Annotated in this window: 57 protein-coding genes and 1 riboswitch (2 of these 58 only partly in view); of the genes, 29 read left to right on the top strand and 28 right to left on the bottom strand. The window is 66.3% G+C overall.

All coding sequences use genetic code 11. The annotated features are described in order from the left end of the window. Together J2W23_RS14080 and J2W23_RS14075 are read left to right on the top strand one after the other, a co-directional pair. Positions 1-50, top strand: the 3' end of a protein-coding gene (locus J2W23_RS14080) for an ABC transporter permease (protein ID WP_307649171.1). 793 nt of this gene lie to the left of the window's left edge; 50 of the gene's 843 nt are visible here — the last part of the coding sequence; its start codon lies beyond the left edge, outside the window; its stop codon occupies positions 48-50. 5 nt (positions 51-55) lie between these two features. Continuing rightward, entirely contained in the window at positions 56-859 is an 804-nt protein-coding gene (locus J2W23_RS14075) for an ABC transporter permease (protein WP_307649170.1), read from the top strand. Between the two features lie 7 nt (positions 860-866). On the opposite strand, the gene J2W23_RS14070 is transcribed toward J2W23_RS14075, so the two are convergent. The 8 genes from J2W23_RS14070 to J2W23_RS14035 form a co-directional block, all read right to left on the bottom strand. After that, positions 867-1526 (bottom strand): SIMPL domain-containing protein, encoded by a 660-nt coding sequence (locus J2W23_RS14070; protein WP_176661638.1) that lies wholly within the window; start codon positions 1524-1526, stop codon positions 867-869. A 9-nt stretch (positions 1527-1535) separates the two neighbouring features. Next, positions 1536-3164 carry a peptide chain release factor 3 gene (locus J2W23_RS14065; protein ID WP_176661639.1) on the bottom strand — a complete coding sequence of 543 codons (1629 nt, stop codon included), beginning with the start codon at positions 3162-3164 and terminating at the stop codon, positions 1536-1538. 67 nt (positions 3165-3231) lie between these two features. Continuing rightward, on the bottom strand, positions 3232-3840 hold the full coding sequence (locus J2W23_RS14060; protein ID WP_307649169.1) for a GNAT family N-acetyltransferase: 609 nt from the start codon (positions 3838-3840) through the stop codon (positions 3232-3234). After that, positions 3837-4910 carry an alpha/beta fold hydrolase gene (locus J2W23_RS14055; RefSeq protein WP_307649168.1) on the bottom strand — a complete coding sequence of 358 codons (1074 nt, stop codon included), beginning with the start codon at positions 4908-4910 and terminating at the stop codon, positions 3837-3839. The genes J2W23_RS14060 and J2W23_RS14055 overlap by 4 nt, the downstream gene beginning before the upstream one ends. Continuing rightward, positions 4907-5332: a hypothetical protein gene (locus J2W23_RS14050; RefSeq protein WP_307649167.1), complete on the bottom strand. Its 426-nt coding sequence runs from the start codon at positions 5330-5332 to the stop codon at positions 4907-4909. Before J2W23_RS14050 ends, J2W23_RS14055 begins: the two co-directional genes overlap by 4 nt. Before the next feature lie 33 nt (positions 5333-5365). Further along, the gene (locus J2W23_RS14045; RefSeq protein ID WP_176661643.1) at positions 5366-6283 is read right to left on the bottom strand and encodes an alpha/beta fold hydrolase; all 918 of its coding nucleotides are present in this window, start codon (positions 6281-6283) and stop codon (positions 5366-5368) included. An 18-nt stretch (positions 6284-6301) separates the two neighbouring features. Continuing rightward, the gene (gene phaP, locus J2W23_RS14040; RefSeq protein WP_176661644.1) at positions 6302-6802 is read right to left on the bottom strand and encodes a TIGR01841 family phasin; all 501 of its coding nucleotides are present in this window, start codon (positions 6800-6802) and stop codon (positions 6302-6304) included. Between the two features lie 158 nt (positions 6803-6960). Then, positions 6961-7596, bottom strand: a complete 636-nt coding sequence (locus tag J2W23_RS14035; RefSeq protein ID WP_176661645.1) for a hypothetical protein — start codon at positions 7594-7596, stop codon at positions 6961-6963. A 117-nt stretch (positions 7597-7713) separates the two neighbouring features. After that, positions 7714-7783: riboswitch (S-adenosyl-L-homocysteine riboswitch) on the top strand. Positions 7784-7856: 73 nt separating this feature from the next. Between J2W23_RS14035 and ahcY the strand changes: the two genes are divergently transcribed. From ahcY to J2W23_RS14015, 4 genes are all read left to right on the top strand, one after another. Next, on the top strand, positions 7857-9296 hold the full coding sequence (gene ahcY / locus J2W23_RS14030) for an adenosylhomocysteinase (protein ID WP_093246604.1): 1440 nt from the start codon (positions 7857-7859) through the stop codon (positions 9294-9296). Between the two features lie 71 nt (positions 9297-9367). Continuing rightward, positions 9368-10204, top strand: a complete 837-nt coding sequence (locus J2W23_RS14025) for a TlyA family RNA methyltransferase (protein ID WP_307649166.1) — start codon at positions 9368-9370, stop codon at positions 10202-10204. Between the two features lie 10 nt (positions 10205-10214). Then, entirely contained in the window at positions 10215-11039 is an 825-nt protein-coding gene (metF, locus tag J2W23_RS14020) for a methylenetetrahydrofolate reductase [NAD(P)H] (RefSeq protein WP_307649165.1), read from the top strand. A gap of 83 nt (positions 11040-11122) precedes the next feature. Continuing rightward, positions 11123-11749 (top strand): septal ring lytic transglycosylase RlpA family protein, encoded by a 627-nt coding sequence (locus tag J2W23_RS14015; RefSeq protein WP_307649164.1) that lies wholly within the window; start codon positions 11123-11125, stop codon positions 11747-11749. A 13-nt stretch (positions 11750-11762) separates the two neighbouring features. On the opposite strand, the gene J2W23_RS14010 is transcribed toward J2W23_RS14015, so the two are convergent. After that, on the bottom strand, positions 11763-12713 hold the full coding sequence (locus J2W23_RS14010; protein WP_307649163.1) for a 23S rRNA (adenine(2030)-N(6))-methyltransferase RlmJ: 951 nt from the start codon (positions 12711-12713) through the stop codon (positions 11763-11765). A 190-nt stretch (positions 12714-12903) separates the two neighbouring features. On the opposite strand from J2W23_RS14010, the gene J2W23_RS14005 reads away from it, so the two are divergent. The 5 genes from J2W23_RS14005 (at position 12904) to mdtD (ending at position 16456) form a co-directional block, all read left to right on the top strand. Next, complete coding sequence (locus tag J2W23_RS14005) at positions 12904-13341, top strand: hypothetical protein (protein WP_176661649.1); 438 nt, start codon at positions 12904-12906, stop codon at positions 13339-13341. Positions 13342-13541: 200 nt separating this feature from the next. After that, positions 13542-13973, top strand: coding sequence for a 50S ribosomal protein L13 (rplM, locus tag J2W23_RS14000; protein ID WP_007827946.1), 432 nt, complete (start codon positions 13542-13544; stop codon positions 13971-13973). 12 nt (positions 13974-13985) lie between these two features. Further along, positions 13986-14378: a 30S ribosomal protein S9 gene (gene rpsI, locus J2W23_RS13995; RefSeq protein ID WP_007827948.1), complete on the top strand. Its 393-nt coding sequence runs from the start codon at positions 13986-13988 to the stop codon at positions 14376-14378. 185 nt (positions 14379-14563) lie between these two features. Then, positions 14564-14929: an iron-sulfur cluster insertion protein ErpA gene (gene erpA / locus J2W23_RS13990; protein WP_013543663.1), complete on the top strand. Its 366-nt coding sequence runs from the start codon at positions 14564-14566 to the stop codon at positions 14927-14929. Positions 14930-15022: 93 nt separating this feature from the next. Next, positions 15023-16456 (top strand): multidrug transporter subunit MdtD, encoded by a 1434-nt coding sequence (mdtD, locus tag J2W23_RS13985; RefSeq protein WP_307649162.1) that lies wholly within the window; start codon positions 15023-15025, stop codon positions 16454-16456. Positions 16457-16459: 3 nt separating this feature from the next. Here mdtD and J2W23_RS13980 read toward each other — a convergent pair whose 3' ends face one another. Together J2W23_RS13980 and J2W23_RS13975 are read right to left on the bottom strand one after the other, a co-directional pair. Next, on the bottom strand, positions 16460-17584 hold the full coding sequence (locus tag J2W23_RS13980; RefSeq protein WP_307649161.1) for an anhydro-N-acetylmuramic acid kinase: 1125 nt from the start codon (positions 17582-17584) through the stop codon (positions 16460-16462). 39 nt (positions 17585-17623) lie between these two features. Then, positions 17624-18973 (bottom strand): M23 family metallopeptidase, encoded by a 1350-nt coding sequence (locus J2W23_RS13975; protein WP_176661652.1) that lies wholly within the window; start codon positions 18971-18973, stop codon positions 17624-17626. 159 nt (positions 18974-19132) lie between these two features. On the opposite strand from J2W23_RS13975, the gene tyrS reads away from it, so the two are divergent. Further along, the gene (gene tyrS, locus J2W23_RS13970) at positions 19133-20365 is read left to right on the top strand and encodes a tyrosine--tRNA ligase (protein ID WP_307649160.1); all 1233 of its coding nucleotides are present in this window, start codon (positions 19133-19135) and stop codon (positions 20363-20365) included. A gap of 65 nt (positions 20366-20430) precedes the next feature. Here tyrS and J2W23_RS13965 read toward each other — a convergent pair whose 3' ends face one another. Further along, complete coding sequence (locus J2W23_RS13965) at positions 20431-21051, bottom strand: OmpA family protein (protein WP_307649159.1); 621 nt, start codon at positions 21049-21051, stop codon at positions 20431-20433. Continuing rightward, positions 21051-21548 (bottom strand): FecR family protein, encoded by a 498-nt coding sequence (locus J2W23_RS13960; protein ID WP_307649158.1) that lies wholly within the window; start codon positions 21546-21548, stop codon positions 21051-21053. The genes J2W23_RS13965 and J2W23_RS13960 overlap by 1 nt, the downstream gene beginning before the upstream one ends. A 152-nt stretch (positions 21549-21700) precedes the next feature. Between J2W23_RS13960 and J2W23_RS13955 the strand changes: the two genes are divergently transcribed. Both J2W23_RS13955 and dtd read left to right on the top strand, forming a co-directional pair. Continuing rightward, entirely contained in the window at positions 21701-22627 is a 927-nt protein-coding gene (locus J2W23_RS13955) for a cation diffusion facilitator family transporter (protein WP_307649157.1), read from the top strand. After that, positions 22624-23067 carry a D-aminoacyl-tRNA deacylase gene (dtd, locus tag J2W23_RS13950; RefSeq protein WP_307649156.1) on the top strand — a complete coding sequence of 148 codons (444 nt, stop codon included), beginning with the start codon at positions 22624-22626 and terminating at the stop codon, positions 23065-23067. The genes J2W23_RS13955 and dtd overlap by 4 nt, the downstream gene beginning before the upstream one ends. Here dtd and ybeY read toward each other — a convergent pair whose 3' ends face one another. Further along, positions 23068-23526 (bottom strand): rRNA maturation RNase YbeY, encoded by a 459-nt coding sequence (gene ybeY / locus J2W23_RS13945; RefSeq protein ID WP_206175710.1) that lies wholly within the window; start codon positions 23524-23526, stop codon positions 23068-23070. A gap of 1 nt (position 23527) precedes the next feature. Next, complete coding sequence (locus J2W23_RS13940) at positions 23528-24478, bottom strand: PhoH family protein (protein WP_176661657.1); 951 nt, start codon at positions 24476-24478, stop codon at positions 23528-23530. Positions 24479-24498: 20 nt separating this feature from the next. Between J2W23_RS13940 and ruvA the strand changes: the two genes are divergently transcribed. Both ruvA and J2W23_RS13930 read left to right on the top strand, forming a co-directional pair. After that, positions 24499-25071 carry a Holliday junction branch migration protein RuvA gene (gene ruvA / locus J2W23_RS13935; RefSeq protein WP_013543652.1) on the top strand — a complete coding sequence of 191 codons (573 nt, stop codon included), beginning with the start codon at positions 24499-24501 and terminating at the stop codon, positions 25069-25071. Further along, positions 25068-25961: a hypothetical protein gene (locus J2W23_RS13930; RefSeq protein ID WP_307649155.1), complete on the top strand. Its 894-nt coding sequence runs from the start codon at positions 25068-25070 to the stop codon at positions 25959-25961. Before ruvA ends, J2W23_RS13930 begins: the two co-directional genes overlap by 4 nt. 7 nt (positions 25962-25968) lie before the next feature. On the opposite strand, the gene J2W23_RS13925 is transcribed toward J2W23_RS13930, so the two are convergent. From J2W23_RS13925 to J2W23_RS13895, 7 genes are all read right to left on the bottom strand, one after another. After that, positions 25969-26595: a YdeI/OmpD-associated family protein gene (locus J2W23_RS13925; protein WP_307649154.1), complete on the bottom strand. Its 627-nt coding sequence runs from the start codon at positions 26593-26595 to the stop codon at positions 25969-25971. Next, a complete protein-coding gene (locus J2W23_RS13920) occupies positions 26592-27548 on the bottom strand; it encodes a phosphatidate cytidylyltransferase (RefSeq protein ID WP_307649153.1) in 957 nt (318 codons plus the stop codon). The genes J2W23_RS13925 and J2W23_RS13920 overlap by 4 nt, the downstream gene beginning before the upstream one ends. Then, positions 27545-28210: a lysophospholipid acyltransferase family protein gene (locus tag J2W23_RS13915; protein ID WP_176661719.1), complete on the bottom strand. Its 666-nt coding sequence runs from the start codon at positions 28208-28210 to the stop codon at positions 27545-27547. The genes J2W23_RS13920 and J2W23_RS13915 overlap by 4 nt, the downstream gene beginning before the upstream one ends. A gap of 53 nt (positions 28211-28263) precedes the next feature. Further along, positions 28264-28704 carry a hypothetical protein gene (locus tag J2W23_RS13910; protein ID WP_307649152.1) on the bottom strand — a complete coding sequence of 147 codons (441 nt, stop codon included), beginning with the start codon at positions 28702-28704 and terminating at the stop codon, positions 28264-28266. Beyond that, the gene (locus tag J2W23_RS13905) at positions 28697-30046 is read right to left on the bottom strand and encodes a phosphatase PAP2/dual specificity phosphatase family protein (protein ID WP_307649151.1); all 1350 of its coding nucleotides are present in this window, start codon (positions 30044-30046) and stop codon (positions 28697-28699) included. Before J2W23_RS13905 ends, J2W23_RS13910 begins: the two co-directional genes overlap by 8 nt. A 61-nt stretch (positions 30047-30107) precedes the next feature. Beyond that, positions 30108-31874: a bifunctional alpha/beta hydrolase/class I SAM-dependent methyltransferase gene (locus J2W23_RS13900; protein ID WP_307649150.1), complete on the bottom strand. Its 1767-nt coding sequence runs from the start codon at positions 31872-31874 to the stop codon at positions 30108-30110. Positions 31875-31908: 34 nt separating this feature from the next. After that, complete coding sequence (locus J2W23_RS13895) at positions 31909-32523, bottom strand: CDP-alcohol phosphatidyltransferase family protein (RefSeq protein WP_307649149.1); 615 nt, start codon at positions 32521-32523, stop codon at positions 31909-31911. Between the two features lie 85 nt (positions 32524-32608). Between J2W23_RS13895 and ruvB the strand changes: the two genes are divergently transcribed. Together ruvB and dmeF are read left to right on the top strand one after the other, a co-directional pair. Next, complete coding sequence (ruvB, locus tag J2W23_RS13890; protein WP_307649148.1) at positions 32609-33673, top strand: Holliday junction branch migration DNA helicase RuvB; 1065 nt, start codon at positions 32609-32611, stop codon at positions 33671-33673. Positions 33674-33679: 6 nt separating this feature from the next. Continuing rightward, positions 33680-34642 carry a CDF family Co(II)/Ni(II) efflux transporter DmeF gene (gene dmeF / locus J2W23_RS13885; RefSeq protein WP_307649147.1) on the top strand — a complete coding sequence of 321 codons (963 nt, stop codon included), beginning with the start codon at positions 33680-33682 and terminating at the stop codon, positions 34640-34642. 52 nt (positions 34643-34694) lie between these two features. On the opposite strand, the gene J2W23_RS13880 is transcribed toward dmeF, so the two are convergent. From J2W23_RS13880 to J2W23_RS13870, 3 genes are all read right to left on the bottom strand, one after another. Continuing rightward, positions 34695-35138, bottom strand: coding sequence for a hypothetical protein (locus J2W23_RS13880; protein WP_307649146.1), 444 nt, complete (start codon positions 35136-35138; stop codon positions 34695-34697). Beyond that, positions 35128-36189, bottom strand: a complete 1062-nt coding sequence (locus J2W23_RS13875) for a M35 family metallo-endopeptidase (protein WP_307649145.1) — start codon at positions 36187-36189, stop codon at positions 35128-35130. The genes J2W23_RS13880 and J2W23_RS13875 overlap by 11 nt, the downstream gene beginning before the upstream one ends. Positions 36190-36273: 84 nt before the next feature. Further along, complete coding sequence (locus J2W23_RS13870) at positions 36274-38019, bottom strand: lysoplasmalogenase family protein (protein WP_307649144.1); 1746 nt, start codon at positions 38017-38019, stop codon at positions 36274-36276. 94 nt (positions 38020-38113) lie between these two features. Between J2W23_RS13870 and J2W23_RS13865 the strand changes: the two genes are divergently transcribed. The 6 genes from J2W23_RS13865 to icmH all read left to right on the top strand — a co-directional run bounded on the left by J2W23_RS13865 (position 38114) and on the right by icmH (position 47391). After that, a complete protein-coding gene (locus J2W23_RS13865) occupies positions 38114-38992 on the top strand; it encodes a UDP-2,3-diacylglucosamine diphosphatase (RefSeq protein ID WP_307649143.1) in 879 nt (292 codons plus the stop codon). Between the two features lie 223 nt (positions 38993-39215). Continuing rightward, positions 39216-41759, top strand: coding sequence for a type VI secretion system Vgr family protein (locus J2W23_RS13860; protein WP_307649142.1), 2544 nt, complete (start codon positions 39216-39218; stop codon positions 41757-41759). Next, the gene (locus J2W23_RS13855; RefSeq protein WP_307649141.1) at positions 41756-42850 is read left to right on the top strand and encodes a DUF4123 domain-containing protein; all 1095 of its coding nucleotides are present in this window, start codon (positions 41756-41758) and stop codon (positions 42848-42850) included. Before J2W23_RS13860 ends, J2W23_RS13855 begins: the two co-directional genes overlap by 4 nt. Beyond that, positions 42828-45497, top strand: a complete 2670-nt coding sequence (locus J2W23_RS13850) for a T6SS effector BTH_I2691 family protein (protein ID WP_307649140.1) — start codon at positions 42828-42830, stop codon at positions 45495-45497. Before J2W23_RS13855 ends, J2W23_RS13850 begins: the two co-directional genes overlap by 23 nt. Before the next feature lie 8 nt (positions 45498-45505). After that, complete coding sequence (locus J2W23_RS13845) at positions 45506-46624, top strand: hypothetical protein (RefSeq protein ID WP_307649139.1); 1119 nt, start codon at positions 45506-45508, stop codon at positions 46622-46624. Continuing rightward, positions 46624-47391, top strand: coding sequence for a type IVB secretion system protein IcmH/DotU (gene icmH, locus J2W23_RS13840; RefSeq protein ID WP_307649138.1), 768 nt, complete (start codon positions 46624-46626; stop codon positions 47389-47391). Before J2W23_RS13845 ends, icmH begins: the two co-directional genes overlap by 1 nt. Before the next feature lie 99 nt (positions 47392-47490). Here icmH and J2W23_RS13835 read toward each other — a convergent pair whose 3' ends face one another. Further along, positions 47491-47751, bottom strand: a complete 261-nt coding sequence (locus J2W23_RS13835) for a hypothetical protein (protein ID WP_307649137.1) — start codon at positions 47749-47751, stop codon at positions 47491-47493. Between the two features lie 211 nt (positions 47752-47962). Between J2W23_RS13835 and J2W23_RS13830 the strand changes: the two genes are divergently transcribed. From J2W23_RS13830 to J2W23_RS13815, 4 genes are all read left to right on the top strand, one after another. Beyond that, positions 47963-49144, top strand: coding sequence for an acyl-CoA dehydrogenase family protein (locus J2W23_RS13830; RefSeq protein ID WP_307649136.1), 1182 nt, complete (start codon positions 47963-47965; stop codon positions 49142-49144). A 10-nt stretch (positions 49145-49154) separates the two neighbouring features. Next, positions 49155-50294 (top strand): acyl-CoA dehydrogenase family protein, encoded by a 1140-nt coding sequence (locus J2W23_RS13825; RefSeq protein WP_307649135.1) that lies wholly within the window; start codon positions 49155-49157, stop codon positions 50292-50294. 93 nt (positions 50295-50387) lie between these two features. Next, a complete protein-coding gene (locus J2W23_RS13820; protein WP_307649134.1) occupies positions 50388-51491 on the top strand; it encodes a CaiB/BaiF CoA transferase family protein in 1104 nt (367 codons plus the stop codon). Between the two features lie 36 nt (positions 51492-51527). After that, complete coding sequence (locus J2W23_RS13815; RefSeq protein WP_307649133.1) at positions 51528-52676, top strand: acyl-CoA dehydrogenase family protein; 1149 nt, start codon at positions 51528-51530, stop codon at positions 52674-52676. Positions 52677-52697: 21 nt separating this feature from the next. Here J2W23_RS13815 and J2W23_RS13810 read toward each other — a convergent pair whose 3' ends face one another. After that, the gene (locus tag J2W23_RS13810) at positions 52698-53078 is read right to left on the bottom strand and encodes a hypothetical protein (RefSeq protein ID WP_307649132.1); all 381 of its coding nucleotides are present in this window, start codon (positions 53076-53078) and stop codon (positions 52698-52700) included. Then, positions 53075-53878: an AP2 domain-containing protein gene (locus J2W23_RS13805; protein WP_307649131.1), complete on the bottom strand. Its 804-nt coding sequence runs from the start codon at positions 53876-53878 to the stop codon at positions 53075-53077. Before J2W23_RS13805 ends, J2W23_RS13810 begins: the two co-directional genes overlap by 4 nt. Before the next feature lie 206 nt (positions 53879-54084). Here J2W23_RS13805 and J2W23_RS13800 point away from each other — a divergent pair, with 206 nt between their 5' ends. Then, a protein-coding gene (locus J2W23_RS13800; RefSeq protein WP_373423935.1) for an alpha/beta fold hydrolase crosses the window boundary here: on the top strand, positions 54085-54635 show its 5' portion. It continues 382 nt past the right edge of the window; only the first 551 of its 933 coding nucleotides appear in the window; the start codon lies at positions 54085-54087; its stop codon lies off the right edge, out of view.

Genomic DNA, 54635 nt, shown 5'->3' with positions numbered 1-54635 from the left:
GCTTCGCGATGGGCCGCACGATGCGCAGCCTTCAGATCCAGGGTGGATAGCTGAGATGGGCTCGCTGCCTCTTTTCTTTCGCCTCGTGCGCGCCTCCATCGGCGGCCAGGCGCGCTATCCCGCCTCGGCGCTGATGCTGACCGTCGGCCAGTTCCTCGGGACCGGCATCGAGGTGGTGGCCGTCTGGGCGCTGTTTCACCGTTTTGGCGAAGTGCAGGGCTGGCGCATCGGCGAGGTGGCGCTGTTCTACGGACTGGTCAACTGCATGTTCGCGCTGGCCGATGCATTGGGCCGCGGCTTCGACGTGCTGGGCACCGAGTTCCTGCGCACCGGCGCTTTCGACCGCTTGCTGCTGCGCCCGCGCCCGCTGACGCTGCAGTTGATGGGCAACGACTTCCGCATCAGCCGCGCGGGCCGCCTGCTGCAGGGCCTGGCTGTCGTGGTGTTCGCCACGCAGCAGGCGGGCATCGAATGGACGGCGACCACGGTGGCGATTGCGCTGTTCGCACTGGCCGGCGGCGTCGCGTTGTTCCTCGGCATTTTGGTGCTGCAGGGCACGCTGTCGTTCTGGACCGTCGAGAGCCTGGAGATCGCCAACGTGCTGACCTATGGCGGCGTGCAGGCGGCGCAGTACCCGCTGGCGCTGTATGCGCGGTGGTTCCGCCGTGTGCTGACTTTCGTGGTGCCGCTGGCCTGCGTGGCCTATTACCCGGCGCTGGCGATCCTGGGCAAGGCCGATCCGCTCGGCGCGCCGGGGTGGGTGGGCATCGTGTCGCCGGTCACGGGCTTCGTGTTCCTGGCGGCTGCCTTCGGCGTGTGGCGGCTGGGGTTGCGCCGCTACGCGTCGACGGGCAGCTGAGAAGGTCTCAGCCGATCAGGAAGCGGACCCTGTAGCGCAGCGTGCGTGTGCGCTTGGCTCCGGCCAATTCCTCGAAGTCGTCTCCTGGGCCGGCGGAGGCCATTGCCACGGCGCCACCTGCATACGCCCAGTTGCGATCGCCATAGGCACCCGAGTTATCTGCTTGCGAACCAAGTTCTTCGACCTGCGCGACTGCGCCCAGCGTGACACCCGCTTCCTTCGCAAGAATCAGTGCCTTGCTGCGTGCATGCCGGATGGCTGCCGTACGAGCCTCGGTTTCGGCGCCTTCCTGCGCCTCGAAACGGGGCTGCTGCATGTCGACGCCCATGGCGTAGCGGGAGTTCGTGAACAGCGGTTCGAGCGCATCGAGTGCCTGATAGAGGCGGCGCGTTTCCTTGCAGGCGATCAGCACGCGGTGCGCCACTTCCTGGCCCACGCTGCGTTTCGCATACCAGGGTTGCCAAGCATCACGCCCGCCTTCGGTGATCTCGTCGGGCTTGAGTCCGGCTTCTTTCAGCGTCCGGATCGCGTCGTTGCGCAGGCTGGTCGCCTCGGCCAGTGCGACCTCGGCCTTCGAGGCTTTGACGGTGATCGTCAATGTGGCGCGCTGCTCGACGATCGTCTCGGTCAAGTCACCTAGCCCCGCGACCTGGATGTAGGTTTCCATGACGAGTGCCTATCCCGCGCTCTGCAGCGCCAGCCCCGCATGCTCCCGCAGCGGATGGAAATGAATCTTCGGAAACCGCTCCTGCGCCAGCCGCACGTCGTAGGGCGAGGTGCACAGGAAGGCCAGCGTGTCGGCCGCGTCCTTGGCCATGCGCACCGGGTAGGCGTTGACGAACTCGCGCAGCTCGGCCGGCGTGTCGGCCGTGATCCAGCGCGCGCCCGTGTACTGGCAGCCCTCGAGCCGCACGTCGGCGTCGTACTCGGCCTTCAGGCGGTGCTGCACCACTTCGAACTGCAGCTGGCCGACCGCGCCCAGCAGCATCGGCCCACCGACTTCAGGGCGGAACACCTGAATTGCGCCTTCTTCGCCGAGCTGGGCCAGGCCCTGCTGCAGCTGCTTGGTGCGCAGCGGGTTCTTCAGAATGACCGTCATGAACAGTTCGGGCGCGAAGAAAGGCAGCCCGGTGAACTGCAGGCTCGCGCCATCGGTGATGGTGTCGCCCAGCTGCACGCCGCCATGGGTGGTGAAGCCCACGATGTCGCCTGCATAGGCTTCTTCGACCGCTTCGCGGCGCTGGCTCATGAAAGTCACGACGCTGGTGGGGCGCAGTTCCTTGGACGTGCGCTGCACCTTGAGCTTCATGCCCGGCGTGTACTTGCCCGAGGCCATGCGCACGAAGGCAATGCGGTCGCGGTGGTTGGCGTCCATGTTGGCCTGCACCTTGAAGACCACCCCTGCGAAGTCCTTGTCCTCGGGCTGAATCTCCTTGACCACGGGCTGGCGGTTGACCATCGTGGTGCTGGTGCGCGACTGCGGCGAGGGCGCGAGGTCGACCAGCGCGTCGAGCACTTCCATCACGCCGAAGTTGTTCACGCCCGAGCCGAAGAACACCGGCGTCTGCTTGCCGGCGAGGAACGCTTCGCGGTCCCAGGTGGGCGAGGCGCCGGTGGCCAGCTCCATGCTGTCCATGGCGGTCTCGAAGTCGGCACCGAAGCGCTTGATGAGCGTGTCGCGGTCCGACAGCGGAATGGTCTCGAAGTCGTGCGGCAGCCGTTCGCTGCCCGACTCGAACACCGTCATCGTCTGCGTGCGCAGGTTCATGATCCCGCGGAAGGTCTTGCCCTGGCCGACAGGCCAGGTCATGGGCACGCAGGGCATGCCGAGCTCGCGCTCCACTTCATCCAGGATGTCGAGCGGCTCGCGAACTTCGCGGTCCATCTTGTTGACGAAGGTGATGATGGGCGTGTCGCGCTGGCGGCAGACCTCGATGAGCCGGCGCGTCTGCGCTTCCACGCCGTTCGCGGCGTCGATCACCATCAGCGCCGAGTCGACGGCGGTGAGCACGCGGTAGGTGTCTTCCGAGAAGTCCTTGTGGCCCGGCGTGTCGAGCAGGTTGATCACGTGGTCGCGGTACAGCATCTGCATGACCGAGGAGGCCACCGAGATGCCGCGCTGCTTTTCGATTTCCATCCAGTCGGAGGTGGCGTGGCGCGAGGCCTTGCGTGCCTTCACCGAGCCGGCGATCTGGATCGCGCCGGAGAAAAGCAGCAGCTTTTCGGTCAGCGTGGTCTTGCCGGCGTCAGGGTGGGAAATGATCGCGAAGGTGCGGCGGCGGCGGGTTTCTGAGACAAAAGACAAGATGGGCAATCTGCGGGGGAATGCCGCGATTTTAGAAGGCGGCCCGGAACCGGCTCGCCCTGGGGGCCTAAAAAGCCTCCGTCATCCCATACGCCCGCATCTGTGCCTCGAACTGCGCCACGTCGTGGCTCAGTACCACCAGGTCGTGCGTCACGCCCTGCCGGTCTTTCACGTGCTTGCTGAGCAGCGCCTCGGGCCGGAAGCCCAGCGCCTGGAAGACGGCGATGGCGCTGCGCTGGTCGACGGTCATGCGCGCGACGAGCTTTTCGGCGCCGCGTTCGATGGCCAGGGCGCAGGCCTCCCGCGCGAGCCGGTGGCCGAGGCCGCTGCCGCGCAGTTCTGGCGCGGCCAGAAGCCGCAGTTCGGCCACGTGGCTGGACCACGAATGCGGATCGCGGATCACCGCCGCGCAGCCCAGCACCGCGGTGCCGCGCACCGCGAGCACGCTGTCGATATCGCCGCGCTCGATGGCGCGGACCCAGGCATTCATCACCTTGGGCTCGGTGATGTCGCGCGGCAGGAAGAGCAGGTCGTGCGCGGGCAGGCCCTGCGCGAAAGCCAGCACGGCGGCCGCGTCGTCTGCATTCATCAGGCGCAGGACGATGTTGCCCTCGCTGCTCGTCACGGTGCGCGGATAGGTCCGCGAAAAAGAGTCGGAGACAGCAGTGATGGTCATGTCGATCGCACTCCAAGCCAGTCGTCGAGTTTGGGCCACAGCCGGCGCACCGCGTTGGCGCCCGCGGCCAGGCTGACGTGGCCGCCTTTGAGCACCACTTCCTCCTTGTCGGCCGAGCCGATGTTGGCGACGAGCGGCTGGCCAGCCTCGTAAGGAACGATGTGGTCGTGCTGCGCGAGCGCGTGCAGCACCGGCACCTTGATGTTCTTCAGCAGCACCTTGTGGCCGCCGAGCACCAACTCGTTCTTCAAGAGCTTGTTGTCCCACATCAGCTCTTTGACGGTCTGGCGGAAGTACTCTCCGGCCAGCGGCAGCATCTCGGCGCCCCAGCGGTCGAACATGCGGTACGACTTGACGAATTCGTCATTCGCCATGTTGTCCCAGAGCTGCACCACGCCGGCACTGCGTCCCGCGGGGCGCAGCATGTCGAACGACGCGAACAGCATCTCGGGCGGCACGTTGCCCACCGTGTCGATGAGCCGGTCGACGTCGAAATAACGCCGGTCCGACCACGCATGGAAAAGCTTCATGCGGCTGAAGTCGACGGGCGTGGTGAAGAGCGCGAGGTTCTTGATCGGACCGTCGGGATGCAGCGCCGCATAGAGCGTGGAAAGCACACCGCCCATGCAGTAGCCGACGAGCGTGACGTCTTCCTCGCCGGAGCGCGCCTGCACGCGCCGCAGCGAATCGGGGATGAAGTCGAGCACGTAGTCCTCGATGCGCAACTGCTTTTCCTGCGGGCGCGGCGCGTTCCAATCCATCATGTAGACGTCGTAGCCCTTCAGCAGCAGGTGCTCGACCATGCTCTGGCCCGGCGCGAGGTCCAGGATGTAGCCGCGGTTCGTGGTCGCCATCACGATCAGCAACGGCACGCGGTAGATCTCGTCGACCAGCGGGCGGTAGTGGTACAGGCTCAACGTGCCGCGGCGGTGGATCTCGTCCCGGCCCGTTTGCCCCATGGCCGGCGCGGCCGATGTCAGGAAGTCCAGGCCCTTGAGGTTGCGCTGGATCGCGCGTTCGATCTCCGCGCCGATGTCGGGCAGGGCGAACGCGTCCGCGGTGGCGCTCATCGTGCGCGCTTTCCGGCGGTGCGCTTCGGGGCGGCCGGAGCCGGGGCGGCTGCCTCGGCCTGTGGGGGCTTCCTGGTGCGGCGCGGCTGGGGTGGCGCAGGGGCGGTTGCAGATGCCGCCGGGCCGCGTCCGTTTTCCATGGCGCGGCTGATATTCGCCAGGTGGTCGTCGATGCTCTGCAATTGCTCGCCCAGTGCCTGGATGTCCGCGCGCGTGGGCAGGTTCAGCATCGTGAGGTAGCGCGCCATCAGGTCGCCCAGTGCCTTCTGCGCGGTGAGCGAGGCGTTCATGCCGCCGTGCATGCCCTGGCGGAACGGGTCCGAGGCCATGGTCTCGTTGGCGAATTCATTGGTGCTCTTTTCCCATTGGGCCGTGAGTTCGCGCCACATGGCCATCGGGTCGAGAGAGGAGAACTTGTTCATGGACAGAGGCCCCGTCGTCTATCGGTCGTTCAATCAATGGTCGCGAAGCTGCCCGGTGTGCGCGGCGATGGCGTCGATGATCTGCGGCCACATCGGGATCGGCAGCGCATGGCCCATGCGCGGAATGCGCAGCAGCTTCGCGCCCGCAATGGCGTCGGCCACATCGACGCCGCACTCGACCGGCACCAGCGGATCGGCGTCGCCATGGATCACCAGCGTTGGCACCTGCACGTCGCGCAGCGCGGGCTTGCGGTTGCCGGACGCGAAGATCGCCGCCAGCTGGCGCGCCACGCCGCCCGGGTTGAGCCCGCGCAGGAAGATGAGCTGCGCACGTTCGGCATCGCGCGCTTCGTCGAGCGGAAAGCCGGGGCCGCGCAGCACGCGCCAGACCTTCTTGTAATGCGGCAGGTAGGCGTCGAAGGAGAGCGGCGTCGGCGAGAACAGCACCGCCATCGCCTCGGGCGTGGGCGGCGGCAATGCCGGGTTGCCGGTCGTCGACATGATGCTGGTGAACGAGCGCATGCGCTCCGGATGATGGATGGCCATCTCCTGCCCGATGGCGCCGCCCATCGAGGCGCCGACGATGTGTGCGCGCTCGATGCCGAGCGCATCGAGCAGGCCGATGCAGTCGTTGGCCATGTCGCGCAGCGTGTAGGGCACCGCGAGCGGCTTGCCCGCCATGGCCTGCAGCATCAGCGCCTGGATGTCGGGAACGCCCAGGTGCGTCAGGTGCGTCGAATGGCCGATGTCGCGGTTGTCGAAGCGGATCACGCGATGGCGGCCCGCCTCGGCGAGACGGGCGCAGAACGCGTCGTCCCAGGCGACCATCTGGGCGCCGAGGCCCATGATGAGCACGAGCGGCGACGCGTCGGGGTCGCCGAAGCTGTCCCACGCGATTTCAACGCCGTTGACGAGCCTGCGCCGCTCGATGGGAGGTGGGACGGCGGTCATCGCGCGAGCGCCTTGCGCCTACTTGCGCTGCAGCATCTTGGTCACTTCGTCCACGTTGGACTGGATGCGCTGGCGCACGACGTCGAAGGCATCGGCCTGCGACTTGGCCGCGAGGTTGGCGAGTTCCTTGATGTCGTCGATGGCGCGCTGGAACGACTGGCGGCCGAGCTCGTCGAGCTTGGCGAGGTTGGCCTTGGCGTCCTTGCCGGGCATTTCCTTGGCGGCCGCCTGCCATTCGGTGATGGCGCTCTTGATCATCTCGGTCTGCCGCTGCACCACCGTCTGCAGGCCCTGGTAGGACTTTTCGTTGGCCTGCATCAGCGCCTGCAGGTCCTTGCGGCCGCTTTCGAGCAGCTTGCCCGCGCCGCCGGTCAAGTTGAGTTCCTGCAGGCGATCGGTCATGCCCTTGAGATTCTTCAGCGGGTTGAGCATGTCGGCGGCGCTGGGGCCCGCCGCCTTGGTGCTGCTGCTACTGCTGGCTGTGGTCTTCTTGGCTGCGGCTTTCTTGGCAGTGGCCATGGTGCGGTATCTCCTGTGTCGGGTGAACGGGTGAGTGGCAAACAAGGACCGGCCGGACGGCAAAAGTCCCTCGCCACGATACGCCGCACCGGCGCGCCCGCGGTCCCCGCAGCGACAAATTTGCCTGCGGGATTTCCCTTGGGTGACTTGCCTTCGCCTTACATCGGCGGCGCGAAGCCGTTGCGCCCGGCCGTCACGCGCAGCGCCGTCGGCGTGCCGTTCTTTTCCTGCGCATTGACCAGCACCTTGGCGCCGGGCACCAGCAGCGCCTCGGTTCCGGCGCGGAAGGTCACGACCGGCACGTCGGGCGGCACGATGACCGTCTTCTCGCCGCCCTTGTAGGTCAGGCGCAGTTGCTGCCCGCCGTGCACCGACTTCGGCGCCGCGGCCAGGTCGGCCACGGTGGCGTTGGTCATGGTGCTCTGCGGCAGCAGGTCCCACGGGCGATGGCCTTCGCCGGTGCCGCGCGCGGCCTCGGGGAACACCACGACTTCGAGCGCCTTCTGCGTGCCGTCGGCCTGCGGCATGGCGGCGGTGCCGATGAAGCTGCCTTTCTTGATGTCGGCGAGCTTGATGCGGTAGACCTCCGACAGCTGCATGTCGGCCGGCCGCGCAAGGCTGACGACCTCGCCGCCGCGGTCCTGCACGACGAGTGTCTTCGCGTCGACGCGGACGATGGTGCCGCGGATGCGGACTTGTTCGGAGGCTGCCTGCGCCGAGGCGGCGATCGGTGCGGCAGCGGCGGCGAGAAGTGCGGTCGCTGCCAGCAGGGTCGATGGGATTCTGTAGAGCATGGGAGGGGTCTTGGTGTTGGAGTGCGGATCAATGTACGCCTCGAAAACGAAACGCGCTTCCCGTCATGCGGGATACCCGAGCGGTTGGCTAGGGCCGGCACCCCGTCTACAATCCGCCGTTCCGAGGAGCGTTGCAGCGCCATCAAGGCGTGAGGCTCGGACCACATCGCAACCACGCTCACCCGCTGTTCTCGCGGTGAGTCCTTTTTCCGTCAGACCCCGTACGCAGTGGCATCTTTCAAACCAGTTTTGGAGTTCTCATGAGCGCCGTTCTCAAGCCCACCCCCGTTTCGACCGCCGACCAGGCGATTGCCGACCTGTCCCTCGCCGCCTGGGGCCGCAAGGAAATCCGCATTGCGGAAACCGAGATGCCCGGCCTGATGGCCATCCGCGAAGAATTCTCGAAGGCGCAGCCGCTCAAGGGCGCGCGCATCACCGGTTCGCTGCACATGACCATTCAAACGGCCGTGCTGATCGAGACACTGCAAGCCCTGGGCGCCACCGTGCGCTGGGCCTCGTGCAACATCTTCTCGACGCAGGACCACGCCGCTGCGGCCATCGCCGCTTCGGGCACGCCGGTGTTCGCGATCAAGGGCGAGTCGCTCGAAGACTACTGGGGCTACACCCACAGCATCTTCGACTTCGGCCCCAAGGGCTCGAAGGGCGAAGGCCCGAACATGATCCTGGACGACGGCGGCGACGCGACGCTCCTGATGCACCTGGGCCAACGCGCCGAGAAGGACCAGAGCGTGCTGGCCAACCCGACCAGCGAGGAAGAACGCATCCTCTACGCCGCGATCAAGGCCAAGCTGGCTGTCGACAGCACCTGGTACACCCGCAAGTCCGCTGAAATCATCGGCGTGACCGAAGAGACGACCACCGGCGTGCACCGCCTGAACGAGATGAGCGCCAAGGGCACGCTGCTGTTCCGCGCCATCAACGTGAACGACTCGGTCACCAAGAGCAAGTTCGACAACCTGTACGGCTGCCGCGAATCGCTGGTGGACGGCATCAAGCGCGCGACCGACGTGATGATCGCCGGCAAGGTGGCCTGCGTGGCCGGCTACGGCGACGTGGGCAAGGGCTCGGCCCAGGCGCTGCGCGCACTGTCGGCGCAAGTGTGGGTCACTGAAATCGACCCCATCAACGCCCTGCAGGCCGCGATGGAAGGCTACAAGGTCGTGACGATGGAATACGCCGCCGACAAGGCCGACATCTTCGTGACGACCACCGGCAACAAGGACGTCATCACGCACGACACGATGGCCAAGATGAAGGACCAGGCCATCGTCTGCAACATCGGCCACTTCGACAACGAGATCGATGTCGCGTCGATCGAGAAGTACGAGTGGGAAGAAATCAAGCCGCAGGTCGACCACATCACCTTCCCGGACGGCAAGAAGATCATCCTCTTGGCCAAGGGCCGCCTGGTGAACCTGGGCTGCGGCACGGGCCACCCGAGCTTCGTGATGTCGTCGTCGTTCGCGAACCAGACCATCGCCCAGATCGAGCTCTTCACCAAGCCCGATGCTTATCAAGCCGGCAAGGTCTACGTGCTGCCCAAGCACCTGGACGAAAAGGTCGCGCGCCTGCACCTGAAGAAGGTCGGCGCGATGCTGACCGAGCTGACCGATGCGCAAGCTGCTTACATCGGCGTGAGCAAGAACGGCCCCTACAAGCCGGACACGTACCGCTACTGAGCGAATGATGAAAAACCTTCGTGCCTCGCACTGCGGTGCGAGCTTGCTTGGGTCGGTCCGGCGCTTCGCTCATGCGCGCTGACCAACTGCTGGTGGAACGCGGCCTCGCCGCGTCGCGTTCGCAGGCCGTGCGGCTCATTGCCGGCGGCATGCGCTGGCGCGATGCGGGCACGAGCGACGCATGGCGCTCGGTCGTCAAGAACAAGGACGAGGTGCCCGAATCCGCCGAGCTCGCGCTCGACGATGCGGCCGAGGCGCGCTACGTCTCGCGCGGCGGGCTCAAGCTCGAAGGTGCTCTGGCTGTCAGCGGTGTCGATCCCGCCGGCAAGCTGTGCCTCGATGTGGGCCAGTCGACCGGCGGCTTCACCGATTGCCTGCTGCAACGCGGCGCGACGAAGGTCGTGGGCGTCGATGTCGGCCACGGGCAACTGCATGCGAAGTTGCGCGAGGACGAGCGCGTGGTCGCCATCGAAGGCGTCAATGCGCGGGCGTTGACGGCCGCCGATCTGCAGGTGGGCCATGACGAGGCCTCCGAGGCGGAAGATGCCGCGGAGGTCGGCGAGGCGCTCGAAGCCCTGGCCGAGCCGCGCTTCGACCTCATCGTCGGTGACCTGTCATTCATCTCGCTCACGCTGGTGCTGCCGGCCGTGGTGCAGTTCCTGGCCGACGACGGCCAGCTCCTGATGCTGGTCAAGCCGCAGTTCGAGCTGCAACCCGGCCAGGTCGGCAAGGGTGGCATCGTGCGCGACGCGGCGATGTACGAGATCGTCGAGAAGCGCCTGCACGATGCCTGCGCGGCGCTCGACCTTCGCGTGCTGCGGTGGTTCGACAGCCCGATCGCCGGTGGCGACGGCAACCGCGAGTTTTTCATTCACGCCGTGCGCGCATCCGGCGCGACCGGTTCCTAAGGAGACGCAGGTGCGCCTTCCGCTGAGTTTCGAATTCTTCCCGACCAAGACGCCCGAAGGCGCGGTCAAGCTGCGCGCGGTGCGCCAGCAGCTGTATGTGCGCAAGCCCCAGTTCTGCTCGGTCACTTACGGCGCGGGCGGCTCCACGCACCAGGGCACCTTCGGTGCGGTGCAGGAGATCCTGAACGAAGGCGTCGATGCCGCCAGCCACTTCTCTTGCATCGGCGCCACGCGCGCCACGGTGCGGGAGCAACTGGCCGAACTGAAAGCGATGGGCGTCAAGCGCCTGGTGGCGTTGCGCGGCGACCTGCCGAGCGGCTACGGCATCGGCGGCGAGTTCCAGTATGCGAGCGACCTTGTGGCCTTCATCCGCGAGGAAACGGGCAGCGACTTCCACATCGAGGTGGCCTGCTATCCCGAAGTGCACCCGCAGGCCCGCTCGCCCGAGGCCGACCTGCAGGCCTTCGCCGCCAAGGTGAAGGCGGGTGCCGATTCGGCCATCACGCAGTATTTCTTCAGCCCCGAGGCCTACTTCCGCTTCGTCGACGACGTGCGCAAGCTCGGCATCGACACGCCGATCGTGCCGGGCATCATGCCCATCACGAGTTCGACGCAGCTCATGCGTTTCTCGGATGCCTGCGGCGCCGAGATTCCGCGCTGGATCCGCCTGCGCCTGCAGGGCTTTGGCGACGACACGGCCTCGATCAAGGCCTTCGGCCTGGACGTGGTGACCGACCTCTGCGCGCGCCTGCGTGACGGCGGCGCACCCGCGATCCACTTCTACACGATGAACCAGTCGGCGGCGACGCTGGCTGTGCTGGAGCGCCTCGATTGAGAGGGCGTGCCGCAGGTTCGCCGCTGCGCACTGGGCTTCGCCTCGTGCTCGTCGCGGCCACCTGCGTGCTGGCGGGTTGCGCCATGCCACCCGCTACCGAAGGGGGGGCCGATCCGGGGGCGACCGCGGCCTCGCGCTTGCGGCCGCTTTCGAAGGGGCTGGCGGTTCCGCCGGGCGCCTCGGCGCGGTCGGATGTGCCTTCGGTGCGCTACGACCTCGCGGTGTCCGGCACTGGCGAACTCACGCCTGACGACGGCGTGCCCGGCGACGGCGGCCCGCGCGAGATCTTCGAGCGCGGCGGGGCGTCCTGGTACGGCATCCAGTTCCACCAGCGCAAGACGGCGAGCGGCGAACGCTTCGACATGTCGGCCCTGACGGCCGCCCACAAGACCCTGCCGTTCGGAACGCGCGTCTGCGTGCGCAGCCTGGTCAACGGCAGCGAGGTGATGGTGCGCATCAATGATCGCGGGCCCTATGCGCAAGGCCGCGTGATCGACCTGAGCCGCGCCGCTGCGGAGCGCATCGGCCTGATCGGGCTTGGAATCAAGCAGGTGGCGCTGTCGGTCGTCGGCCCCACGGGCATGCGCTGCGGCGGTGTCGATGTGGAGCCGGGCGATGCGGCCGCACCCGTGGCGCCTGGGGCCGATCGCGCCAAGGCCACGGTGCCGGCGCGCCGCAAGGCGGCTGTGCCGCAGCGCCGTCGCCGCTGAAAGGAAAGGGCGGTCAGCCGCCGCTGTCGAGCGAAAAGGTCGCGTTCCGGTCCTGCGCCAGCTTCTCGGCCAGCTGCGGCAAGGCTGCCGCGAGCAGCGGCTTCAGGGTGTAGGGCGGATTGATCAGGAACATGCCGCTGGCCGGCAGCCCGGGCCGCTTGGTCTCGCCGGTCGGTGTGGCCGTCAACTTGCTCGACTTGACCGTCAGCGTGGCATGCAGCCACGGCTTGCCGGCCTTGGTCGCCATGGTCTTGAGCCGGCGTGGCAGGTCGTGCGCCTCGGGCCGCGGAATGATCGGATACCAGACCGCATACGTGCCGGTGGCGAAGCGCTTGAGCGCCTCGGCCGCGAAGTCGAGCACCCGGGCGTAGTCGCTCTTGATTTCGTAGCTCGGGTCCATCAGCACCAGCGCGCGGCGGGACGGCGGCGGCAGGAACTTGGTCGCGCTGCCGAAGCCGTCTTCACGCAGCACGGCGATCTGGCGGCCGGCCTCGAGCTGGGCGATGTTGGCGTCGAGCGTGCGGGCGTCGGTCGGGTGCAGCTCGAACAGCTTGAGCTTGTCGTGGTCGCGCAGCAGGTGCTGTACGATGAACGGCGAGCCGGGGTAGACGCGGGCGCCGCCCTTGGGGTTGAAGTCGTGGATGACCTCGAGGTAGCGCGCGATCGCGTCCGCCAGCGGTGCCTCGGCGTCCGTCGGCACTTTCTTGGCCGCCGACTTTGCGGTGGGCACGGCGGTGGCGGGCTCCTTGGGAGGGGCAAGCAGGCGCAGGATGCCGTCGGCCGCTTCGCCGCTGGTGTCGGCGTAGTCGCCATCGAGCCGGTAGAGGCCCGCGCCGGCGTGGGTGTCGACGACCGTGAGGGCGGCTTCCTTTTCAAGCAGGTGGTCGAGCGTGGCAATCAGCACCGTGTGCTTGAGCACGTCGGCGTGGTTGCCGGCATGGAAGGCGTGGCGGTAACTGAACATGAGGGATTCCGGGATAGGTGGCAGATGCGCAACAGCCTCTTCAATGAAGCCGCGGTAACATCAAATTACAAAACTAGAGGGAAACAGGATGAGTCCGTCGAACTGGAGATTTTGGGGCCTCGCGGCCACGATGGGAATTTTGTCGGTCCTGGGCGGCTGCGCTGCCGTCAGCCAGGGGCTCGATCAGCCAATGCGCGTCGACGTCCTGTCGCAGACCGGGGAGATCATTCCCGATGCGAGATGCAGGGCCGTCAACGACAAGGCCAAGGTGAGGATGCGGTCCGGCCGGGTCATCGGCGTGCGCCGCTCGCGGGCCGACCTGGTGATCCAGTGCACCGTCGACGGGCAGGGCGTGGCCACGGGGCAGGCGATCTCGCGGCCCAACATCGGTTTCCTGGGCAATTTCGTCATAGCCGGTGGCGTGATCGGCGCGGCGGTCGACGACAGCGCCGGCACGGCCTACACCTATCCGACCTGGATCCAGATGGTCATCGGGGAAGAGCGCCTCTACGACCGCAGCGGGCACCGCGATGAAAGCCTGGACACCGGCACGCTGGTGCGCAAGCTCGATGTCCCGGCCACAAAGGCCGCGGTGCTGACCGGGCCTGTGACGGCGCCAGTGCGCTGAAGGGCCCCTGCCGGGGCTAAATTGGCCAGGTCGGCCAATTCTTCATATAATCGCGGGCTTCGCAGCGTTTTTGTGGCCCCGCGGCGAAGGCATTCAATCCGTTTTTCGGGGCGAATGAAACCCCACCTAAGAGATTCCCGTCAGAGGAACGCCGACCGTGGAAAAGGGCTCGCCAAACCCTCTTTTCAAGAGAAAAACTCATGACCAAAACGTTCAGCGCCAAGCCCGCTGACGTGACGCACGAGTGGTTTGTGATTGACGCGACCGACAAGGTCCTCGGACGAGTAGCCAGCGAAGTTGCTCTCCGTTTGCGCGGCAAACACAAGGCCATTTACACGCCTCACGTCGATACCGGTGACTTCATCGTCATCATCAACGCCGCGCAACTGCGCGTCACCGGCGCCAAGTCGATCGACAAGGTGTACTACCGTCACTCGGGCTATCCCGGCGGTATCACGGCGACGAACTTCCGCGACATGCAGAACAAGCACCCGGGCCGCGCCCTGGAAAAGGCTGTCAAGGGCATGCTGCCCAAGGGCCCGCTTGGTTACGCGATGATCAAGAAACTCAAGGTGTACGGTGGTGCAGAGCACCCGCATACCGCCCAACAGCCCAAAGTGCTGGAACTGTAAGGAGCCTTGAGAATGATTGGTGAATGGAACAATGGCACCGGCCGTCGCAAATCCAGCGTCGCCCGTGTGTTTCTGAAAAAAGGCACCGGCAAGATCACGGTCAACGGCAAGGACATCCAAGAGTTCTTCGGCCGCGAAACCTCGATCATGATTGCCAAGCAGCCCCTGGCGCTGACCAACAACCTCGAAGCTTTCGACGTGATGGTCAACGTGAACGGTGGCGGCGAATCGGGTCAAGCCGGCGCCACGCGCCACGGCATCACCCGTGCGCTGATCGACTACGACGCGACGCTCAAGCCCGTCCTGAGCCAAGCCGGCTTTGTGACGCGCGATGCACGTGAAGTCGAACGTAAGAAGGTCGGTCTGCACTCCGCCCGTCGTCGCAAGCAGTTCAGCAAGCGCTGATCCTGTTCATTGCGAACCAGAAGCCGCCTTCGGGCGGCTTTTTCATTGGGTGCATCTTGGCGGGTGTGGTTTTCGACCCCACTTGCGATGGGTGCACGCCGCAGGCATCCTGCCGAGAATGCGGTGTTGCAGTAGCATTCGTTCCCTTGGCCGCATGTCCGGCCACCCCCAAGGAGTTACCCCTCATGAGCGCCGTAGCCGAAAACATCCAGACCCAGATGCCCGAGCCGATCGTCTTCACCGACAGCGCGGCAGCCAAGGTGGCCGACCTGATCGCCGAAGAAGGCAATCCCGAGCTGAAGCTGCGCGTATTCGTGCAGGGCGGCGGTTGCTCCGGCTTCCAGTACGGTTTCACCTTCGACGAGATCACCAACGAAGACGACACCACCATGACCAAGAACGGTGTGTCGCTGCTGATCGATGCCATGAGCTACCAGTACCTGGTCGGTGCCGAGATCGACTACAAGGAAGATCTCCAGGGTGCCCAGTTCGTGATCAAGAACCCGAACGCCACCAGCACCTGCGGCTGCGGATCGAGCTTCTCGGCCTGATGCCTGGATGCCGCTGACAAGGCCCCTCCAAGAAAGCCGCCTCCGGGCGGCTTTTTGCTGGCCGTCGTTTTTCGCTTCCCTTTTTCTTCTCCCATGACGTCTGAAGCCGCCACCCCCGTCGACCCCGCCCGCAAGAGCCTGCTCTGGCTCGTAGCCGTCGGCTTCTTCATGCAGACGCTGGACGCCACCATCATCAACACCGCGTTGCCGGCCATGGCCGCGAGCCTGAACGTGAGCCCGCTGCGCATGCAGTCGGTGGTGGTGGCCTATGCGCTCACGATGGCGATGCTGATCCCCGCCTCGGGCTGGATCGCCGACCGCTTCGGCACGCGGCGCATCTTTTTCTCGGCGATCGTGCTGTTCGCCGGCGGTTCGGTGCTTTGCGCTCTGTCGCAGGGGCTGGGACAGCTCGTGGCGGCGCGGGTGGTGCAGGGCCTGGGCGGCGCCTTGCTGCTGCCCGTGGGGCGTCTGGCGCTGCTGCGCACGGTGCCGCGCGGCGAATTCCTCCAGGCAATGAGCTTCGTCGCGATCCCGGGGCTCATCGGGCCTCTGCTGGGCCCCACGCTGGGCGGATGGCTGGTGCAGTACGCCTCCTGGCACTGGATTTTCCTGATCAACGTGCCGGTGGGGCTGGCGGGCTGCATCGCCACGCTCAGGTACATGCCGGACCTGCGCGGTGCCATCCAGAAGCGCTTCGACAGCGTGGGCTACGCGATGCTGGCCTTCGGCATGGTGGCGATTTCGCTGGCGCTCGATGGCGTGTCCGAACTCGGCCTGCGCCAGGGTGGTGTGATGGTCGTGCTGATCTTTGGCTTCGCGAGCGTGGTGGCCTACTGGCTGCGTGCCGCGCGCACGCCCGAGCCGCTGTTCGCGCCATCGTTGTTCGGTGTGCCAACGCTCAGCATCGGGCTGATCGGCAACCTGTTCTCGCGCCTGGGCAGCAGCTGCATGCCTTTTCTCGTGCCGCTGCTGCTGCAGGTGTCGATGGGCTATTCGCCTGTAAGGGCCGGCTTGATGATGCTGCCGATCGCCCTGGCAGGCATGGCCATGAAGCGCTTCGCCACGCCCCTGATCACCCGCCATGGCTACCGCAAGGTGCTGCTCGTCAACACGGTGCTGGTGGGCTGCACGATGGCCAGCTTCGGCCTGACGGCGCCCGGCCAGCCCGTGGCGTTGCATGTGCTGCAACTGCTGGCTTTCGGCGCGGTCAATTCCCTGCAGTTCACCGCGATGAACACGATCACCCTCAAGGACCTGGACGGCAGCATGGCCAGCAGCGGCAACAGCCTGCTGTCGATGGTGCAAATGCTGGCGATGAGCTTGGGCGTGGCGGCAGCCGGTGCGGTGCTGGCGGGCTACAACGGGATCTTCGGCACAGAGACGGCGGCCCACACGCTCAGTGCGTTCCAGGCCACTTTCGCGAGCATGGGGTTGATCACGGTGGCATCTGCACTCATCTTCTGGCATCTGCCGGCAGAAGTGCGTGCGGCACAACCTGCGCAGCCGGAGGTTTCCGGCCAGGGTTGAAACTCAGGCCGGGTAGATCGCGCCGAGAACCCGCGCGCCGCGCGCCCCGGTCACGCTGGCCAGATTGCCTGCCTCGCGCCGCACCGTGCAGCGCGCGAGCCAGGCAAAAGCCGCGGCTTCAACCTGCTGCGGCGGAAGGCCCTGGTCGGTCGATGCCACCACCTTCACACCAGGAAGCAGCGCGCGCAGGCGCCCGAGCAGATGGTCATTCAGTGCGCCACCGCCGCACACGATCAGCAGTTTGCTATCTTTTCCGTAGCGAAGAAGGTCGGCGGCGCAGGTACTGGCCGTCAGTTCGGTCAGCGTGGCCTGCACGTCGGCGGGTGCCATGGCCGTGGTGCCGAGCTGCGAAGCCAGCCAGGTCGGATTGAACAGGTCGCGCCCCGTGCTTTTCGGCGGCGCCTTGGCGAAATACGGGTCGGCCCGCAACTGCGCGAGCAGTTGGGGCAGCACCTGGCCACTGGCCGCCCACTGGCCGCCACGATCGAAGGGCTGGCCCTGATAGGTTTGGCACCAGTGATCCATCAGCGCATTGCCGGGGCCGCAGTCGAAGCCCAGCACGATGGCGCCGTCGAGGGCATTGGTGGCCGGAAGCAGGCTCAGGTTGGAAATACCGCCGATGTTCAGCACCGCGACGGTCTCGTCGGCGTGCGCGAACAGGGCGCGGTGAAACGCCGGCACCAGCGGTGCGCCCTGGCCGCCGGCGGCGAGATCGCGGCTGCGAAAGTCGCCGACCACGTCGATGCCGGTCAGTTCGGCCAGCAGCGAGGGGTTGTTGATCTGCAGGGTGTAGCCGACGTCGTCGAATTCGAGCGGCCGGTGGCGCACCGTCTGGCCGTGCGCGCCGATGGCGGCGATCGCTCCGGCGGCGATGCCGCTGTCCGCAAGCAACTGCTGCACCACCCCCGCATAGGCTTGCGCGAGCCCGTTGCCGGCCAGGGCTGCGCGGTGCAGTTCGTTATCGCCGGGGGTGTTGAGTGCCAGGAGTTCCGCGCGCAAGGTCACGGGAAACTCCGCGGTGGCGTAGGCCTTCACCGCGATCCGGCCATCGGAAAAGTCGGCAAGCACGCCATCGACGCCGTCGAGCGAGGTGCCCGACATCAGGCCGATGAAAAGTTCGGCGGCCATCTCGGGATCGGTGTCTGGAGAAGGCCGCCGCGAGCCTGATCAGTCTGCGCTGGCCTGGATGACGGAGAAGGCGGCTGCCAGTTCGGTGCGAGCGCCGACGGCGATTCGCTCGAACGCCGGGCGCAGGGCCGCGGTGATCGGGGCGCCGCCTTCTTGCGCGATGGTGGCCGGGTCCTGGTAAACACCGCCCACGCGGAATTCGAAGTGCAGGTGCGGGCCGGTCGCCCAGCCGGTGGAGCCCACGGCGCCGATCGCCTGGCCCTGGCTCACGCTCTGGCCGGCCTTGACGTCGATGCGGCTCAGGTGCGCATACGCCGTCTGCTGGTTGTTGCGGTGGTTGATGATGACGATGTTGCCGTAGCCGCTTTGCGTGCCCGCGAAGTCAACCGTGCCGTCGCCGACCGTGCGCACCGAGGTGCCGGTCGGGGCTGCGTAGTCGATGCCGTTGTGCTGGCGCCAGCTGTTCAGGATCGGATGCATGCGCATCGCGAAGCCGCTGGACACGCGCGAGAACTCGACCGGCGTTGCCAGGTAGGCCTTGCGCAGGCTGTCGCCGTTCGGACGGTAGTAGCTGCCCTTCTGGTTCGCGCCCGGGGGCTGGAACCAGACGGCCTGGTGGATCCTGCCGTTGTTCTCGAACTCGGCCGAAAGCACGCGGCCGCTGCGCAGCGCCTGGCCGTCGGCCTCGAAGGTCTCGTAGACCACGGCGAAACGGTCGCCCTTGCGGAGCGCGCGCACGTCGACGTCGCCCGCAAAGATGTCGGCCAGCTGGCTTGCCACCGCGTCGGGAATGCGCGCGTCGTCGGTGGCGGCGAACAGCGAAGTGCGGATGGTGCCGCTCGCCAGGCGGGTGCCCGGCGTCAGCGTGTCACGCTCGGTGAGGGCGACGAAGCCGACCGGCGTGCGCTCGATCACGAAGCGCTTGAAGCCGCCGTCGCCATCGGGAATCCAGCGGGCGCTGAGCTTCTTGAGCTGGTTTTCCTGGGTGGCCTCGGCGGTGACGGTGCGGCCGACGCGCGCGAACAGCGCTGCGCGAGCTTCGCCGCTGCTGCGCACGAAGGCGGTGGCGGCGGGGTCCGAAATGCCCAGGCGCCGGAGGAGGGCTTCGGCCGTGTCGCTGGCGCGGGTGGTGTCGGTGCGGAACAGCGTGAAGCTGAAGCCTTCGAGCGACGCGCTCTGGTCCGCGAAAGACTGCGGCGCGGCAGTGGCTTCGAGGATCTGGTGGACCGGAAGGTCGGAAGCGTCAGGACCCAGCGAGGCCACCGCGAGGGTGCCGGCGCTCAGCATGGCCGCGGCGATGATCGCCGTGATCTGCTTGGGGTAGGTCCGGAACGTATAGGCCACGCGAGAAGCGAGAAGCTCCTCGGCGGCAAGAATGCCGTTGATCAAACTATGAATTCCAGCTCAGGTTCTGCAAATCCGTGCTGCAAGGCCCAGTACGTTCAGGGCGGCAGGAGACGGTGCGGAAAAAGCGCCGCTTAGAATTCGGCGCTTGAAAAGTCGGGCTGAGTATAGCTTCGGCACCCAAAAAGTCAGCTAAAAAAGCCCATGAACGCCGAATCTGTTACATCCGTGGCCCTCTCAAATAGTGTAGGACGTGCGCTCGAAATATCCCTCCGCGGCGCTGACGAGCTGCTGCCGCAGGACGAGTGGGTGCGCAAGCTGCAGCGCTCCGAAGCCACCGGAACCCCCCTTCGCATCAAGCTCGGGCTCGACCCGACCGCCCCGGACATCCACATCGGCCACACGGTGGTGCTCAACAAGATGCGCCAGCTCCAGGACCTGGGGCACCGGGTGATCTTTTTGATCGGCGACTTCACCACGACCATCGGCGATCCGTCCGGCCGCAACAGCACCCGTCCGCCGCTCACCCGGGAGCAGATCGAGGCCAACGCCCAGACTTATTACAAGCAAGCCAGCCTGGTGCTGGACCCCGAGAAGACCGAGATTCGCTACAACTCCGAGTGGAGCGACCCGCTGGGCGCCCGCGGAATGATCCAGCTGGCCGCCAAGTACACGGTCGCCCGGATGATGGAGCGGGACGACTTCAACAAGCGGTTCAAGGCCGGCCAGTCGATATCGGTCCACGAACTCCTCTACCCGCTGATGCAGGGCTACGACTCGGTGGCGCTCAAGAGCGATCTCGAATTGGGTGGCACCGACCAGAAGTTCAACCTGCTCGTCGGGCGCCATCTCCAGCAGGAATACGGCCAAGAACCGCAGTGCATCCTCACTATGCCGTTGCTGGAAGGGCTCGATGGCGTCGAGAAGATGTCCAAGAGCAAGAACAACTACATCGGCATCAGCGAAGACGCCAACACCATGTTCGCCAAGGTGCTGTCGATTTCCGATGACCTGATGTGGCGTTGGTACACGCTCTTGAGCTTCCAGTCGCTGGAGCAGATCGAGGCGCTGAAGGCCGAGATTGCGGGTGGCCGCAACCCGAAGGACGCGAAGGTCGCGCTGGCCAAGGAAATCACCGCCCGCTTCCACAGCGCAGCGGCGGCCGAAACGGCGGAGCAGGACTTCATCAACCGCAGCAAGGGCGGCGTGCCGGACGAGATTCCCGAGGTGTCGCTCGGCGGCGCGCCGCTGGGCATTGCCCAGTTGCTCAAGCAGGCGAATCTGGCGCCGTCGACCTCGGAAGGCAACCGCCTCATCGAGGGTGGCGGCGTGCGCGTCGATTCGGTCGTCGTCAGCGACAAGGCGCTGAAGCTGCCCGCAGGCAGCTACGTGGTACAGGTCGGCAAGCGCAAGTTTGCCCGCGTGACCCTGAGCTGACCCAAAAGAAAAGGCCCCTCAGGGCCTTTTTGCTTTCCTGTCTGATCAATCACCCGATTGATCGATCACCGGACTTCGATGGTGACCCGCCGGTTGCGCGGCTCGTCCACCTCGTCGGCGGTCGGCACGGCCAGGTCGCGCTCGCCGCGGCCGACGGCCTCGACGCGGTTGGCCGGGAACTGCCGCTCGACGAACAGCTGAACCACTTCCTGCGCCCGGCGGCGCGACAGCTGGTCGTTCGATTCGCCGCTGCCCTTGGTGTCGGTATGGCCCGTCACCACGATGTCGCCGCCGCTGCGTGCCAGCGCCGCGGCCAGTGCCTCGGTCATGATCTGCTGCGAAGCCGGCGTCAGCGTGGTGCCGCCGACTTCGAAGAACACGGTATAGCGCTGCGGCGGAGGCGGGCGCATGTCGAAGAGCGGCTTGTTCTCTGCCTGGATCTTGGCCGGATCGGCCTGGTCGACCACCGGCGCGCCGCTGGCGCCCACCGCGGCGGTTGCACGCTGGTAGGGCTTGGAAAGGACTTCTTCCCCGTCCTTGGCGCGCACCACGACGGCGGACGGCTTGCCGTCGGCCTGCGGCAGCAGCACCACCCGCGTGCCCGGTGTCGAGCAGGCGGCTAGCAATGCGGTGATCAGTGCAGTGGCAAGAAGAAGGAGTGGGCGGGGCGACATGCGCATTGTCATCAGGGCTTTCCGTCGGCTTGAACGATGAAGTCGGTGCCGCGAATGCCGATGGTGGCGGTCTGCGTCTCGACCCGTACCGCATCGGGGTTGGTCTTGCCGATCAGGCCCGTGATCATGCGCATCGAGCCGCGCAGCAGCGAGACCAGCAGGCCGCCGTCGCGGGTGGTGGAATCGAAGTGGAATTCCTTCAGGTCCAGGCGCGAGGAAGGACCGACCACCAGCGTCGTGTCGTCCCGCAGCACCACGGCGGCCGAGGAGTCGGGGCCGGTCACGATGCGGTCGACGGCCCCCAGGGCATCGCCGGCGGCAGCGGTGCGGGTGGTGCCAGCGGCACCGAGCAGCTGCACATTGCCGCGCACCGATTTCACGAAACCGGCCTGGAGGTCGGCAACCGCGGCGGCCGGCGTAGCCGGCTGCTGCTGAGGTGCTTGGGCTTGGGCGATCGCGGTGGCGCCCAGCAGGGCGAGGCCGCCCAGAATGTTCAAAAAGTTTTTCATCGTCCCGACTCTCTGCGAAGAATGTTTCGCAATAGTCAAAATATTAAGCCGAAGGCGTTACATATAGACACTGCGTCGATAATTCAGCGCTATCTTGCGGCCTTTTGCCGTTTTTTGCGTCGTCTTTTGTCGATTCATCGTCCCGGTTGTCCATGACGCTCACTCCCAAAACACTGCTTCGCGTCTCCGTGGTAGTTGCCCTGGCCACCATCGTGCTCAAGGGGCTGGCGGGCTACATGACGAATTCGATGGGTCTGATCTCCGATGCGATGGAGTCGTTCGTCAATCTTGCCAGCGCCATGTTCGCCTTGGCAATGGTGACCATCGCCGAGCGGCCGGCCGACGACGACCATCCCTATGGCCACCACAAGGCCGAGTACTTTTCCTCCGGTTTCGAAGGCATCCTGATCGTCGGCGCCGCGGCGGCGATCCTCTGGGTGTCGGTGCAGCGGCTGCTGTCGCCGCAGCCGCTCGAGCAACTGGGCTGGGGCCTGGCGCTGTCGGTGTTCAGCTCGGGCCTCAATGCGGCGCTGGCGGTGATGCTGTTCCGCGCGGCGCGCACCCACCGCTCCATCGCGCTGGAGGCCGACGGCCGCCACCTGATGACCGACGTGTGGACCTCCGCCGCCGTGGTCGTCGGCATCGTCGGCGTGCACTTCAGCGGCTGGTTGTGGCTCGACCCGCTCCTGGCCATCGGCGTGGCGCTCAACATCGTGCGCGAGGGCGTGAAGCTGGTGTGGCGCTCCTCGCAGGGCCTGATGGACGAAGCGCTGGACGCCGAAACGCTCGCCATCGTGCGCGCCACGCTCGACGCCTTCGCAGCCCGCCAGCCCGACGGCGGCCGGCTGCGTTTCGACGACATGGTGACGCGCGGCGCCGGCCAGCGTCGCTTTGCCGACCTGCACATGCACGTGCCCGGCGACTGGACCTTGCAGAGCGCCGCCAGCCTTCGTGACGAACTCGAGCAGGCCCTGATGGACGCCGTGCCCGGCCTGCGCGTCACCATCCAGCTGCTGCCGCTGACCATGGAAGCGCGCGCCACTCAGATCACCCAGATCGCGGAAGAACAAAAACCGTGAAAGCCATCCTCCAGCGCGTCGCGAATGCCCGCGTCGACATTGCCGGTCAGACCGTCGGCGCCATCGATGCCGGCCTGCTCGTCCTCTTGTGCGCGGAACGCGGCGACGTCGATGCGCTCGCCGACCGCATGCTCGCCAAGATCCTCAAGCTGCGCATCTTCTCGGACGAGGCCGGCAAGATGAACCGCAGCGTGCAGGACATCGGCGGCGGACTGCTCGTCGTGAGCCAGTTCACGCTGGCGGCCGACGTGAGCGGCGGCAACCGCCCGAGCTTCACGCTCGCGGCGCCGCCCGACGAAGGCCGCCGGCTCTACGGGTATTTCGTGGCGCAGGCGCGCGCTGCGCATCCGGTGGTGGCCACCGGCGAGTTCGGCGCCGACATGCAGGTGCACCTGGTCAACGACGGGCCGGTCACGATCCCGCTGCAGATGTCCGCGTAACTACTTGCCGTAGGGATTGCGGATGCCCAGCTCCGCGAGGATCTGGATCTCGTACGCCTCCATCTCGTCGGCGTCGGCTTCGCTGGTCTCGTGGTCCCAGCCCTGTGCGTGCAGCGTGCCGTGCACCAGCAGGTGCGCGTAGTGCGCGGCCAGCGTCTTGCGCTGCTCCTTCGCCTCGCGCGCGACCACCGGGGCGCACAGCACCAGGTCGGCCATCGCGACCGGGCTCTGCGCATAGTCGAAGGTCAGGACGTTGGTCGCGTAGTCCTTGCCGCGGAACTCGCGGTTCAGACGCTGGCCTTCGTCGGCATCGACGATGCGCACCGTGATCTCGCCGTCGATGTCCAGCGCATGGCGGATGCAGCGTGCGACGCTGTGGCGCGGCAGCGCGGCGCGGTGCCGCTCGACGCCCTTGAAGCGCCCGAACTGCAGCGAGAGAGAAAGTGCCGGCAGCGCCATCTCAGTGCGCGCCGCTGCGCTTGCGTTGTCCGTCGTAGGCATCGACGATCTTCGCCACCAGCGGATGCCGCACCACGTCGGCACTCGTGAAGTGCGTGATCGCGATGCCGCTCACGCGCCTGAGCACGCGCTCGGCGTCGATCAGTCCGCTCAGTTGCTGCTTGGGCAGATCGATCTGGCTCACGTCGCCTGTCACCACCGCCTTCGCGCCGAAGCCGATGCGCGTGAGGAACATCTTCATCTGCTCGACCGTGGTGTTCTGCGCTTCGTCCAGGATCACGAACGCGTTGTTCAGCGTACGCCCGCGCATGAAGGCCAGCGGCGCGATCTCCAGCGCGTTGCGCTCGAAGGCCTTCTGCACCTTCTCGTAGCCCATGAGGTCGTAGAGCGCGTCGTACAGCGGCCGCAGGTAGGGATCGACCTTCTGCGTCAGGTCGCCCGGCAGAAAGCCGAGCCGCTCGCCCGCTTCCACGGCCGGCCGCGTGAGCACGATGCGCTGCACCGCCGCGCGTTCCAGCGCATCGACCGCGCAGGCCACCGCGAGGTAGGTCTTGCCGGTGCCTGCCGGGCCGATGCCGAAGGTGATGTCGTGCTTGGCGATGTTGTCCAGGTACAGCGCCTGCGTCGGCGTGCGCGCGCGCAGGTCGGCGCGGCGGGTGACCAGCATGGCCGCGTCCTCGTCGCTCATCGAGCCGTCGCCGGCCAGCGTGAGCTGCACCACGGCGGGGTCGATCGGGCGCTGGGCGATTTCGTACAGCGCCTGCAGCACGTCCATCGCGCGTTGCGCCGGGGCCTTGGGGCCGTCGACCTTGAACTGTTCGTGGCGGTGCGCGATCTTCACGCCCAGCGCTTCCTCGATGCGACGCAGATGGGCATCGAGCGGTCCGCACAGGTGTCCGAGGCGCGAGTTGTTCGGTGGGGTAAAGGTGTGTCGCAGAATCACGCCGGACATTTCAAGGAAAAAGGGCACCCATGATAGGCAAACTCACCGGCGTACTTGCCGAGCGCAACCCACCGCAAGTGGTGGTGGACTGCAACGGCGTCGGCTACGAGGTCGATGTGCCGATGAGCACGTTCTACAACCTGCCCGGCACCGGAGAGCGCGTTTCGCTGCTCACGCACTTCGTGGTGCGCGAGGACGCGCAGATTCTCTACGGTTTCGGCACCGCCGAGGAGCGCGCAGCTTTCCGTCAGCTCATCAAGATCACCGGCGTGGGCCCGCGCACCGCGCTGGGCCTGCTCTCGGGCATGAGCGTGGGCGAGCTGTCGCAGGCGATCACCACGCAGGAGCTCGGCCGGCTCGTGAAGATCCCGGGCATCGGCAAGAAGACCGCCGAGCGGTTGCTGCTCGAACTCAAGGGCAAGCTGGGCGCCGACATCGGCCTGCCCACGCACGCGGCCTCTGATGCGCAGGCCGACATCCTGCAGGCACTGATTGCGCTGGGCTACAGCGACAAGGAAGCGGCGCTCGCGCTCAAGGCGCTGCCGAAGGATGCGACGGTGAGCGAAGGCATCAAGCTGGCACTGAAGGCCCTGGCCAAGTGAGCCTGCGAGGCGCATGGTCGCGCGTCGAGGCGCTGCGCCACGAGTCGGTCCACAGCGACTCGCTGCTCATGCGCGCGGCCCTGATCGGCTGCGTGCCGATTCTGCTGGTCTACGGATGCGCGGGCATCGTCTACGGGAACCTGCCGATGATGACGCCGGCCGGCTTCATCGACATGCCGGGCGCCTGCGCGTGGCTCACCGCGGCGATGGCGTTTGCGCTGGCGATCCTCGCGACCGACTGGCTGGTCCGCGGCGAACTGACACCACCCCCGCCACAGACCGTCGTGGTGACGAAGCGCTGGAGCCGCGGCAGCTACACGCAGACCATCATGCCGCCGCATGTCTTCCCCGAGCCTCGCTCTTCATGGCAGCGCATCGGTTGCCTGGGCGTTGCGGCCGTGGCCTGTGTGTCTGCGCTGGTGGGCCGTGCCACGCTCGCGCTGGGCTGGCAGGCCTTCGCGCGGCCGGGCGGTCTCGCGCCTCAGGCGGAGTGGCCTCTCTTGCCGCTGCAGTGGGCCTGGCCCTGGCTGTTGCCGCTGGCCCGCCGCCCCATCGTGCTCGGCCTCATCGGCGCGGGGGCGGTGCTGCTGGTGGCCGCCTACCTGCTGGAGTGGCGCAAGGTGCGCGGCGCATGGTTTCCGTTCCTGACCGTGCTGCCGATGCTGCTGGCGGTGGGCTTCCTGGGCGATGCGGCCTTCGATTTCGCGGCCGCGCGAAGCCTGGGCGGGCTGGTCGAGCCGGAGCTGGCAAGCGAGCTGGCGCAGCAGCCGGGCCACTACAACGTCTTCAATTTCCTGAGCCTCTGGGGCGGCATCGGCTCCGGCACCGTGGGCTTGATCCTCGGCTTCTGGCTGGGACGGTCGCGCGTGATGGACGAGGTCCAGGACTGAGCTTGCCTCAGGGATGGATCTTCTCGCCCTTCGCGAGCATCGCCACGAACTGCGCGATGCGCCGCGCACGCGTCTCCAGCTTCTTCGCGCCCTGTGTGCGAAACAGCACCGCGTAGCGATTGCGCGAGTCCAGCGTGGCGAAGAATTTCGCGGCTTTCTTGTTGGCGTCGAGCGCGGCCTGCAGATCGGGCGGCACGGTCGCCACGCTCGCGGCGTCGTAGGCGGCTTCCCAGCGCCCGTCGGCCTTCGCGCGTTCCACCTCGGCCAGCCCGGCCGGCTGCATGCGTTCTTCTTCGATCAGCTTCAACGCCTTGTCGCGGTTGATCTTCGACCAGGTGCTGCGCGCGGTGCGCGGCGTGAAGCGCTGCAGGAAATACTGTTCGCCGTCGCCCTTGCGCTGCCCGTCGATCCATCCGAAGCACAGCGCGATCTCCAGCGCCTCGGGGTGGTCGATGGAGGCGATGCCGCTGGCTTTCTTCGCGATGCGCAGCCACACGCCGGCGTGGGTGGCATGGTGGCTTTTGTACCAGCGCTTCAATGCTGCGGCATTGGCGCATTCGACCGGCGCGTCGTCGACGATGCGCTCCGCTTTCGCTGCGGGCTTCACCACTTTTTTGGCGGCCGCCGTGCTCACGGCACCCACCAGTAACGCACCGCGTGAAAGTAGATCGGCGCCGCGAAGATCACCGAATCCAGCCGGTCGAGCATGCCGCCATGGCCTTCGATCATCGAGCCCCAGTCCTTCACACCGCGGTCGCGCTTGATGGCCGACATCACGAGGCCGCCGAAGAAGCCCATGAAGCAGATCATGAAAGCCATCAACGCCGCCTGCCACGGGTTGAACGGCGTCGCCCAGTAGAGCGCCGCGCCCAGCGCGGTGGCGCTCGCCACGCCGCCGATCAGGCCTTCCCAGGTCTTGGAGGGCGAAAGCTCGGGCGCCACCTTTCGCTTGCCGAAGAGCTTGCCCCACACGTACTGCAGCACGTCGCTGCCCTGCACCACGATCACCAGGAACGCGATCAACAGGAGGTTGCGGCCCTCGAAGCCCGGAATCTGGAGCGTGAGCAGCGCGGGCACGTGGCTGATGCAGAACACGCACACCATCAGGCCCCACTGGATCTTGGAGGTGCGCTCCAGAAAGCGCTGCGTGTCGCCGCCCACGGCCGCGAGGATCGGCAGGATCAGGAAGGCGTAGACCGGGATGAAGATCGAATAGAGCCCGTACCACTCGATCCAGATCAAGAAGTACTGCCCCGGCAGCGCGACGAAGAACGCGAGCGCGATCGCCGCATGGTCGCCGCGCCGCGTGTACGCGAGGCTGATGAACTCGCGCAGCGCATAGAACGAGATCAGGTAGAACAGCACGATCACGCCGCCCTTGCCGAACGCGAAGGCCAGCCCGATCACCGCGACCATCACCCACCACGCGTTCACGCGCGAGTTGAGGTTGTCGATCACCGAATGCGGCTGGCCGTGCGCCACCCGCCACTTGAGCAGCGCGCCGATGGCCGAGGCCAGCACCAGCACGCCGAAGACGCCGCCGAAGAGCTTGAGCGTGGTCCACGCGAAAGGAGACAGTTCCATCATGATGCGGCGCCCTCGGCCTTGTCGTTGCGGTCGTATTCGGGGCGCAGGTCGAGCATGGCGGCGCGCGCGCGGGCTATGAATGTGTTTTTATCCTCACCCTCCGCCAGCACGATCGGCGCGCCGAAGCGCACCGTGCAGGCCAGCGGAATCGGCACCAGCGTGCCCTTGGGCAGCACGCGCTTGAGGTTCTCGATCCACACTGGCACGAGCCGCACGTTGGGGCAGGCGCGGGCCAGGTGGAAGAGGCCGCTCTTGAGCGGCAGCAGGATCTCGTCGCCGGTGTTGCGCGTGCCCTCGGGAAACATGATGAGCGAGTCGCCGCCTTCCAGCGCCTCCTTCATCTGCTCGACCGGGTTGTCGCCCTGGCCCGAGCCGTCGCGGCGGATCATGAGTGCGTTGAACACGTCGGCGCCGATGAACTGGCGCACCTTCGAGGCCATCCAGTAGTCCTGCCCCGCCACCGGCCGGGTGAGGGCACGCAGGTCGGGCGGCAATGTGGCCCACAGCAGCACGAAGTCGCCGTGGCTCGTGTGATTGGCGAAATAGAGCGTCTGCTCGGCCTTGGGCGTGGTGCCGCTCCAGATGGCACGCACGCCTGTCAGCAGGCCCGCCGCGCCGATGATGAGCTTGCCCGCCACCACGGCGAGCGCGCGGCGCAGCACCGTGCTTTCGGGCTTGGGCTTGTCGCTGCTCTTGTTGTTCTCGTTTTCGTCGGTCAAGAGAAATCCTGTGTCATCAAGGCAAGAAGGAACATGGCGCTCTGGCAGGCCACCACGATGGCATGGCGCTGCATGAGTTGGCGGGTGCCCTGCACGCGGTCGTCGAGCGGCCGTGTGGAAGGCGACGATGCCGCATTGCGAAGGCCCAGGCGGTCCAGCGCGCGGTCGAGCGCATCGAGCGAGGCGATGGTGCCGTGCGCCAGGTCGCCGAACAGCGTCTGGTCCAGTCGCAGCCGGAAGGCGAAATAGCGTTCGAGCACGCCGAGGATCACCACCGCGCCGAAGCCCATGGTGGGCGTGGTCGGCAGTGAGCGCAGCGTGAGCGCGAGCACCAGCGCCGCGATGCTCGTCAGCGCAAAGCCCCAGATCGCCAGCACCATGAAGGCACGCAGCAGGCCGGCGAGCGCGGCGCAGGTGGCGCGGTCGTTGTCAGTCATGGGGTGGCACCTCCCGCACGGAGTGACGGAGCAGCGCGAGCGAACTCAGCCACGCGGGGCGCAGCACGATCTGCGGCCGCGCACGGCGCACCGCGTCTTCGGCTTGCGCGAGGCCGCCCGTCGAGCCGTAGCAACCCAGCCAGGCGATCACCGCCGCGGCGCTGCGAGAAAAGCCGAGCGCACAGCAGACCCACACCGGCGCGCCCTCTGCGTTGCGTCGCTGGCCTTCGATGACCACGGCCGCGCGCTGCAGCCGCACGGTTGGCGGCACCGTCAGGTCGAGCAAGGGCACGCAGCGTGCATGCGGCACACCGGCCGGCATCTGCAGTTCGGCGCACAGGCTCACCAGGCGCGGCTTGCCGGCGGCGAGCCATTCGGCGTGCGTGGGACGCCGGCCGAGCCGCAAGCCAGGCACCACCTCGACCGACGCGGGCAGCTTGCGCGTCCAGAGCCAGGCGTTGATCGCGGCGCCGAGCCGGTAGGGCGCGAAGATCCAGCGCGCCGCCCAACCCATGCGGCCGTGTCCATCCATCTGGAAGCCGCGCGCGCCGAAGCCGATGTAGTTGAGCGCCACGAAGGCGAGCGATGCGGCCGGCCACGCGAGCCAGAGCCACATGCCGCCGCCGTACAAGGCCGCGGCGAGGAGCAGCGACGCACCCACCGCATAGAACCCCGCGAGCTTCCAGCGCTGTGGATCGCGCGTGACTTGCCAGGAACGCCGCATCGACACCACCCGCTCCAGCGGCCACAGCCACACGCACACCACCCCGAGCAGCGCACCGGTCGGAATGTCGATGAAGTGGTGCTGCCACGTCGTGAGCACCGAGGCGCAAATCGCGAACGCCCACACATGCAGCACCAGCCGCGCCCACAGCGGGCGGATGAACTGCCGGTACCAGTCCCACAGGATCACGGCCAGCGCGATGTGCAGCGAGGGCGCCTGGTTGAATGGCTGGTCGAAACCGCGCAGCGCATTGAACAAAAAGGCCGGCGCGCCATCGACCGGCGGCTGCCCGAAGCTGAAGTGCAGCGGCCAGAGGATGAAGCAGGTGCAGGCGATCAAGGTGGCCGTGACCAGCCGCAGCGCATGCCGGTCCAGCGTGTGCCTGCTGCGCGCGAGGAACAGCGACAGCGCGTAGAACACGTTGATCGTCCAGTACGGAAAGATCGTCCACGGCCAGAACGGGATCTGCCGCTCCCAGTCGAAGGCCATCGAAGGCACGTTCGCACGCGTGGTGGCCCACCAGTTGGCGAAGCCGTAGGTCGCATAGAACAGCGGCCCGAGAAACACGAGCCAAGCGACTGCGCGCTTCCAGGGCCGTTGCGCGAGCCAGGCGGTCATCGGAAAGCCTCCGTGCTGCGCACTGCGGCGCGAGCTTGCTTGGGGCGGCCCGGCGCGGCGCTCATCTGCCCGTGCGTACCGCCAGCGAGACCGTGAAGATCCCCCACTCGTCGACCCGCTGGTCGATCTTGCGGAAGCCCGCTTCTTCCACCAGCTGGTCCATCTCGACCTGCGTGCGGCGGCGCATCACCCAGGCCTCGCCCTGGCGGTGGCTGGTGAGGGCGCGCGCGATCATTTCCAGTTGCGGATGCCACGGCTGCCCGGTGTAGACGAGATAGCCGCGGTCTTCCACCGCGTCGCCTACGCCCGCGAGCGAGCGCTGCACCATTTCGTTGTCGGGAAAGAGCTCGTACAGGCCCGACACCACCGCGAGCGTGGGCCGCGGCGTCACCGTGGCGAGGCTGATGCGGTCGAAGGCATCGGCCTGCACGAACTGCGCGGTGTCCTGCAGGCCCTTCTCGGCGATGAGGGCGCGGCCGTCGCGCACGTTGATGTCGCTGTAGTCGCGCAGCAGGATCGAGCTGGCCTTCACCGGGCTCGCGAGCACCGCGTCGAGCACATAGCGGCCGTGGCCGGCGGCGATGTCCATCACCCGCACTTCGCGGTGCATTTCGGCCAGGCGCTCCATCGCGATGCGGATCAGCTCCTCGACATGGAGCTTGCGCTGCCGGATGCCGCGCCAGCCGATCGAGTTGAGGTAGGTGTTGTCGATGCTCCGGCCCAGCGGGCCCTTGCCTTCGGGGTGGTTGCGGTAGACGTAGTCGAGCGTGCTGCCCGAGTCGAAGCCGGTCTTGTGGCCGAGCGCGATGCCGCTGGAGAGCTTGCCGCCGATGCGCAGCCCACCGCGCGTGAGGGCCCAGTAGGCGCCGCGCGGCGACAGCGGCGAGAGCGGCTCGGCCAGCGCGCGCGATTCGTCGGCCGTGTCGCCGGCGAGGTGCGCGGCCGTGCGGTCGACCGGCACGGCCGGCGCATCGAAGCGCTGCAGGATGAATTCGCGGATCTGCGCCACGGCCGGCGCGCGGTCTTTCTCGCCCAGCGTGTCGTGGAAGAAGCCTGGCAGCTCCGTCTTGGTCTTGACTGCGCTGCCCAGCCGTTCGAAGAACTGGTGCTGCGGCTTGTGGTGCACCACCCAGTCGGCGCCGGAGATCAGCAGCTGAACGGGCAGAGTGATCGCATTCGCATCGGTCACCACGCGGTCGGCCGCTTCGTACAGACCCAACAGGATATTGACCGCAATGGGCCGCGAGATCAGCGGATCGCTCTCGTAGCTCGCGATGCGCTCGGGGTCGTGCGTGAGGAACTTCGCCTTCACGTAGCTGTTGACGAAGAACAGGCCGCGCAGCTTGTGCATCAGCCCGAGTCCGGCGCGCGCGAAGGGCACGTAGAGCTTCACCTTGAAGGCGGGCGACGCCAGCGTGAGGCCGCGCACCTTGGGGGCGTAGTCGTGCGCCCAGGTGGCGATCAGCACCGCGCCCACGCTCTGCGCGACGACGTGGATGTCCTGCTCGGCCACGCCGTGCGCCGTTCCGATGTGATGCACGAAGGTCTGCACGTCGCGCACCGAGGTGCCGAAGCTCGGGCTGTAGCCGCGCTGGCCCGGGGAGCGGCCGTGGCCGCGCGCGTCCCAGGCGTAGAAGTCGAAGTCGGGCAGGTCGAGCTCGTCGACCAGGTGCGCCATGCGCGCGCCGTGTTCGTGGCCGCGGTGGAACAGCACGATGGCGCCGCGGCGCACGGCGCCCGTGGCCGGCCAGCGGCGGTAGAAAAGCGATTCGCCGTCGTGCGTCTGGAAGTGCAGCTCTTGTGCGATGCGTGGGGTGGTGTCTGTCATTGAGTCCCTGTGAATCCTGTCTTGGTATGTATGTTCAGCGACCGGCTGCACCGGCCTCGGCCAATGCGCGGCGGATGCGGTTGACGGTGGTCCAGGCCACGAGCGCCGCCAGCAGCGGCATCAGCCAGGCCGTCCAGCCCGCCAGCGGCCAGCCCAGCGCCACGTAGAGCCCGAGCGCGCCGAACACGAAGGCCCGGTCGCTCTTGCCCAATGGCCCGTCGTAGCGGCGCGAGGCGCCCACCGTGGGGCCGAGCGCGCCGGCGAATTCGCTCAGCCCGGCCAGCACGATCACCGTGCCGACCCAGAACGGGCTGAAGGGCGCCACCAGCGCAAAGGGAAGGTAGAGCGCGGCGTCGGAGACCACGTCGGTCAGTTCGTTGAGGAAGGCGCCCAGCTTGCTTTGCTGGTTGTGCTCGCGCGCCAGCATGCCGTCGATGGCGTTGAAGGCCATGCGCAGGAACATCCACGCCGGGATGAGTCCGAAGGCCGCCAGCGAGGGCGCCGCGAAGAAAAGCCAGAGCCCGAGCACGACCGACACGACGCACGCCGCCAGCGTGACCTGGTTGGCCGTGACGCCCATGGCATGCAGGCGAACCACCAGCGGCCGCAGCAGGGCCTGGAAACGCGGCTTCAGTTCGTAGATCGACACGTTCTGGCTTCCCTCACTCGTTATGTTGTCGAAGCATTCTGCCAGCGTGGCAAGGACTAAACTTGCCCTCGCAGCCCCCTATCCAATGACCATCCAGACCGACGATTTCGCCCCTGCGCCCCAACGCGTGGTGTCCGCAGCCCCCGCCTCGCCCAACGAGGAGGCCATCGAACGGGCCCTTCGCCCCAAGCTGCTCGACGAATACGTCGGCCAGGCCAAGGTGCGAGAGCAGCTCGAAATCTTCATCGGCGCGGCGCGCAAGCGCAAGGAGGCGCTCGACCACGTGCTGCTGTTCGGCCCGCCCGGCCTCGGCAAGACCACGCTGTCGCACATCATCGCGGCCGAGCTGGGCGTCAACCTGCGCCAGACCTCGGGCCCGGTGCTCGAGAAGCCCAAGGACCTCGCGGCGCTGCTGACCAACCTCGAGCCGAACGACGTGCTCTTCATCGACGAGATCCACCGCCTGAGCCCGGTCGTCGAGGAAATCCTCTACCCCGCGCTGGAGGACTACCAGATCGACATCATGATCGGCGAAGGCCCCGCGGCGCGCAGCATCAAGCTCGACCTGCAGCCCTTTACCCTGGTGGGCGCCACCACCCGCGCCGGCATGCTGACCAACCCGCTGCGCGACCGCTTCGGCATCGTGGCGCGGCTGGAGTTCTACACGCCTGAAGAACTGGCGCTCATCGTGACCCGCAGCGCCCGCCTCCTCAAGGTGGAAACCGACGACACCGGCGGCTTCGAGATCGCCCGCCGCTCGCGCGGCACGCCCCGCATCGCCAACCGCCTGCTGCGCCGCGTGCGCGACTACGCGGAGGTCAAGGGCAACGGCCGCATCACCGAGGAAATCGCCCACAAGGCGCTCGCCATGCTCGACGTCGATCCGCAGGGCTTCGACCTGATGGACAGGAAGCTCCTCGAAGCCGTGATCCACCGCTTCGACGGCGGCCCGGTCGGTCTGGACAACGTCGCGGCCAGCATCGGCGAGGAGCGCGACACCATCGAGGACGTGATCGAGCCCTATCTCATCCAGCAGGGCTACCTGCAGCGCACGCCGCGCGGGCGCATCGCCACGCTCGCGGCGTACCGGCACCTGGGCGTGACGCCGCCTTCGAGCCGTTCGGACGGACAGGACCTTTTCGGAGTCTGAAGACCCATGCACACCCACGACCTGAGCGCCTGGCAGCACGACCACCAGTTCGGCGCCGGCAATGCCTCCGCCGAGCGCAGCACGCGCCTTGTGATGTGGATCACCGCCGCGATGATGGTGATCGAGATCGGCGCCGGCTGGTGGTTCAACTCGATGGCGCTCCTGGCCGACGGCTGGCACATGAGCTCGCACGCGCTGGCCATCGGCCTGAGCGCGTTCGCCTACGCGGCCGCGCGCCGCTATGCGCGCGACCCGCGCTTTGCATTCGGCACCTGGAAGATCGAGGTGCTCGGCGGCTTCGCGAGCGCGCTGCTGCTGCTCGGCGTGGCGGCGCTGATGGTCGTGGGCTCGCTGGAGCGGCTGTGGTCGCCTTCGGCGATTCACTACCCCGAGGCGATTTCGGTGGCGGTGCTGGGGCTGGTGGTCAACCTGGTCTCCGCGCGGCTGCTGGGCGGCACGCACCATGACCATGGGCACGATCACAGGCATCACCACCACGGTCACGCTCACGGCGATCACCACGAACACGGCCACGACCTCAACCTGCGCTCCGCCTACCTGCACGTGGTGGCCGATGCCGCCACCTCGGTGCTCGCCATCGCGGCATTGCTCGGCGGCTGGTTCTACGGCTGGGCCTGGCTCGACCCGGCGATGGGCATCGTCGGCGCGGTGCTGGTCGCCAGCTGGGCCCGGGGCTTGTTGAAGGAAACCGGCAAGGTGCTGCTCGACCGCGAGATGGACCACCCGGTCACCGAAGAGATCCGCGAAGGCGTCGAGACCACGCTGGCCGCTTCGGAGACCCGCGTGGCCGACCTGCACGTCTGGCGCGTGGGCCGCGACGCCTATGCCTGCGCGCTCACGGTGGTGACGCACTCACTCACGCTCACCGCCGACGAGGTGCGCGCCTGCTTCTCGATGCACGAGGAAATCCGCCACTCGACGGTGGAAATCCAGCGCTGCGCGGAGTAGGTCTTCACCGCCTCTCGTTCCGCGAGAGTCAGGGCAGTGGAGCGCCGCACATTCAGTGCTTGAAACCGGGAATCGGCACCGGCAAGCAGTTGGGGATGTCTTTCATGGGCGGCGCCATGTTGATGCCTGCGTAGTTGCCGTCAAGGGTCGACCACGCGGGCGGGTAGACATTCGACGAGACATGCAACTTCGCTCCATCGAAAAGAACGCGAACTGCACGCGCCGCTTCCAGGGCTCGGCGTTGTGCCAGCTGCTTCGCATCGGGGGCAGTGTCGCGTGCAACGCCCTCGATATCTGCAGCCTCCAGGTGCGGGTACAGGCGACGGAAGTGATCCAGCTTGTTGGCCAGCAGAACGACCTGATCCCGGCCCAAGGTCGCGGAGCCCTCATCAAAGGCCAGCATGATCATCAATGGTGGCTTGCATGCTTGCGCGGAATTGCCGATGCTCGACCCGATCAGGACGGTCAGGACAAAGAAGAAAGGTTTAGTCGGCATACAGAACGAACCCTACGACGCTGTCCGCGTTGGCCCTTGCCGCGTTGGGATTGGATGCCATCAGTTTCAGGCTCTGCGTCATCTGGTAGACCGTATCGTTCGACGAAAACACGTCATCAAAGTGAGTCACCTCATGGAGGATGGTGGCCAGCTTCGAGTCGATTCTGTAGGAAATGTCGGGAAGCTCGCAAAACGGAAGCCCTATTCCGATCGTGCGCGTCTTGAGGTCGGGCTTGCACACTTCGGCGGCAAGGTGGCCGATATTGCCTGAAGGGATGCAGCCGACATTTCGCATCGCTTCCTCCGAGTAGCGAACGAAGTTGGCTTCTGTCAGCCCCTTTAGTACACGGATACATGCTTTCAGGCCCGTGTCCAGGTGGCGTCGCAAATCTTCATCGCTCTGGCCGAACCACTTGGTCACGCGTTCTCGCTCAGGCTTTCCCCACGCGGCCAGGTCTTTGACGCGTTTCTCGACCAGGCCAACGGCAAGGTCTCGCAGCCCCAAGACCTTGATTGCGAACTCTTTGTTGGTCATGTTCGGGCAGATGTTTTCCGTCTGCTCAGCCTCGGGTGGGTGGCTCACTGCCGCATCGACCAGCTTCTTGCTCGCCGCAACGGCTGCGGCATCTCCAGAGAACCATCCCTGTGATGGGATCGCGCTGGCGTTGAACGCTCCCGCTGCGGTGGTCATGCCGTCATCGAAATGCGCCGATTGCTGCATCGTGGCCACGAGCGCAGGAGGAATCGGGCAGTGACAAATCACCACGTCGCCCTCCAGTGCCACTTCTCCAAGGAATTGCATGCGCCGCGGTCCGCCTGCCTTCGCGATGATGCCGACGCTGTGGCATCCCTCGCAGTACGCGCGTCCTCCGATGAGTGCGACCTGATGACCATGAATTTCGGCAGTGGGTCCGCCGTAGGGCAGCACCCGGCCTCCGGGCGCGGGCGGATCGCCCACCACGATGATTTTTCTCTCCACTGTTCCCTCCCAGGATTTTTTGGTGGGACATTGTGGAGAGCGGCTGGCTTCCTGCGCTTGGGCGTAGTTCACGAAGCTGGCGCTTCTTCGATGGACGCAAGTTCCGTGATCGAAGCAGGCCGGCGGTCCCGGCCGCTCGTGGGAGCAACTGCAGGCTTATGCGCCCCGCCGGCGGACGTGCCGCACGATCAGAATCTGCGCCGCGTAATAAGTCGCCAGCACCCACAACTGCGCCAGCGGCAGCGGCGAGACAAAACGGTTGGTCGCCAGCAGTGCATCGCTCAGCATGAAGAAGCACGCGCCCACCGCCACCCACACCGCGGACGGATCGGCTTCGCGCAGCACCGCCGCGCGCCCGATCGCCTGTGCCGCCATGCAGGCGATCACCACCACGTAGACCCCGACCGGAATCCGCAGCGCAGGCGGCAGCCCGCCCTGCCAGAGAAACGCGTACATCCCCGCGCCGATCAGGAGCGTCGCAGCCAGCATCGCGCGGCGCGGGAACATGCCCACGCCGATGCGGAACAGCGCGATGTACGCCAGGTGTGCGAGCAGAAAACAGACGAGCCCGGGCACGAACAACGCTGCCGAACCCATCAGCAACACGTCACCCGCCAATGAGGCGATCAGGCCGGCCAGCAGCAATCCATCGAAGCGCGTCACGCCGCCCGCCTTCATCGCGCGCCGCGCAGCGAAGACGATGGCGAGCGACAGCGCCAGCGGCTTGCAGATGTGATGCAGCCAGTCGATGCCCAACGCCGCGCTCGCCGTCGCCAGCGCCGCGGCCTCGACCAGCAGCACTTCGGTGACCGACAGCCGCCCCTGCAGCACCGCGCCGATGGCCCAGAGGACGGACGTCAACGTGGCCAGCCACACGGCCGCCTGCGGCAGCGGCATGTCGTCCGAGAACCACAGGAAGACCACCACGCCGCCCAGCATCAGCAAGAACTGCACGCCCGCGAACCACTGCACCGGCTGGCTCACCACCGGCTCGTAGCGCGTGACTTTCGCGATGTCGAAGGCTGGTTTCGGAAAGCGTGCCGCCACGTCGGCCGGGCGCCAGCCGGGCGGCTTGAGCCACACGCGCAGCTTGTCGGCCCAGCTGCGCGCATGCCATGAGTCCTTGGCCAGCGCCCAGTACACCTCGGCATTGGCCCACAGCGGGTCCCAGCTCTTGAGCTCGCCGCGCGTGCCGTAGACGCAGCGTTCGTCCTCTTCGCGGAAGGTGCCGAACAGACGGTCCCACACGATCAGGACGCCGCCGTAGTTGCGGTCGAGATAGCGGTCGTTCACCGCGTGGTGCACCCGGTGGTTCGACGGCGAGCAGAACCAGCGGTCGAACCAGCCGAGCTTGCCCACCTGCTCGGTGTGCACCCAGAACTGGTAGAGCAGGTCGATCAGCGCCACCACGACGAACACCAGCGGCGGCACGCCGGCCACCGCCATCGGCAAATAGAAGATCCAGCCGAGCAGCGCCCCGCTCGACGTCTGCCGCAGCGCGGTCGACAGGTTGTAGTGCTGGCTCTGGTGATGCACCACGTGCGCCGCCCACAGCACCGCCGATTCGTGGCCCATGCGGTGCAGCCAGTAGTAGCAGAAATCGTAGAACACCAGCGCCAGCAGCCAGCCGTACCAGGTGGTCCAGAAGTCGCTCGCGGCCTCCTTGGGGAACAGCGCCACGGCCGAATACACCGCGGTGTAGATGCCGATGCGCAAGAGCCCGGTGAGCACCGCGCTGATCTGGCTCAGCATGCCCAGGCCGATGCTGTTGACCGTATCGGCCAGCCGGTAGGTGTCGTGCCCCGTGCCGCGGCGCGCCCGTGCGCGGCCCACCGCGAATTCGATCGCGATCAGCAGGAGGAACACGGGGGTCGCAAGAACGATGATCTGGCCAGGTCGCATCGCGCGATTGTGGCGTTGCGCGGGGGCCACGCGTCACCGGGATGTCGCGGGTGTGCCATCGCAGCGTCATGCGCGGGTGGGAGCCTACCCGTCCATGCAACGCGACGACGCTTTCCTTCGCGCATGGCGCGACACCGCGACCCAGCCCCCGGCAACGGTGGACCTGGAGGACGACGATCGCCAGCGTCCACCGCTGCACTTCCGCACCCTCTGGATCTCCGACCTGCACCTGGGCACGCCCGGCTGCCAGGCCCGTGCGCTGCTCGACTTTCTCAAGCACACCGAGTGCGAGACCCTGTTCCTGGTCGGCGACATCATCGACGGCTGGCAGCTCAAGCGCCACTGGTACTGGCCGCAGGCGCACAACGACGTGATCCAGAAGCTCCTGCGCAAGGCGCGCAAGGGCACGCGCGTGATCTTCATCCCGGGCAACCACGACGAGTTCGCCCGCAAGTACCTCAATCACAACTTCGGCGGCATCGACGTGGCCGACGAATGGATCCACGAGACCGCCGATGGCCGCAAGCTGTGGATCATTCACGGCGACCTGTTCGACGGCGTGATCCAGTGCGCCAAGTGGCTCGCCTACGTGGGCGACTCGCTCTACGAATTCACGCTCAAGCTGAACCGCCACCTCAACTCGCTGCGCGCGCGCATGGGGCTGCCGTACTGGTCGCTCTCCAAGTACCTCAAGGGCAAGGTGAAGCGGGCGGTGAGCTACGTGGGCGACTTCGAGAACGCCGTGGCGCGCGAGGCCCGCAAGCGCGGCGCGCAGGGCGTGGTGTGCGGCCACATCCACCATGCCGAGATGCGCGACATCGACGGCATCCTCTATTGCAACGACGGCGACTGGGTGGAAAGCCTCACGGCACTGGCCGAGCATGCGGACGGCACGCTGGAAATCATCGACTGGGCACAGCACATGCCGGTGCCGTCGAAGGCGACGCCGGCACGGGAAGCCGTGGCCGCCTGAGCGGCGATAAATCTGGCGCCGTGACGCGGCGTTGCTGCGCGTTGTGCTCCGCGCATGGAGACGACCTGGGCCAATGGGCAAGAGTCCCGATTCTTGAGGCGTGAATTTTTCGCACTCTTGCCTGCCCATTGCCGCGGTGCAGGTCGTTTGACTATTGTTTGTGAATGTGCGGGTTCTGTGTGGCCCAGACTTTTTGGATTGCCATCCATCAGGTCTGCCGCCAGTGCCTCAAACCCTCTCCGTCATCAGCACCGCCATCCCCTTGAGCCTGGGGCTGCCCGCATTGATGCCCGTGCGGCTCGCCGGTCGCGAAGGCGTGAACGGCCTCTTCGAATACGAACTCGTCCTCAAGACCCCCGATGCGCTGAATCTCGGTGCGAGCGGCGCGGCCGATTTCAATCTCGACGGCTTCATTGGGCAAGCAGTTACCTGCCTGATCGAACTTGATGGCTCTGGCGAACTGCTGGCCGGAACCGTTGGCTCCAGTGTCTACGGTACCGGCGCAGGGGTGCGACAGATCAGCGGCATCGTGACGGATGCCGTCATGGAAGGCGAGGCTGGCCGCCATGTGGTCTACCGCTTCATCATTCGACCTTGGCTGCACCTGGCGACGCTGAATTGCGACTGCAAGATCTACCAGGACCAGACGGTCGTCCAAACGCTCGATCAGGTGTTGGGAAGTTATTCGTTCCCCGTGGAAAAGAGGCTGTACGACACCTATCCGATTCGCGATTACTGCGTGCAATGGAACGAGAGCAACTTCGAGTTCTTCGAGCGCCTGTGCCAGGAGTACGGCATCAACTACCACTTCGAGCACAGCGACGGCGCCCATCGCCTGGTCTTGTCGGATGCGATGGCCGCCTACAGGGAATGCCCGAGCGCCGCCTACGCGAACGTCGAATTCCATACCCCCGGGTACAAGACCGACGCGGAATACATCCATCGCTTCGCGGTGCACAACCAACTCACCAGCGGCTCCTACGCCACCAGAGACTACGACTACACACGCAGCAAGGCCAGGCTGATCGGCCAGAACAGTGCGCCACGCTCGACCAGCCATGCCAACGGCGAGGTGTACCAGTATCACGCCAGTGTGGGAGGCAGCCACTTCGTGCAACCGGAGGCGGGGGGCACCGGCCCCAATGAGCCGTCCACCGAAGCGCAGGCCTTCGCTCGGCTGCGCATGCAGCACCTGCGCACCCATGGCGCCCGCGCACATGCCGCAGGCCACCTGCGAGGCATGGTGCCGGGCTGCACGTTCCGCATGCAAAAGCATCCGCGTGAGAGTGCAAATGCGGAATACCTGATCCTGCACACGAACTTCGCGATCGAAGACACGGGGCAGGAGAGCCAGATCAAGGGCGCTGCCCCCGGTCGCTCGCAGAACTGGGCGGTGAGCGTCGACTTCACGGTGCACCCGGTCACAGAAGAGTTGCGCCCCGTGCTCACCCGCCCCAAGCCCAGGACGGGTGGCCCACAGAATGCGGTTGTCGTCGGCCCCGTCGGCCAGAACATCTGGACCGACGAATACGGCCGCATCAAAGTCCAGTTTCCGTGGGACCGCGACGGCCAGTTCAATCAGAACAGTTCGTGCAAGGTGCGCGTGAGCGCGGCCTGGGCCGGCAATCAACTCGGTGCGATGCACCTCCCGCGCATCGGCCAGGAAGTCGTCATCGATTTCTTCGGCGGCGACCCCGATCTGCCCATCTGCACAGGTCGTGTTTACAACCAGATGAACATGCCGCCATACAAACTGCCTGATCAGGCGGCACTGTCGGGGTTTCGCTCGCGCGAACTTGTGGGCGGTGGCGGCAACAGCTCTGCCGGGCGCAGCAATCAGCTTGTCCTGGACGACACGGCCGGGGAAATCCAGGCCCAGCTCAAGAGCGACTACCAGTCCAGCTCATTGAGCCTGGGCTCCATCACCCGCGTTGAAGACCATGGCGGGCGCAAGGACCGGCGCGGTCAAGGCTATGAGCTGCGTACCGACGGCCATGGCGTCATGCGCGCAGCTGACGGCATGCTCATCACCACCGAGGCTCGCGTGGATGCCGCCGGCCATGCCAAAGACTTGGGCGACGCCGTTCCGCGCCTTGTGCTGGCCCGCGATCTGATCGAAGGCCAATCCGATGCGGCCCGTACCAGCAAAGCCCAGATCAAAGGTGATCAGGATGCCGTCGCCAAGGCCCTCGGGAAGCAGAACGACACCATCAAGGGCAGTGGTGGCAACCCGCGGGAAGGGCAGTTTCCCGAGCTGGCCGACCCCCATCTGGTGCTTGCCAGCCCGAGTGGCATCGCCGTTACCTCGGGCGGATCCACGCACATCGCCAGCGTCGAACACACACAAATCACCAGTTCCGCGCACACCAGCATCAACAGCGGCGGCAGCCTGATCGCGGTTGCGCTCGAGGCGTTCAAGGTCTACGCCATGCAAAGCGGCATGGAGGTGATTGCCGCCCGGGCCGACATCGAGATCAAGGCACTCGAAAACTCCATCAGGATGCTCGCCAAAGACAAGATCGAGCTGACTGCCGACATCATCAACATCACGGCCAAGACCCGACTGACGATCAATGGCGGGGGCAGCTATGGCGAGTACAGCGCCGGCAGCATCACCAAGGGGACCACTGGCAAATACATCAACCATGCCGCTGTTCACAGCTTCATTTCGGGGGACTCAAAGCCCACCCGGCCCGTGAACGACAAGGCGTGTGCGACCAAGGAAAACGGTGCCGACAACGGCGGAAATTCGGTGCCGCGCGGATGATCGACGATGCCGATGCTGGAGGGCAAACGCCCCTCTGCGAAAAGCTGATCGACGCGCTGATGGAGGGCTGGGGCGCTCTGACCGCGCTCTCGCCCAAGGAGTTCGGGGGCAAGGCCGGAAAAGAACCGCTTCCCCAGAGGGCCTACCTGTTGTTCAACCGCTGGGACGGAAACCCGCTGGCGCAGGAACTGTGCGAGCAGTTTCCCAAATGGGCGCGTGACCGCATCAGCGTGCCCGATAGCTACTTCGAGTATCACGAAGAGCGTGCGCCCTGCCTGCTGGAGTTGCCCGAAGAGTTGGTTGTCTCCGTCCCGGGATTCAGGACTCGAGACCTGCGCGAATGGTTGGCGCATTGCCTGGCGTTCGCTTCGCAGCAGGTGAACGAGCGTGTCACCAAACAGGACTTCTGCGGTGTGGTCATCAGTTCTGAATCGGCGCAGGCCATCACCAGGTACTGGGTCGGCCTGGGCGACCAACGGCCCCCCCACAAAGAAGAACGTGTGCTGTTTCGCTTCCAGGATCCGCGCGTCATGCAGCGTGTCTGGCATGCGCTGAGTCCCCTGCAGCAAAGCCGGTGGCTCGGCCCGGTCACTCAATGGTGGTCGCTGATGCAACCCTGGGGGCCGTTCGGCGACAGGCCCGAGCCTGCCCGATGGTTTTGTGCCAAAGCACCAGTGCTTCCCTACGGAACGAAAGCGGACGGATCGCCGCGCGATCTGTTCGATGAGGCGCAGTGGTTTCTCTCGGGTGTCTCGCCGGACGCCAATTCGATCTGGCGCAGCTATGCCAAGCACAACATACCGCCCGAGGCCCAGCCCGATCCAGGCAGCTTGCAGCAAATGCTGGCTGACGCCGCGCGCATGAACCTGAAAAACCTCGACCTTGAAGACTATGTCTGGATCACCTGGATGCACGCCCCCAAAGAAGGTCCCGCGCGCGCTATGGACTGGAGCCTGCCGCACCTGGCATCGGCGTTGAGCCAGATTGAAGACCAGTTGCGCGATCGGCCCGAAGCCAGCTTTTCGATGCTTCTGAACAAGATCATCCAGCCTCAAAAAAAGATAAGCCATGGCCTGCAAGAACCCCTGTGATCAATGCGCCCAAAGCGGACTGCCGATTCTGTTCACGCGCTACGCCGCTGCCTACAGCTGCACCGACAAGGGCGCGGCTGCACTGGACAAGCTCAAGCCCAGCGGCAGTTTCAAGAGCCAGCCAGGCGGCATCGCACTCCAGACCGCCCGATACAACGTGCGCATGCTGCGCGCGGGTTATCTGTACATCCGCATCGAAACCAACTGCCGGCTTCCCGCATGGTTCGGCTACGCCGTGCATTCGCATGGCTACCTGACACGATTCGATGTCGATCACCCGAAAGAGGCCGAAGGCCTTGCCGCGTGCAGCCCGCAGGAATGGGGTGCCAACAGAAGCCTTGTGTGGATCCAAGGCGCCAAGGATGTCACGAAGCTGAACTACCTGTTCCACCCCGACCCGATGGACCCCGATCACCTGAGCAAGGTCATCGACAGCGACCTGGACAAGTACACGCAAAGCTTCGACGTGGCCGGCTGGGCCAGCGGCAGCAAGGCCGCGCCCGGCACCGCAGTGCCCAACCCAGACGCAAATAGCTGGAGCGTGGCCGAATTCAGGGCGCTGGAGGACGAAGCCGTGCGCAACGCGCTGGAGCCCCAGTTGTACGGCTTGATGGGCAGCAATGCGATGGAGCGCGGGTGGGGCGACTATGAGCGCAAGCGCTTTGTGGAGACGGACCACTATCTGATCACGGGCGAACACGCCGGAAAAATCACGGTCGAAGAAACCTCGGTCGTGAAACAACTCGGCTACGCCGGTGCACACGGAAAGCGCCTGCAGAACATCGCCAAATTTCTGACCGACAACGGTGGGGCCGTCGTCGCGTGCGACGACGCCATTGGCATTGCGCAGGAATTGGGGCACCTGCAGGCCGAGGCGCAAACTGGCTATAGCCATTGGCAGGCGTCCGGTGCGACAGGGCATCACAAGGATGTGAGCAATGAATGGGTGTTCCAGACGGCCATCGGGGCGCAGGGTCTGATGGCCCTCGCGCAACAGGGTGCTGTCGCTCGCGTTGACCGGGGCTACGCGGAGTCGGCACGCATTCATGCGCCGCTGCCGCGCGACCCCCAGGAGGCCGCCAAGGAAAGCGCCCGCCGAACCGCTGCGCGCACGGCCAACCACCAGCGCGAGCTCGGCAACGCCCAGTCGGCCGTTCAGCTCGCGTGCAGCCAATGGTTCGACCAGGCTGCGGCACGCGACATCCTGCAGGAGCAAAGGATCCGGCAGGAGCAAGCGCAAGACAGAGTGGCCGCGCTCGGCCGTGACCAGAACAAATGGGTGTTCGGCAGCCTGTTGCTCGCGGCCCTGGGCCGTTTCAGCGATCAGGACGGCAAGATCAACAAGTCCGGTGGCGGCGCCGCATTGAGCCTGCAGCTCGCTCAGTGCCTGGCAGGCCTGGAAACGCACGAAGCCGGGCGTGAGGCGCTGCGGGCAATGAACCCGTGGGGCGGCAGCCTGCTGTCGCGCCTGCTGTGCTTCAACAGCGACACCCTCCTGGCAGCCTACAAAGACTTCGAAAACCCCAAGCCCCCGGCCGCGGTGGTGCCCCCCGCCGAGCCCGAAGCCGCCATGACCGAAACATTGGCGACGACCCTCAAATTGATGGCCGGGCGCCTGGCCTTGGGCGACAAGGCACTGGGCTTCATCGATGAAGCGCAAAACGCCGACGCACCGGCCATGCTGCGCAAGGCGGCCTGGGCCGGCCACGTGTTCTCCCTGCTCTCGGCGCGCGCTGCGACCGGCATCGGCGGCTGGAAAGCATCGCAACTGGAAGCACGCATGGTGCAGCACCTGGCCCTGGCTGGCATGAGCACCCTGGGCAGCACCGTGAACAAGGCAGTGGCGCAGCTGCAGGCCGACGTTGCAGAGAACGCCAAGCGCATTGCGCTGCGGGCCAAGAAGCTGAAGTCCATTGCAGATCCGGCCACCCGTGCCGGGAAGGCTGCGGCGCTGGAGCGCGCACGCACTGCGGCCCCTGGAACGCGTGCAGCGATGCTGGGCGCGCTGATGGACCTTGGCGCCGCCATCATCAAGGGCAACCAGTTCGGCACCAAGTTCGATGCACGCACTGCCTTCGACCTTGCGGGCCAATTGCTGCAAGGCATCGGCAGCCTCTATGACTGGCGCGCCAAGGCGTATGAAGAAACGATCTTCAAGGGGGTGAAGGGGTATGACGCCTACAAGTACCCGGCACTTGTCGAAGGTTTGGACAGCATCAAAGCGCTGCATCTCAAGAGTCTTCGGCTGTCGGCGTTCAAATTTCTTGGGCCGGCGGCGGTGTTTTCAACGGTGCTGGATGGAATGGATGCTGTGAAATCTAGAGACAGAGGGCAACTATGGCTATCACGCGCTCAAACTGCATCTGTTATTGGAACCGTACTCACCGTCCTCGGTACCGGTGCCGCGATATTCGGTGTTGAGGGCATCGCTTGGGCAGCGGCCGCAGCAACCCTGGGCTTAATGGGAGCCGCGTTAGCAATCGGCAGCACGATTTTTGTGCTGCTCTTGAGCGAGGACAAGTGGATTACCTGGTTGCGCGATATTCCTCTGAACAAGCAGCGCAAAGGTAAGAAGCCGATGCATGACAACTTGCGGGAAACACTGCAAGACCTGGCTAATGCTCAGAAGGAATTGCAACTGGCTTGAGGAAAATCATGTTCGTTCGAGAAAACAGCTACGCGATAGCGCTAAGAAAATCTATCGAGAAGAGTCGCACTCACATCAACCTTGAAGGCCAGAAGCAATGGCCAATCAACCGCTCGGGTGCATCGGGTGTCACGATACCCAATGGCGCAGTCTATGCGCAGAATGATGTTTACTTGGAGTTGTGCAATTCAGGGTGGAATTTGCAATGGCGTGCAGGCATCGGAAATTTCTATGTGATATTTCCGGCCCTTTTTATTATTTGGTTCTGGTATGGGATGACTATTCATCCTGTCCTGTTTGGGCAGTTGATTGTCTTTTGGTATTTCACTTCTCAATTTGATGTTGGAGATTTGATTTTTGGATGGCTGCTGGGTTTTCCCGCCGCCCTGGCTTGTGCCTTTCTGATTTTTGCCTGGTTCCACTACATGGGCATGCGCACTTGCTTCTTCACTCTCGCGCGAGGTCGTATCCGCTTCAATCGGATCACGCGCAAGGTGTATGTGCTGCGTCCCAAATACTGTGGAGGCAACGCGGTGTTCGAGTGGAATCGGCTGGTCGCACTGTTCGAGCCCGAGGGCACCAGTGCCGGAGCCAAGCAGACCATCAAGGCCCTGGCCCTGTACCACCCTCCCTTCGATGCCGCCGACCCCACGGCCCAAGGCGAAGACTGCCTGTTCGCAGGCCCTGCCGTCACCGGCCCCAGCGGCGCGGCCCATTTGTGGGAATACATCCGCCAGTACATGGAAACAGGCCCCACCATCGACCGCATTCCGGCTGACGCACCCGCCAATTTCAAGGGCATCGCACGCTACCTGCATCCGGACTACACCACCTACTGCGGCTTGCCCAGCTGCAGCCAGTACCGGCAGGAGTGCAGGCCCGGCTTCATGGAGACCTTCTTTCACATGAGCAGCCAGATCACCTGCAGCTGGCCGCGTTTTCCTGCGGAATGGCAAAGCGACAGCGGCCTGGGCGAACCTGAAGACAAGCCCGTGCAGACGGGGGCCGTGATGACCGCATTGGTCTATCGCGCCCAGGGCAGGCTGAGCAAGGCCGATGAGGTGGCGTTGATGGAGCGTTATGGCACTGCAGAGGCGTTGGCTGCAGCGCGGGCGCGGAGGGATTGATGCCCCTGCGCAAAGAGTTCACGCTCGCTGCTTACTGCCATTTCGAGAAGACCGCGCAACGCCTTGTCGCAGCGGCCGCTCCCAAGCCCCGACTCCAGCCTCTCCTTGCAAGCGAGCAGACCCTCGCGCGCCAATCGCCACAGCCCGATCGTTTGGTTGCGGTTCAGGCTGCCCGCGTCCCTTTGATCGAAGCGGCCCGTCCGCTGTTGCTGGCCTTGGTCCATATGCCCGGGCAGCTTGACGCAGCCCGCGCCAGTACCTTGCACAGCGACCTGGTGTGCCAGGTCGCCGGCTTCCAGTCCGTGTGCGTGGATGCGTTTATCCGCAAGGAGTACATCACCGGTGCGAGCTACATGCTATGCACCGCACTGGATGAAGCGGCGGGTTTGTCCGCCTGGGCGACGGGCCCCGCAGCAGGCGTCAACGCCTGGGCCGGACGGCTGCTGGCGGTTCGGTTTCACGGCGACGGCAGGGGCGGCGAAAGCGTATTCAAGCTCATGGCGAACCTGCTCAAAAGACCAGCCGAGCACGTCGACCTGCTGGAACTGCTGCTGATCGTCATCGCACTCGGGTTCGAAGGCCTGTACCGCAGAGCCGCCAATGGCAAGCGCGTTCTCGACGACATCCGCCACACCCTCTTTGCAACGGTGCGGTCTTGCCGGGGTGACGGCATGCACATGGTGCACTGGCGTGTGATCGAGAGTCTGCTGTGGGGCGAAGTGCTGCCCGGCGAACTGGCGGACACTGCGCAGGCGCTGTTTCAATGATCGCGAACCAGACCGTCAAGGACCACGACCAGTGGCGCAGAGGCACAGGCCGAGCACATGCCGGTGCCGTCGAAGGCGATCGCTCCGCAGTCGACCAACTCAGCCGCGGCCCTTCGGCCCCTTGCCCGGATGGCCGAACTGCTGTTCGCGCCAGGCGTCGTAGTGGCGCCACATGCTCTTGTTCATCTCATCCATCCACAGCCACCAGTTCAGCGCCAGCTTCTCGGAGTCGTGGGTGATGGATGAAAGGGGCGCGGCCGGCGTGGCTGGCGCGGTGCGGGCAGGCGGGTCGGGCAATTCGTAGTCGCACAGCCGCTCGATGCTGGCGTGCGAGAAACCGGGTGTGGTGGTCGCGTGCATGGTGCTCTCCGTTGAGCGCAGCGCATTCTCTGGCGCACAGAACAACTCCCGGCTGGTAATTTTGCGTGGTCGTCCGGCGACGCTGCAGAGGGCTATCCCGGGTGTGCGCGCAAACTACGGAACCCGGTAAGTCTTCGTCCGATCCGACGATCCCCCCGCCGCACTCCCAGGTGCACACTCGCCGCTGTACTCCTTCCAACGGGACCGCACCATGGCTTGGACACTCAGCGCTGCCGAAACGGCATTCCGAAATGAGGTTCGCGACTTCCTCTCGCGCGAGTTGACGCCCGAACTCCGCGCCGCCGGCCGGCGCTGCTCCGGCATCTTCAGCGACTACGCCGAAGGCAACGGCTGGCACCGCATCCTCGCCAGGCGCGGCTGGAGCGTGCCGCACTGGCCCGTCGAGCACGGCGGCACCGGCTGGACGCCGATGCAGCACTACCTCTTCGCGGCCGAACTGGCCGCGGCCGATGCGCCGCAGCGCGCGCCCATGGGGCCGGGCATGGTCGCGCCGGTGATCATCGCCTTCGGCACCGAGGCGCAGAAGCGCGCCTGGCTCCCCGGCATCCGCTCGGGCGAGGACTACTGGTGCCAGGGCTATTCGGAGCCGCAGTCGGGTTCGGACCTCGCCTCGCTGCAGTGCAAGGCGGTGCGTCAGGGCGACCACTACGTGATCAACGGCACCAAGATCTGGACCACGCATGCGCAGTACGCCAACCGCATGTTCTGCCTTGTGCGCACCACCTCGGGCGGCAAGCCGCAGCAGGGCATCAGCTTCCTGTGCTTCGACATCCCGACGCCGGGCATCACTATCCGGCCGATCATCAGCATCTCGGGCGACCACGAGCTCAACCAGGTGTTCTTCGACGACGTGCGGGTGCCCGCCGAGGGCCTGATCGGCGAGGAGAACCAGGGCTGGACCATCGCCAAGTACCTGCTGCAGCACGAGCGCGGCGGCGCATGGACGCCGATGCTGCGCGCGCGCCTTCGCCGGCTGCGCAAAGTCGCCGATGCGATCGGCGACCGGCACGAAGCGGACGACATGGCGCTGCGCCTGGCCGACGCCGAATGCGCCATCGATGCGCTCGAAGCCACCGAGCTGCAATCGCTGCGCGCCCAGGCCCGCGGCGAGCCGCCCGGCATCCGCCCCTCGATGGGCAAGGTGCTCGGCTCCGAGCTGCGCCAGCGGCTGACCGAACTCGGCGTCGAAATCGCCGGCCACCATGCCGCCGTCGATCTGCCGCTGGACGACGGGCTGCAAGGCGAGCTGCCGATTCCCGAAGAGGCCGTGTTCTCGATGTCGGCCTACCTCAACGACCGCGCCGCTTCCATCTACGCCGGCTCCAACGAGGTGCAGCGCAACATCGTCGCGGCCCACCTGCTGGCCCGCTGAGGTCATTGCCATGAGCACATTCACCACCGAACAGGACGACACCCTCGCGATGCTGCGCGACAGCCTCGCGCGCTACCTGGACGACCACCACGGCTTCGAGCAGCGCCTGCATGCGCTCGCGAAGGCCGACGACGCGCCGCCGCCGTTCTGGCAGGGTCTTGCACGCGATCTCGACCTGCTGGGCGCAGCGCTGGCCGAACCGCAAGGCGGCCTGGGCCTCGGCATGGCCGCGCACCTCGCGTTGATGGAAACACTGGGCGGCGCGCTCGCGGCCGAGCCTTACCTGTCGACGATGGTGATCGGCGCCGGGCTGCTGCAGCGCCACCCGGGCGCACAGGCCGATGCGCTGCTCGCGCGCATCGTCGCGGGGCAGGCCGTGCTGGCCTTCGCGCACAGCGAGCCGCAAAGCCGTTACGAGCGCGACGATGTGCAGATGCAGCTTTTGCGCGAGGGCGACGGTTTCCGGCTCGATGGCCGCAAGGCCGTGGTGCAGGCCGCGCCGTGGGCCAGCCATTTCATCGTCACGGCGCGCAGCAGCAAGGGCCTGTCGCTGCTCGTGGTGCCACGGGACGCGCCGGGCCTGCGCCTGCGCGCCTACCCGACGCGCGACGGCGGCCGCGCCGCCGACATCGCCTTCGACAACGTGCGCTTGCCCGCCGATGCATTGCTCGGCATCGAAGGCGGCGCGCTGCCGCAGATCGAACGCGCGCTCGACGAGGCCACGCTCGCCGTCTGCGCCGAATCGGTCGGCATCATGCGCCGCCTGCTGCGCGACACGCTCGACTACGTGCGCCAGCGCAAGCAATTCGGCGTGCCGATCGCGAGCTTCCAGGTGCTGCAGCACCGCCTGGCCGACATGCACATGGCGCTGGAGCAGGCCGCGGCGCTCACCGCGAGCGTCGGCGAAATCGTCGACACCGCGAGCGACGACGAGCGCGCCCGCGCGGTCTCGTCCGCCAAGGTGGCCGCGGCCAAAGCCTGCAGGGCCGTGGGGCAGGGCGCGGTGCAACTGCATGGCGGCATGGGCATGACCGAGGAATTGGCCATCGGCCACTATGTGCGCCGCGCCACGCTCATCGAAGGCCAGTTCGGCCCGCCCGCATGGCATTTGCGCCGCGTGGCGAAGCTGCGCGCCGCCGCAACGTCGTGAGATAGATCGATCGCGCGGGACGCATTCGTCGCTTTGGACGATGCACCCCCGCCGCCCCCGCGCCAAGATGCCTCTCTACACAGGAGACAGACCATGGCAGGTCCATTGCAGGGACTCAGGGTGATCGAGATGGCGGGCATCGGCCCCGGGCCGTTCTGCGCGATGCTCTTCGCCGACATGGGGGCGGAGGTGATCCGCATCGAGCGCCCCGGCACGCGCACCGCGCCCTGCGACATCCTCGCGCGCGGCCGCAGCACGCTGCAGATCGACCTGCGCGCTGAAGGTGCGGCAGCGAACGTGCTCGATGCCATCGCCAAGGCCGACGTGCTCATCGAGGGCTTTCGCCCCGGCGTGATGGAGCGCCTGGGCCTCGGCCCCGCCGAATGCCATGCGCGCAACCCGCGCCTGGTCTACGGCCGCATGACCGGCTGGGGCCAGCACGGCCCGCTTGCGCATGCGGCGGGGCACGACATCAACTACATCGCCATCAGCGGCGCGCTGCACGCCATCGGCCGCGCGGGCGAGCCGCCGGTGCCGCCGCTCAACTACGTGGGCGACTTCGGCGGCGGCGCGATGCTGCTGGCCTTCGGCATCCTCGCTGCGCTGCACGAAGCCAAGGGCTCGGGCCAGGGGCAGGTGGTCGATGCGGCGATGACCGACGGCGCGGCGCTGCTGTCTTCGATGATGTACGGCTTCAAGTCGGCCGGCATGTGGAGCAACCAGCGCGGCGAGAACATGCTCGACGGCGGCGCGCACTTCTACGACACCTACGCCTGCGCCGACGGCAAATACGTGGCCGTGGGCGCCATCGAGCCGCAGTTCTATGCGCTGCTGCGCGAGCGCTGCGGCATCGCCGACGACACCGCCTTCGATGCGCAGATGGACGCCGACCGCTGGCCGCTGCTCAAGCTGCGCATGGCCGACCTGTTCCGCACCCGCACGCGCGACGAATGGTGCGTGCTGCTCGAAGGCAGCGACGCCTGCTTCGCCCCCGTGCTCGATTGGGACGAGGCCCCCGCGCACCCGCACAACGTGGCGCGCGGCACCTTCGCGAACGTCGGTGGCGTGGTGCAGCCCGCGCCCGCGCCGCGCTTCAGCCGCACCGCGCCCGTGATGCCGCCGGCCACCGCGCACGACGATGGCGAGGCCGTGCTGCGCCGCTGGGGCGGCGCGGTCGCGCCCGTCACGGCTGGCTGAGCGCGTTCAACACAACAACCAAAAAGGAAAACACCCATGCCCATCGACTTTCGCCGCTCCTGGAGCGATGAAGACCTGGACCTCTACCGCGACAACGTGGTGCGCTTCGTCGAAACCGAAGTGCTCCCGCACGACGAGGAAGCGCGCAAGCGCGGCCACGTGGGCCACGAGGTCTGGCGCAAGGCCGGCTCGCTAGGCCTCCTGTGCGCCGACATTCCCGACGACTACGGCGGCGCTGGCGGCGACTTTCGCCACGAGGCCGTGGTGTACGAGGAGATGTCGCGCCGCGGGCTCACCGGCATGGCCACCTCGGTGCACGCCATCGTCGCGCACTACGTCTTCAACCACGGCACCGAAGAACAGAAGCAGCGCTACCTGCCCCGCATGGCGAGCGGCGAACTGGTCGGCGCCATTGCCATGACCGAGCCCGGCGCCGGCTCCGACCTGCAGGGCGTGCGCACCCGTGCCGAGAAAAAGGACGGCGGCTACCTCATCAACGGATCGAAGACCTTCATCACCAACGGCTACCTCACCGGCCTGGTGCTCGTGGTGTGCAAGACCGACCCCGCGCAAGGTGCCAAGGGCACCTCGATCCTCATCGTCGAGACCGAGGGCTGCGAGGGCTTTCGCGTGGGCCGCGTGCTCGACAAGATCGGCATGAAGGCGCAGGACACCTCCGAGCTTTTCTTCGACGACGTGCGCGTGTCCGCCGATGCGCTGCTCGGCGGCCAGGAGGGGCAGGGCTTCTTCCAGCTCATGAGCGATCTGCCTTATGAACGCACCATCATCGGCGTGAGCGCGCTCGCGGCCATGGAAGGCGCCTACCAGGCCACGCTCGACTACGTGCGCGACCGCAAAGCCTTCGGCAAGCCGATTGCCGAGTTCCAGAACACCAAGTTCAAGCTCGCCGAGATCGCCACTCAAATCAAGGTGGGCCGTGCCTTCATCGACCGCTGCGTCGAAGACCTCGTGGCCGGCCGGCTCGACACCGCCACCGCCTCCATGGCCAAGCTCTGGGGCACCGAGGCGCAGGGCCGCGTGATGGACGAGTGCCTGCAGCTCTTCGGTGGCTACGGCTACATGAACGAATACATGGTCGCGCGCATGTATGCCGATGCGCGGGTGCAGCGCATCTACGGCGGCACCAACGAGATCATGAAAGAGGTGATTTCGCGGGCGCTGTGAGGCGCAACAGCGCTTGCGCGCTCAGGTCAGCCGGCGAATTTCAGCCCGCGCGATCTCGCGGTGGTGGTACGAAGGCGAGATGCCGATGAACCGCGTGTAGCGCTCCACCGCGGCCACCGTGTTGCCCGTGTCTTCCAGCTCCAGCGCCTCGAGCATGAACTGGGTGAAGAGCTTGTTGGCGTCGGCCTCCCGGTCGGATGCCGCGAGCGTCTTGGGCCGCAGCTCGGGCCGCTCCGCGAAGAGCTTGCGCTGCACTTCCATCACTTCGAGGAGCGCGCGGCCGATGCGCTCGACGTTCTCGGAGGTCGGCTCCAACTGCGCCTCGCGCACCTCCGTGGCCGCCTGGTCGAGCAGATGCGAGGCCACCCGCAGCAGCTGATGGAGGGGCTTGAGGTTCGTCATGGCCGGGCCATCTGGCCGGCGGCCCTGTGCACGGGAAAGCGGTCGGGTGGCGACGATGCCTGTTGCTGCTGCTCGGCTTCCTTCAGTTTCTCGGCCAGTTGGCGCTCGCGCTCGGCGATGGCGAGGCTCTTGGCCATGTCGTAGCCGTGCTCCTTCACCGAGAAGGCCTTGCACACGCTGCCCTTGCCCGCGGTGAACGTGGTCGCCAGCCAGTAGCCGGGATGGCCCGCGTTGGGCATCTTGAACTGCACCCCGCTCACGCCGCTGGAGTTGGTGATGCGCGTGATCTCGGACTTGGTGCGCTTGGCAACACGCGGCCCCGGCGGCTGCACCGTCAGGCCCTGCCGGATCGCTTCTTCGGCGGGATGCAGGCGCGCCAGGCCCGACATGCGGGTCAGTTGCTTTTCGCGCTCCTCGATGGCGAGCGCCAGCGCGCCGCTGCCCACCGCATCGACCGGAAAGTCGGTGCGCAGGATCTCGTCCTGCCCGATGTAGGTTTTAGCGACCCATGCCCGCACCCGTCCACCGGACGCGACCTGGCAGAAGACGCCGGAGACGCCCGTGGTGTTGTTGGCCCGCAGTTTCTCGGCCCGCGTGCGCCGCGCCACCGGCGGCACGCTGCGTACCACTTCGTCGCGCCAGTCCTGCGCCTGCAGCAGCGCCTGTTCCAGGCCGCCGTAGCTGGCCTTGCCGAATTGCCGGTAGTAACGGGTGCCGTTGCGCACGAGCGAGACTTCGTAGCCCCAGGGGCGAGGGGCGATGCCGTACATGGCGGCGGGGTTGGGGATACCTCTGGGCATTTCTTCGGACGCGCTGCTTTGTTCAGCATTTCTGCTGGGGGGCTCCCTGGCGGGTTGGCTGTTCTGCCAACGATGCTAGGGATTGCGCGGGGGTGGCGGTATCACCGATTTCCGTAGTCCTGAGGTGGCTCGGTGGGGTGGGGCCGGCGCCGGATTCATTCCTATCTATTCGGGCCGTAAAGGAACACCATCGGCGGATGATCCAAATCAAATCGCTCCTGACCGTCTTCGCCCTGCTCACCGCAGGTTTCGCCGCCACGACGGTCCATGCGCAGGTTTCGCCCTTCCCGGCGTTCCCGGCAGGCTTCAAGACGCAGAACATCAGCGTCAACGGCGCGACGCTCCATGTCCGCGTCGGCGGCAAGGGGCCCGCCGTGACGCTGCTGCATGGTTATGGCGAAACAGGCGACATGTGGGCACCCATGGCCGCCGACCTGGCGCGCGACCACACGGTCGTCGTGCCCGACCTGCGCGGCATGGGCCTGTCGGACCACCCGGCCGGCGGCTACGACAAGAAAACCCAGGGCAAGGACATCGCGCTGCTGCTTGACGCGCTCAAGATCGACCGCACCGATCTCGTGACGCACGACATCGGCAACATGGTCGGCTACGCATTCGCCGCCCAATACCGCGACCGCGTGACGCGCTTCGTGCTCATCGATGCGCCGCTGCCGGGCGTGGGGCCGTGGGAAGAAATCCTGAAGACGCCGCTGCTGTGGCACTTCCGCTTCGGCGGGCCGGACATGGAGCGGCTGGT

Origin of the sequence: Variovorax boronicumulans (genome assembly GCF_030812215.1) — a bacterium.
In the GTDB taxonomy this organism is placed as follows: Bacteria; Pseudomonadota; Gammaproteobacteria; order Burkholderiales; family Burkholderiaceae_C; genus Variovorax; species Variovorax boronicumulans_C.
Note: the sequence above shows the minus strand (reverse complement) of the source record. Positions and strands in the feature narration are given on the sequence as shown.

Excerpts from the sequence above, each read along its gene's own strand:
- J2W23_RS14015 (WP_307649164.1), top strand. The coding sequence starts at position 11,123 with ATGCCACCCGCTACCGAAGGGGGGGCCGATCCGGGGGCGACCGCGGCC.
- ahcY (WP_093246604.1), top strand. The coding sequence starts at position 7,857 with ATGAGCGCCGTTCTCAAGCCCACCCCCGTTTCGACCGCCGACCAGGCG.
- J2W23_RS13910 (WP_307649152.1), bottom strand. The coding sequence starts at position 28,704 with ATGACTGACAACGACCGCGCCACCTGCGCCGCGCTCGCCGGCCTGCTG.
- J2W23_RS14060 (WP_307649169.1), bottom strand. The coding sequence starts at position 3,840 with ATGACCATCACTGCTGTCTCCGACTCTTTTTCGCGGACCTATCCGCGC.
- J2W23_RS13855 (WP_307649141.1), top strand. The coding sequence starts at position 41,756 with ATGATCGACGATGCCGATGCTGGAGGGCAAACGCCCCTCTGCGAAAAG.
- J2W23_RS14025 (WP_307649166.1), top strand. The coding sequence starts at position 9,368 with ATGCGCGCTGACCAACTGCTGGTGGAACGCGGCCTCGCCGCGTCGCGT.
- J2W23_RS13870 (WP_307649144.1), bottom strand. The coding sequence starts at position 38,019 with ATGCGACCTGGCCAGATCATCGTTCTTGCGACCCCCGTGTTCCTCCTG.
- J2W23_RS14035 (WP_176661645.1), bottom strand. The coding sequence starts at position 7,596 with ATGCTCTACAGAATCCCATCGACCCTGCTGGCAGCGACCGCACTTCTC.
- phaP (WP_176661644.1), bottom strand. The coding sequence starts at position 6,802 with ATGGCCACTGCCAAGAAAGCCGCAGCCAAGAAGACCACAGCCAGCAGT.
- ybeY (WP_206175710.1), bottom strand. The coding sequence starts at position 23,526 with ATGGCGCTGCCGGCACTTTCTCTCTCGCTGCAGTTCGGGCGCTTCAAG.
- J2W23_RS13960 (WP_307649158.1), bottom strand. The coding sequence starts at position 21,548 with ATGAAAAACTTTTTGAACATTCTGGGCGGCCTCGCCCTGCTGGGCGCC.
- J2W23_RS13965 (WP_307649159.1), bottom strand. The coding sequence starts at position 21,051 with ATGACAATGCGCATGTCGCCCCGCCCACTCCTTCTTCTTGCCACTGCA.
- J2W23_RS13955 (WP_307649157.1), top strand. The coding sequence starts at position 21,701 with ATGACGCTCACTCCCAAAACACTGCTTCGCGTCTCCGTGGTAGTTGCC.
- rpsI (WP_007827948.1), top strand. The coding sequence starts at position 13,986 with ATGATTGGTGAATGGAACAATGGCACCGGCCGTCGCAAATCCAGCGTC.
- J2W23_RS13850 (WP_307649140.1), top strand. The coding sequence starts at position 42,828 with ATGGCCTGCAAGAACCCCTGTGATCAATGCGCCCAAAGCGGACTGCCG.
- J2W23_RS13905 (WP_307649151.1), bottom strand. The coding sequence starts at position 30,046 with ATGACCGCCTGGCTCGCGCAACGGCCCTGGAAGCGCGCAGTCGCTTGG.
- J2W23_RS13830 (WP_307649136.1), top strand. The coding sequence starts at position 47,963 with ATGGCTTGGACACTCAGCGCTGCCGAAACGGCATTCCGAAATGAGGTT.
- J2W23_RS13825 (WP_307649135.1), top strand. The coding sequence starts at position 49,155 with ATGAGCACATTCACCACCGAACAGGACGACACCCTCGCGATGCTGCGC.
- icmH (WP_307649138.1), top strand. The coding sequence starts at position 46,624 with ATGCCCCTGCGCAAAGAGTTCACGCTCGCTGCTTACTGCCATTTCGAG.
- tyrS (WP_307649160.1), top strand. The coding sequence starts at position 19,133 with ATGAACGCCGAATCTGTTACATCCGTGGCCCTCTCAAATAGTGTAGGA.
- rplM (WP_007827946.1), top strand. The coding sequence starts at position 13,542 with ATGACCAAAACGTTCAGCGCCAAGCCCGCTGACGTGACGCACGAGTGG.
- dmeF (WP_307649147.1), top strand. The coding sequence starts at position 33,680 with ATGCACACCCACGACCTGAGCGCCTGGCAGCACGACCACCAGTTCGGC.
- J2W23_RS13900 (WP_307649150.1), bottom strand. The coding sequence starts at position 31,874 with ATGACAGACACCACCCCACGCATCGCACAAGAGCTGCACTTCCAGACG.
- J2W23_RS14070 (WP_176661638.1), bottom strand. The coding sequence starts at position 1,526 with ATGGAAACCTACATCCAGGTCGCGGGGCTAGGTGACTTGACCGAGACG.
- ruvA (WP_013543652.1), top strand. The coding sequence starts at position 24,499 with ATGATAGGCAAACTCACCGGCGTACTTGCCGAGCGCAACCCACCGCAA.
- ruvB (WP_307649148.1), top strand. The coding sequence starts at position 32,609 with ATGACCATCCAGACCGACGATTTCGCCCCTGCGCCCCAACGCGTGGTG.
- J2W23_RS14075 (WP_307649170.1), top strand. The coding sequence starts at position 56 with ATGGGCTCGCTGCCTCTTTTCTTTCGCCTCGTGCGCGCCTCCATCGGC.
- J2W23_RS13810 (WP_307649132.1), bottom strand. The coding sequence starts at position 53,078 with ATGACGAACCTCAAGCCCCTCCATCAGCTGCTGCGGGTGGCCTCGCAT.
- J2W23_RS13920 (WP_307649153.1), bottom strand. The coding sequence starts at position 27,548 with ATGATGGAACTGTCTCCTTTCGCGTGGACCACGCTCAAGCTCTTCGGC.
- J2W23_RS13980 (WP_307649161.1), bottom strand. The coding sequence starts at position 17,584 with ATGGCCGCCGAACTTTTCATCGGCCTGATGTCGGGCACCTCGCTCGAC.
- J2W23_RS13835 (WP_307649137.1), bottom strand. The coding sequence starts at position 47,751 with ATGCACGCGACCACCACACCCGGTTTCTCGCACGCCAGCATCGAGCGG.
- mdtD (WP_307649162.1), top strand. The coding sequence starts at position 15,023 with ATGACGTCTGAAGCCGCCACCCCCGTCGACCCCGCCCGCAAGAGCCTG.
- J2W23_RS13815 (WP_307649133.1), top strand. The coding sequence starts at position 51,528 with ATGCCCATCGACTTTCGCCGCTCCTGGAGCGATGAAGACCTGGACCTC.
- J2W23_RS13805 (WP_307649131.1), bottom strand. The coding sequence starts at position 53,878 with ATGCCCAGAGGTATCCCCAACCCCGCCGCCATGTACGGCATCGCCCCT.
- J2W23_RS14010 (WP_307649163.1), bottom strand. The coding sequence starts at position 12,713 with ATGTTCAGTTACCGCCACGCCTTCCATGCCGGCAACCACGCCGACGTG.
- J2W23_RS14005 (WP_176661649.1), top strand. The coding sequence starts at position 12,904 with ATGCGCGTCGACGTCCTGTCGCAGACCGGGGAGATCATTCCCGATGCG.
- J2W23_RS13865 (WP_307649143.1), top strand. The coding sequence starts at position 38,114 with ATGCAACGCGACGACGCTTTCCTTCGCGCATGGCGCGACACCGCGACC.
- erpA (WP_013543663.1), top strand. The coding sequence starts at position 14,564 with ATGAGCGCCGTAGCCGAAAACATCCAGACCCAGATGCCCGAGCCGATC.
- J2W23_RS14050 (WP_307649167.1), bottom strand. The coding sequence starts at position 5,332 with ATGAACAAGTTCTCCTCTCTCGACCCGATGGCCATGTGGCGCGAACTC.
- J2W23_RS13845 (WP_307649139.1), top strand. The coding sequence starts at position 45,506 with ATGTTCGTTCGAGAAAACAGCTACGCGATAGCGCTAAGAAAATCTATC.
- J2W23_RS13880 (WP_307649146.1), bottom strand. The coding sequence starts at position 35,138 with ATGCCGACTAAACCTTTCTTCTTTGTCCTGACCGTCCTGATCGGGTCG.
- J2W23_RS13820 (WP_307649134.1), top strand. The coding sequence starts at position 50,388 with ATGGCAGGTCCATTGCAGGGACTCAGGGTGATCGAGATGGCGGGCATC.
- J2W23_RS14055 (WP_307649168.1), bottom strand. The coding sequence starts at position 4,910 with ATGAGCGCCACCGCGGACGCGTTCGCCCTGCCCGACATCGGCGCGGAG.
- J2W23_RS14045 (WP_176661643.1), bottom strand. The coding sequence starts at position 6,283 with ATGACCGCCGTCCCACCTCCCATCGAGCGGCGCAGGCTCGTCAACGGC.
- J2W23_RS13940 (WP_176661657.1), bottom strand. The coding sequence starts at position 24,478 with ATGTCCGGCGTGATTCTGCGACACACCTTTACCCCACCGAACAACTCG.